This is a genomic window from Jiangella alkaliphila (assembly GCF_900105925.1).
In the GTDB taxonomy this organism is placed as follows: domain Bacteria; phylum Actinomycetota; class Actinomycetes; order Jiangellales; family Jiangellaceae; genus Jiangella; species Jiangella alkaliphila.
This window is the reverse complement of the sequence record NZ_LT629791.1, coordinates 1-57,671: the sequence shown is the minus strand read 5'-3', so window position 1 is coordinate 57,671 and position 57,671 is coordinate 1. Positions and strand designations below refer to the sequence as shown.

General features: G+C 70.3%; 50 protein-coding genes, 4 tRNA genes and 1 pseudogene (1 of these 55 running past the window's edge). 40 read left to right on the top strand and 15 right to left on the bottom strand.

Annotated features, from left to right (window positions below; translation table 11 throughout):
* The 16 genes from BLV05_RS00275 to BLV05_RS00200 all read left to right on the top strand — a co-directional run.
* Positions 1 to 322, top strand: partial view of a geranylgeranyl reductase family protein gene (locus BLV05_RS00275; protein ID WP_046768239.1) — the 3' portion only. It extends 1,004 nt beyond the left edge of the window; 322 of the gene's 1,326 nt are visible here — the last part of the coding sequence; its start codon lies off the left edge, out of view; its stop codon occupies positions 320 to 322.
* Positions 323 to 374: 52 nt separating this feature from the next.
* Complete coding sequence (locus BLV05_RS00270) at positions 375 to 734, top strand: NADH-quinone oxidoreductase subunit A (protein WP_046768238.1); 360 nt, start codon at positions 375 to 377, stop codon at positions 732 to 734.
* Positions 735 to 746: 12 nt separating this feature from the next.
* Positions 747 to 1,301: a NuoB/complex I 20 kDa subunit family protein gene (locus tag BLV05_RS00265; RefSeq protein WP_046768237.1), complete on the top strand. Its 555-nt coding sequence runs from the start codon at positions 747 to 749 to the stop codon at positions 1,299 to 1,301.
* Entirely contained in the window at positions 1,298 to 2,194 is an 897-nt protein-coding gene (locus BLV05_RS00260) for an NADH-quinone oxidoreductase subunit C (RefSeq protein WP_201777969.1), read from the top strand. Before BLV05_RS00265 ends, BLV05_RS00260 begins: the two co-directional genes overlap by 4 nt.
* A complete protein-coding gene (locus BLV05_RS00255) occupies positions 2,194 to 3,555 on the top strand; it encodes an NADH-quinone oxidoreductase subunit D (RefSeq protein ID WP_046768236.1) in 1,362 nt (453 codons plus the stop codon). The genes BLV05_RS00260 and BLV05_RS00255 overlap by 1 nt, the downstream gene beginning before the upstream one ends.
* The gene (gene nuoE / locus BLV05_RS00250; RefSeq protein ID WP_082155144.1) at positions 3,552 to 4,256 is read left to right on the top strand and encodes an NADH-quinone oxidoreductase subunit NuoE; all 705 of its coding nucleotides are present in this window, start codon (positions 3,552 to 3,554) and stop codon (positions 4,254 to 4,256) included. Before BLV05_RS00255 ends, nuoE begins: the two co-directional genes overlap by 4 nt.
* Complete coding sequence (nuoF, locus tag BLV05_RS00245; RefSeq protein WP_197683475.1) at positions 4,253 to 5,569, top strand: NADH-quinone oxidoreductase subunit NuoF; 1,317 nt, start codon at positions 4,253 to 4,255, stop codon at positions 5,567 to 5,569. Before nuoE ends, nuoF begins: the two co-directional genes overlap by 4 nt.
* On the top strand, positions 5,569 to 8,025 hold the full coding sequence (locus BLV05_RS00240) for an NADH-quinone oxidoreductase subunit G (RefSeq protein WP_046768235.1): 2,457 nt from the start codon (positions 5,569 to 5,571) through the stop codon (positions 8,023 to 8,025). The genes nuoF and BLV05_RS00240 overlap by 1 nt, the downstream gene beginning before the upstream one ends.
* Before the next feature lie 120 nt (positions 8,026 to 8,145).
* A complete protein-coding gene (gene nuoH / locus BLV05_RS00235; protein WP_046768234.1) occupies positions 8,146 to 9,459 on the top strand; it encodes an NADH-quinone oxidoreductase subunit NuoH in 1,314 nt (437 codons plus the stop codon).
* Complete coding sequence (nuoI, locus tag BLV05_RS00230) at positions 9,452 to 9,991, top strand: NADH-quinone oxidoreductase subunit NuoI (RefSeq protein WP_046768233.1); 540 nt, start codon at positions 9,452 to 9,454, stop codon at positions 9,989 to 9,991. The genes nuoH and nuoI overlap by 8 nt, the downstream gene beginning before the upstream one ends.
* A complete protein-coding gene (locus BLV05_RS00225) occupies positions 9,991 to 10,815 on the top strand; it encodes an NADH-quinone oxidoreductase subunit J (protein WP_046768232.1) in 825 nt (274 codons plus the stop codon). The genes nuoI and BLV05_RS00225 overlap by 1 nt, the downstream gene beginning before the upstream one ends.
* Positions 10,812 to 11,111 carry an NADH-quinone oxidoreductase subunit NuoK gene (gene nuoK / locus BLV05_RS00220; RefSeq protein ID WP_046768231.1) on the top strand — a complete coding sequence of 100 codons (300 nt, stop codon included), beginning with the start codon at positions 10,812 to 10,814 and terminating at the stop codon, positions 11,109 to 11,111. Before BLV05_RS00225 ends, nuoK begins: the two co-directional genes overlap by 4 nt.
* Before the next feature lie 121 nt (positions 11,112 to 11,232).
* The gene (nuoL, locus tag BLV05_RS00215; protein ID WP_046768370.1) at positions 11,233 to 13,086 is read left to right on the top strand and encodes an NADH-quinone oxidoreductase subunit L; all 1,854 of its coding nucleotides are present in this window, start codon (positions 11,233 to 11,235) and stop codon (positions 13,084 to 13,086) included.
* A gap of 11 nt (positions 13,087 to 13,097) precedes the next feature.
* Positions 13,098 to 14,624 carry an NADH-quinone oxidoreductase subunit M gene (locus BLV05_RS00210; protein WP_231948675.1) on the top strand — a complete coding sequence of 509 codons (1,527 nt, stop codon included), beginning with the start codon at positions 13,098 to 13,100 and terminating at the stop codon, positions 14,622 to 14,624.
* Positions 14,621 to 16,147 carry an NADH-quinone oxidoreductase subunit NuoN gene (nuoN, locus tag BLV05_RS00205; protein WP_046768229.1) on the top strand — a complete coding sequence of 509 codons (1,527 nt, stop codon included), beginning with the start codon at positions 14,621 to 14,623 and terminating at the stop codon, positions 16,145 to 16,147. The genes BLV05_RS00210 and nuoN overlap by 4 nt, the downstream gene beginning before the upstream one ends.
* A gap of 52 nt (positions 16,148 to 16,199) precedes the next feature.
* Positions 16,200 to 17,192, top strand: a complete 993-nt coding sequence (locus BLV05_RS00200) for a polyprenyl synthetase family protein (protein WP_046768228.1) — start codon at positions 16,200 to 16,202, stop codon at positions 17,190 to 17,192.
* A gap of 15 nt (positions 17,193 to 17,207) precedes the next feature.
* On the opposite strand, the gene BLV05_RS00195 is transcribed toward BLV05_RS00200, so the two are convergent.
* Positions 17,208 to 17,477, bottom strand: a complete 270-nt coding sequence (locus tag BLV05_RS00195; RefSeq protein WP_046768227.1) for a hypothetical protein — start codon at positions 17,475 to 17,477, stop codon at positions 17,208 to 17,210.
* Between the two features lie 81 nt (positions 17,478 to 17,558).
* On the opposite strand from BLV05_RS00195, the gene BLV05_RS00190 reads away from it, so the two are divergent.
* On the top strand, positions 17,559 to 17,810 hold the full coding sequence (locus BLV05_RS00190) for a winged helix-turn-helix domain-containing protein (RefSeq protein ID WP_046768226.1): 252 nt from the start codon (positions 17,559 to 17,561) through the stop codon (positions 17,808 to 17,810).
* Between the two features lie 19 nt (positions 17,811 to 17,829).
* Here BLV05_RS00190 and rarD read toward each other — a convergent pair whose 3' ends face one another.
* The 3 genes from rarD to BLV05_RS00175 form a co-directional block, all read right to left on the bottom strand.
* On the bottom strand, positions 17,830 to 18,753 hold the full coding sequence (rarD, locus tag BLV05_RS00185) for an EamA family transporter RarD (RefSeq protein WP_046768225.1): 924 nt from the start codon (positions 18,751 to 18,753) through the stop codon (positions 17,830 to 17,832).
* A 77-nt stretch (positions 18,754 to 18,830) separates the two neighbouring features.
* Positions 18,831 to 19,871, bottom strand: a complete 1,041-nt coding sequence (locus tag BLV05_RS00180; protein ID WP_046768369.1) for a 2-oxoacid:ferredoxin oxidoreductase subunit beta — start codon at positions 19,869 to 19,871, stop codon at positions 18,831 to 18,833.
* Between the two features lie 14 nt (positions 19,872 to 19,885).
* Positions 19,886 to 21,745, bottom strand: a complete 1,860-nt coding sequence (locus tag BLV05_RS00175) for a 2-oxoacid:acceptor oxidoreductase subunit alpha (protein ID WP_046768224.1) — start codon at positions 21,743 to 21,745, stop codon at positions 19,886 to 19,888.
* Between the two features lie 209 nt (positions 21,746 to 21,954).
* On the opposite strand from BLV05_RS00175, the gene BLV05_RS00170 reads away from it, so the two are divergent.
* From BLV05_RS00170 to BLV05_RS00160, 3 genes are all read left to right on the top strand, one after another.
* Positions 21,955 to 24,138 (top strand): carbon starvation CstA family protein, encoded by a 2,184-nt coding sequence (locus BLV05_RS00170; protein WP_046768223.1) that lies wholly within the window; start codon positions 21,955 to 21,957, stop codon positions 24,136 to 24,138.
* Complete coding sequence (locus BLV05_RS00165; protein ID WP_046768222.1) at positions 24,135 to 24,338, top strand: YbdD/YjiX family protein; 204 nt, start codon at positions 24,135 to 24,137, stop codon at positions 24,336 to 24,338. The genes BLV05_RS00170 and BLV05_RS00165 overlap by 4 nt, the downstream gene beginning before the upstream one ends.
* Before the next feature lie 75 nt (positions 24,339 to 24,413).
* Entirely contained in the window at positions 24,414 to 25,262 is an 849-nt protein-coding gene (locus tag BLV05_RS00160; RefSeq protein ID WP_046768368.1) for a M48 family metalloprotease, read from the top strand.
* A gap of 462 nt (positions 25,263 to 25,724) precedes the next feature.
* Here the strand turns inward: BLV05_RS00160 and BLV05_RS00155 are convergent, their stop codons facing one another.
* Both BLV05_RS00155 and BLV05_RS00150 read right to left on the bottom strand, forming a co-directional pair.
* Positions 25,725 to 27,977 carry an esterase-like activity of phytase family protein gene (locus tag BLV05_RS00155; protein ID WP_046768221.1) on the bottom strand — a complete coding sequence of 751 codons (2,253 nt, stop codon included), beginning with the start codon at positions 27,975 to 27,977 and terminating at the stop codon, positions 25,725 to 25,727.
* A 90-nt stretch (positions 27,978 to 28,067) separates the two neighbouring features.
* Positions 28,068 to 28,562 (bottom strand): YajQ family cyclic di-GMP-binding protein, encoded by a 495-nt coding sequence (locus BLV05_RS00150; protein ID WP_046768220.1) that lies wholly within the window; start codon positions 28,560 to 28,562, stop codon positions 28,068 to 28,070.
* Positions 28,563 to 28,661: 99 nt separating this feature from the next.
* On the opposite strand from BLV05_RS00150, the gene BLV05_RS00145 reads away from it, so the two are divergent.
* The 7 genes from BLV05_RS00145 to BLV05_RS00115 all read left to right on the top strand — a co-directional run bounded on the left by BLV05_RS00145 (position 28,662) and on the right by BLV05_RS00115 (position 31,340).
* Positions 28,662 to 28,743: transfer RNA gene (locus BLV05_RS00145), tRNA-Tyr, on the top strand.
* 79 nt (positions 28,744 to 28,822) lie between these two features.
* Positions 28,823 to 28,895, top strand: a tRNA-Thr gene (locus BLV05_RS00140).
* A 41-nt stretch (positions 28,896 to 28,936) separates the two neighbouring features.
* Positions 28,937 to 29,010: transfer RNA gene (locus tag BLV05_RS00135), tRNA-Met, on the top strand.
* 141 nt (positions 29,011 to 29,151) lie between these two features.
* On the top strand, positions 29,152 to 29,283 hold the full coding sequence (gene rpmG / locus BLV05_RS00130) for a 50S ribosomal protein L33 (protein WP_221441588.1): 132 nt from the start codon (positions 29,152 to 29,154) through the stop codon (positions 29,281 to 29,283).
* Between the two features lie 71 nt (positions 29,284 to 29,354).
* Positions 29,355 to 29,816, top strand: a complete 462-nt coding sequence (locus tag BLV05_RS00125) for an FAS1-like dehydratase domain-containing protein (protein WP_046768219.1) — start codon at positions 29,355 to 29,357, stop codon at positions 29,814 to 29,816.
* On the top strand, positions 29,809 to 30,255 hold the full coding sequence (locus BLV05_RS00120; RefSeq protein ID WP_046768218.1) for a MaoC family dehydratase: 447 nt from the start codon (positions 29,809 to 29,811) through the stop codon (positions 30,253 to 30,255). Before BLV05_RS00125 ends, BLV05_RS00120 begins: the two co-directional genes overlap by 8 nt.
* Positions 30,256 to 30,272: 17 nt before the next feature.
* Complete coding sequence (locus BLV05_RS00115; RefSeq protein WP_046768367.1) at positions 30,273 to 31,340, top strand: UDP-N-acetylmuramate dehydrogenase; 1,068 nt, start codon at positions 30,273 to 30,275, stop codon at positions 31,338 to 31,340.
* A 57-nt stretch (positions 31,341 to 31,397) separates the two neighbouring features.
* On the opposite strand, the gene BLV05_RS00110 is transcribed toward BLV05_RS00115, so the two are convergent.
* The 3 genes from BLV05_RS00110 to BLV05_RS00100 are packed head-to-tail and all read right to left on the bottom strand — an operon-like array spanning position 31,398 to position 33,787.
* On the bottom strand, positions 31,398 to 31,910 hold the full coding sequence (locus BLV05_RS00110; protein WP_046768217.1) for a GNAT family N-acetyltransferase: 513 nt from the start codon (positions 31,908 to 31,910) through the stop codon (positions 31,398 to 31,400).
* A 9-nt stretch (positions 31,911 to 31,919) separates the two neighbouring features.
* Complete coding sequence (locus BLV05_RS00105; RefSeq protein WP_046768216.1) at positions 31,920 to 32,351, bottom strand: nitroreductase/quinone reductase family protein; 432 nt, start codon at positions 32,349 to 32,351, stop codon at positions 31,920 to 31,922.
* On the bottom strand, positions 32,348 to 33,787 hold the full coding sequence (locus tag BLV05_RS00100) for an MFS transporter (protein WP_046768215.1): 1,440 nt from the start codon (positions 33,785 to 33,787) through the stop codon (positions 32,348 to 32,350). Before BLV05_RS00100 ends, BLV05_RS00105 begins: the two co-directional genes overlap by 4 nt.
* Before the next feature lie 81 nt (positions 33,788 to 33,868).
* Between BLV05_RS00100 and BLV05_RS00095 the strand changes: the two genes are divergently transcribed.
* A complete protein-coding gene (locus tag BLV05_RS00095) occupies positions 33,869 to 34,303 on the top strand; it encodes a winged helix-turn-helix transcriptional regulator (protein WP_046768214.1) in 435 nt (144 codons plus the stop codon).
* Between the two features lie 190 nt (positions 34,304 to 34,493).
* A complete protein-coding gene (locus tag BLV05_RS00090) occupies positions 34,494 to 35,288 on the top strand; it encodes a PIG-L family deacetylase (protein WP_046768213.1) in 795 nt (264 codons plus the stop codon).
* 180 nt (positions 35,289 to 35,468) lie between these two features.
* Here the strand turns inward: BLV05_RS00090 and BLV05_RS00085 are convergent, their stop codons facing one another.
* The 6 genes from BLV05_RS00085 to BLV05_RS00060 all read right to left on the bottom strand — a co-directional run bounded on the left by BLV05_RS00085 (position 35,469) and on the right by BLV05_RS00060 (position 42,047).
* Entirely contained in the window at positions 35,469 to 36,875 is a 1,407-nt protein-coding gene (locus BLV05_RS00085) for an IS1380 family transposase (protein WP_172860593.1), read from the bottom strand.
* Positions 36,876 to 37,104: 229 nt separating this feature from the next.
* Positions 37,105 to 37,962 carry an IS5 family transposase gene (locus tag BLV05_RS00080; protein ID WP_157524380.1) on the bottom strand — a complete coding sequence of 286 codons (858 nt, stop codon included), beginning with the start codon at positions 37,960 to 37,962 and terminating at the stop codon, positions 37,105 to 37,107.
* Positions 37,963 to 38,538: 576 nt separating this feature from the next.
* Positions 38,539 to 39,564 carry an adenosine deaminase gene (locus BLV05_RS00075; RefSeq protein WP_046772601.1) on the bottom strand — a complete coding sequence of 342 codons (1,026 nt, stop codon included), beginning with the start codon at positions 39,562 to 39,564 and terminating at the stop codon, positions 38,539 to 38,541.
* A gap of 10 nt (positions 39,565 to 39,574) precedes the next feature.
* A complete protein-coding gene (locus BLV05_RS00070) occupies positions 39,575 to 40,801 on the bottom strand; it encodes a pyridoxal phosphate-dependent aminotransferase (protein ID WP_046772602.1) in 1,227 nt (408 codons plus the stop codon).
* Positions 40,802 to 40,905: 104 nt separating this feature from the next.
* Positions 40,906 to 41,532 carry a hypothetical protein gene (locus tag BLV05_RS00065; RefSeq protein ID WP_046772603.1) on the bottom strand — a complete coding sequence of 209 codons (627 nt, stop codon included), beginning with the start codon at positions 41,530 to 41,532 and terminating at the stop codon, positions 40,906 to 40,908.
* A 47-nt stretch (positions 41,533 to 41,579) separates the two neighbouring features.
* Positions 41,580 to 42,047, bottom strand: a complete 468-nt coding sequence (locus BLV05_RS00060) for a hypothetical protein (RefSeq protein WP_046772604.1) — start codon at positions 42,045 to 42,047, stop codon at positions 41,580 to 41,582.
* A gap of 303 nt (positions 42,048 to 42,350) precedes the next feature.
* Here BLV05_RS00060 and BLV05_RS00055 point away from each other — a divergent pair.
* From BLV05_RS00055 to BLV05_RS00005, 11 genes and pseudogenes are all read left to right on the top strand, one after another.
* Positions 42,351 to 42,423 (top strand) — tRNA-Trp (locus tag BLV05_RS00055).
* Between the two features lie 78 nt (positions 42,424 to 42,501).
* Positions 42,502 to 42,750 carry a preprotein translocase subunit SecE gene (gene secE, locus BLV05_RS38065; RefSeq protein ID WP_046772605.1) on the top strand — a complete coding sequence of 83 codons (249 nt, stop codon included), beginning with the start codon at positions 42,502 to 42,504 and terminating at the stop codon, positions 42,748 to 42,750.
* Positions 42,751 to 42,794: 44 nt separating this feature from the next.
* Positions 42,795 to 43,517: a transcription termination/antitermination protein NusG gene (nusG, locus tag BLV05_RS00045; RefSeq protein WP_046772649.1), complete on the top strand. Its 723-nt coding sequence runs from the start codon at positions 42,795 to 42,797 to the stop codon at positions 43,515 to 43,517.
* 64 nt (positions 43,518 to 43,581) lie between these two features.
* Positions 43,582 to 44,013: a 50S ribosomal protein L11 gene (gene rplK / locus BLV05_RS00040; protein WP_046772606.1), complete on the top strand. Its 432-nt coding sequence runs from the start codon at positions 43,582 to 43,584 to the stop codon at positions 44,011 to 44,013.
* An 85-nt stretch (positions 44,014 to 44,098) separates the two neighbouring features.
* The gene (rplA, locus tag BLV05_RS00035) at positions 44,099 to 44,809 is read left to right on the top strand and encodes a 50S ribosomal protein L1 (RefSeq protein WP_046772607.1); all 711 of its coding nucleotides are present in this window, start codon (positions 44,099 to 44,101) and stop codon (positions 44,807 to 44,809) included.
* A gap of 239 nt (positions 44,810 to 45,048) precedes the next feature.
* Entirely contained in the window at positions 45,049 to 46,794 is a 1,746-nt protein-coding gene (locus tag BLV05_RS00030; RefSeq protein ID WP_152691106.1) for an alpha/beta hydrolase, read from the top strand.
* 229 nt (positions 46,795 to 47,023) lie between these two features.
* A complete protein-coding gene (gene rplJ, locus BLV05_RS00025; protein WP_046772608.1) occupies positions 47,024 to 47,635 on the top strand; it encodes a 50S ribosomal protein L10 in 612 nt (203 codons plus the stop codon).
* 79 nt (positions 47,636 to 47,714) lie between these two features.
* Complete coding sequence (gene rplL, locus BLV05_RS00020) at positions 47,715 to 48,107, top strand: 50S ribosomal protein L7/L12 (RefSeq protein ID WP_046772609.1); 393 nt, start codon at positions 47,715 to 47,717, stop codon at positions 48,105 to 48,107.
* Between the two features lie 545 nt (positions 48,108 to 48,652).
* Positions 48,653 to 52,123: a DNA-directed RNA polymerase subunit beta gene (gene rpoB / locus BLV05_RS00015; protein ID WP_046772651.1), complete on the top strand. Its 3,471-nt coding sequence runs from the start codon at positions 48,653 to 48,655 to the stop codon at positions 52,121 to 52,123.
* An 88-nt stretch (positions 52,124 to 52,211) separates the two neighbouring features.
* Positions 52,212 to 56,108 (top strand): annotated as a pseudogene (locus BLV05_RS38450) (DNA-directed RNA polymerase subunit beta').
* 1,167 nt (positions 56,109 to 57,275) lie between these two features.
* Positions 57,276 to 57,671: hypothetical protein (locus tag BLV05_RS00005; protein ID WP_157524170.1), on the top strand; the 396-nt coding region annotated here is incomplete at its 3' end.

Below are 57,671 nucleotides of genomic sequence, written 5' to 3'. Positions count from 1 at the left end.
CTACGCGATGGAGGCGGCCGGCCTGGCCGCGACCGTCGTCGCCGACGCGCTCTCCCGGGATGCCGCCGGTCGGGAGCGGGTGCTGCAGGGCTATCCTGCGGCGCTGAAGCACGAACACGGTGGCTACTTCACGCTCGGCCGCATCTTCGTCAGATTGATCGGTGACCCACGGATCATGAGAATCGCCCGGAACCACGGCCTCCCGCGGCCCTGGCTGATGAAGTTCACGCTGAAGCTGCTGGCCAACCTGACCGACCACCGCGACGGCGACGTGTACGACCGCGTCATCAACGCGATGACCCGACTCGCCCCCGCGGCGTGAGGAGCACCATGCAGGACGTCTTGCTGAACTCAGTGCAGAGGAGTGGCCCGGCGTGAACGCCTACGCACCGATCCTCGGGCTCATCCTGCTCGCTGCGGTCTTCGCGGTGGGCTCGGTAGCCTTCTCCGTGGTGGCCGGCCCGAAGCGGTACAACCGGGCCCGGCTGGACTCCTACGAGTGCGGCATCGAGCCGACGCCGCAGCCCGTGGGCGGCGGCCGGTTCCCGGTCAAGTACTACCTGACCGCGATGACGTTCATCATCTTCGACATCGAGATCATCTTCCTGTACCCGTGGGCGGTCCGCTTCGACCACCTCGGGCTCTTCGGCTTCGTCGCGATGGTGACGTTCATCTTCCTGATCACCGTGCCGTTCATCTACGAGTGGCGGCGCGGCGGGCTCGACTGGGACTAGCGGAGGCGAATCATGGGTGTTGAAGAGAAGCTGCCGTCCGGGGTCCTCCTGGCGACCATGGAGAACCTGCTCGGCTACCTCCGCAAAGGCTCGGTCTGGCCGGCGACGTTCGGCCTGGCCTGCTGCGCCATCGAGATGATGGCGTTCGGCGGTCCCCGGCACGACTCCGCCCGGTTCGGCATGGAGGTCTTCCGTGCCTCGCCGCGCCAGGCCGACCTGATGATCGTCGCCGGCCGGGTGAGCCAGAAGATGGCGCCGGTGCTGCGGCAGATCTACGACCAGATGGCGAACCCGAAGTGGGTGCTGTCGATGGGCGTCTGCGCGTCGTCCGGCGGCATGTTCAACAACTACGCGATCGTCCAGGGCGTCGACCACGTCGTGCCGGTCGACGTCTACCTGCCCGGCTGCCCGCCGCGGCCGGAGATGCTGATCGACGCGATCCTCAAGCTGCACGACCAGATCCAGCACACCAAGCTGGGCGCGCACAAGGTCGCGGCCGACGCCGAGGCTGAGCAGCTGGCGCTGCGGGCCGAGGCCACGCACGAGATGAAGGGCCTGCTCCGGTGAGCGAGAACGACCCGCAGAGCGGCAAGCAGGATCCGGAAGAGGTCGAGGAGGCCTCGCGGACCCGCGTCGAGACCAGCCCCATCGACCAGCCCGGTAAGGCGGCCGAGCCCGGCGGCGGTCCCGACGAGCCGTCGAAGGAAGAGGTCACCACCGGCGGCGCCCCGCCCGACGCGGAGCCCGAGGAGGAGTCGCTCCCGGCCGAGCCCGAGGGCCCGGCCCTCCCGCCGGAGCACCCGTCGCGGCGCGGCATGTTCGGCGCCTACGACGGCAGCGGCGACACCTCCGGCTACGGCCGGCTCGTGGTCCGCGACGCCAACCCGGTCCGCGGCGGCTCCACCCCGCGCCCGTGGCCGGACGAGCTGGAGAAGCTCGGCGACGACGTCAGCGCCGCCCTGCAGGAGGCCGGCAGCACCGACAGCGACGCGTTCGCGAAGGTGCTGGTCGACCGCGGCCAGATCACCTTCTTCGTGACGCGCGAGAAGCTGGCCGAGGTCGCCCGGACGTTCCGCGACGACCCCGCGCTGCGGTTCGAGCTGTGCATGGGCGTCAACGGCGTGCACTACCCGGAGGAGACCGGCAGCGAGCTGCACGTCGTCATCCAGCTGCTCTCGATCACCCACAACCGCCGGGTCAACCTCGAGGTCACCTGCCCCGAGGACGACCCGCACGTCCCGTCGATCGTCCACACGTACCCGTCGGCCAACTGGCACGAGCGCGAGACGTACGACTTCTTCGGGATCATCTTCGACGGCCACCCGTCCCTCACCCGCATCCAGATGCCGGACGACTGGCCGGGGCACCCGCAGCGCAAGGACTACCCGCTCGGAGGCATCCCCGTGGAGTACAAGGGCGCGACCATCGCGCCGCCGGACGAGCGGAGGGCGTACAACTGATGAGCCAGCAGGACGTCACCTTCACCCCGGCCGGCGACGACACCGACGACCCGTACGCGGGCGTCCGCGAGACCACCGAGGGCCCGGTCTACACCGTCACCGGTCAGGACTGGGACGACGTGGTCGGCGCGGCCGCCGCCGGCGAGGAGCGCATCGTCGTCAACATGGGCCCGCAGCACCCGTCGACGCACGGCGTGCTCCGGCTCATCCTCGAGCTCGACGGCGAGACCGTCACCGAGGCCCGGTGCGGCATCGGCTACCTGCACACCGGCATCGAGAAGAACATGGAGTACCGGACGTGGACCCAGGGGGTCACGTTCGTGACCCGCATGGACTACCTGTCCCCGTTCTTCAACGAGGCCGCGTACGTGCTGGGCGTCGAGAAGCTGCTCGGCATCACCGACGACATCCCGGAGCGGGCCAACGTCATCAGGGTCATGATGATGGAGCTCAACCGCATCTCGTCGCACCTGGTCTGCATCGCGACCGGCGGCATGGAGATGGGCGCGCTCACCCTCATGACCAACGGGTTCCGCGAGCGTGAGCGCACGCTGGACCTGTTCGAGCTGATCACCGGCCTGCGGATGAACAGCGCGTACATCCGCCCCGGCGGCGTCGCGCAGGACCTCCCGCCCGGCGCGGTCGAGAGCATCCGCGAGTACCTGCGCTGGATGTGGGACCACATCGGCTCCTACGAGGCGTTCTGCAACGAGAACCCGATCTTCAAGGGCCGCACCGTCGGCGTCGGGTACCTCGACCTCGCCGGCTGCATGGCGCTGGGCCTCACCGGCCCGGTGCTGCGCTCGACCGGCCTGCCGTGGGACCTGCGCAAGTCGCAGCCCTACTGCGGCTACGAGACCTACGACTTCGAGGTGCCCACCTGGGACACCTCCGACTCCTACGGGCGCTTCCGCATCCGCATCGAGGAGATGAAGGAGTCGCTGAAGATCGTCGAGCAGTGCCTGGACCGGCTCGAGCCGGGTCCGGTCATGGTCGGCGACAAGAAGATCGCCTGGCCGGCCCAGCTGGCCATCGGCAGCGACGGCATGGGCAACTCCCTCGACCACATCCGGCACATCATGGGTGAGTCGATGGAGGCGCTGATCCACCACTTCAAGCTGGTCACCGAGGGCTTCCGGGTCCCGGCCGGCGAGGTGTACCTGCCGATCGAGAGTCCGCGCGGCGAGCTCGGCGCGCACGTGGTGTCCGACGGCGGCACCCGGCCCTGGCGGGTGCACTTCCGCGACCCGTCCTTCAACAACCTGCAGGCGGTGCCGGCGATGTGCGAGGGTTCCATGGTGGCCGACGTCATCGTGGCCGTCGCGAGCCTCGACCCGGTGATGGGTGGATGTGACCGATGACCGACGTGAACGAGACACAGGCCGGCCCCGCCCCGCTGGACGACACCGTCCGGGCGGAGATGGCAGAGATCATCGCCCGCTACCCGGAGCCGCGCTCGGCGCTGCTGCCGATGCTGCACCTCGTGCAGGCGCACCAGGGGTACGTCAGCCCTGAAGGCATCGAGCTGTGCGCCGAGGTCCTCGACATCACCGAGGCCGAGGTGGCGGCGGTCGCGACGTTCTACACCATGTACAAGCGCCGCCCCGTCGGCGACTACCACGTCGGCGTCTGCACGAACACGCTGTGCGCGGTCATGGGCGGCGACGCGATCTGGGCCGACCTGTCCGAGTACCTCGGCGTCGGGCACGACGAGACCACCGACGACGGCAAGGTCTCGCTCGAGCGGGTCGAGTGCAACGCGGCCTGCGACTACGCGCCGGTCATGATGGTCAACTGGGAGTTCATGGACAACCAGACGCCGCAGTCCGCGCGCGACCTGGTCGACCGCCTGCGCGGCGGCGAGGAGGTCCACTCCACCCGTGGCCCGCGCATCTGCACCTGGAAGCAGGCCGAGCGCGTGCTGGCCGGGTTCCCCGACGGCCTCGCCACCGAGGGCGTCGCCGCCGGCCCGGCCTCGGTCGTGGGGCTGGAGCTGGCGCACGAGAACGGCTGGACGGCGCCCGAGGGCGGTCAGCGCGAGCTGGGAGGTAGCAAGAAGTGAGTGACAACGTGCTCACCCCGGTCCTGACCGCCCGCTGGGACCAGTCCGACGCCTTCACCCGGCGCAACTACGAGAAGGCCGACGGCTACAAGGCGCTGCGCCGCGCGCTGCAGCGCAAGCCCGAGGATCTCGTCGAGATCGTCAAGGACTCCGGCCTGCGCGGCCGCGGCGGCGCCGGCTTCCCGACCGGGATGAAGTGGAGCTTCATCCCGAAGGACTCGCCCAAGCCGACGTACCTCGTGGTGAACGCGGACGAGTCCGAGCCGGGCACCTGCAAGGACATCCCGCTGATGCTGGCCGACCCGCATGTGCTGGTCGAGGGCGTCATCATCACGTCCTACGCCATCGGCGCCAAGCACGCGTTCATCTACGTGCGCGGCGAGGTGCTGCACGTCTTCCGCCGGGTGCTGAACGCGGTCGCCGAGGCGTACGAGGCCGGCTACCTGGGTCAGGACATCCTGGGCTCCGGGTTCGACCTCGACATCGTGGTGCACGCCGGCGCCGGCGCGTACATCTGCGGCGAGGAGACCGCGCTGCTGGACTCGCTGGAGGGCCGCCGCGGCCAGCCCCGGCTCAAGCCGCCGTTCCCGGCCGTCGCCGGCCTCTACGCGTCGCCGACCGTGATCAACAACGTCGAGACCATCGCGTCGGTGCCGTCGATCGTCGCCGGCGGCGCGGAGTGGTTCCGCGGCATGGGCACCGAGAAGTCGCCCGGCTACGGCATCTTCTCGCTGTCCGGCCACGTCACGAACCCCGGCCAGTACGAGGCGCCGCTGGGCATCACGCTGCGCGAGCTGCTCGACCTCGCCGGCGGCATGCGGGCCGGTCACGAGCTGAAGTTCTGGACGCCGGGCGGCTCGTCGACGCCGCTGCTGACGGCCGAGCACCTCGACGTCCCGCTCGACTTCGAGGGCATGACGGGGGCCGGCTCGCTGCTCGGCACCCGGGCGCTGCAGATCTTCGACGACACCACCTGCGTCGTGCGCGCCACCGAACGGTGGATCGAGTTCTACAAGCACGAGTCCTGCGGCAAGTGCACGCCCTGCCGCGAGGGCTTCTGGTGGATGGTGCAGATCCTCGAGCGGCTGGAGAAGGGCGACGGCACCGAGGCCGACCTGGACAAGCTGCTGGACATGAGCGATAACATCGCTGGCCGCTCGTTCTGTGCGCTCGCCGACGGCGGGGTGGCGCCGGTGATCTCGTCCATCCAGCACTTCCGCGACGAGTACATCGCGCACTTCGAGCACGGCGGCTGCCCGTTCGACCCGGCCGCCTCGACGCTGTTCTCGCAGGAACTGGGGGCCAAGGCCTGATGACCGTGACGACCAACTCCACGTCCGACGCCGTGGAGCCGCAGCCGAACCTGGTGACGGTCACCATCGACGGCTTCGAGGTGAGCGTGCCCGAGGGGACGCTGGTCATCCGCGCGGCCGAGCTGATCGGCATCCAGATCCCGCGGTTCTGCGACCACCCGCTGCTCGAGCCCGTCGGCGCCTGCCGCCAGTGCATGGTCGAGGTGCCCGACATGGGCAACGGCCGCGGCATGCCCAAGCCGCAGGCGTCCTGCACGCTGACCGTCACGCCGGGCATGGTGATCAACACCCAGTTCTCCTCGCCGGTCGCCGACAAGGCGCAGCAGGGGATCATGGAGTTCCTGCTGATCAACCACCCGCTCGACTGCCCGGTCTGCGACAAGGGCGGCGAGTGCCCGCTGCAGAACCAGGCGATGAGCAACGGCCGCGGCGACTCCCGGTACGAGGGCAAGAAGCGGACCTACCCGAAGCCGATCAACATCTCCGCGCAGGTGCTGCTGGACCGCGAGCGCTGCGTGCTCTGCGCCCGGTGCACCCGGTTCTCCCAGGAGATCGCCGGCGACCCGTTCATCGAGCTGCTCGAGCGTGGCTCGCTGCAGCAGGTCGGCATCTACGAGAAGGAGCCGTTCGAGAGCTACTTCTCCGGCAACACCATCCAGATCTGCCCGGTCGGCGCGCTGACCAGCGCGGCGTACCGGTTCCGGTCGCGGCCGTTCGACCTCGTCTCCGTCCCGTCCGTCGCGGAGCACGACGCCTGCGGCAGCGCGATCCGCGTCGACCACCGCCGCGGCGCGGTCATGCGCCGGCTGGCCGGCGACGAGCCCGAGGTCAACGAGGAGTGGATCACCGACAAGGACCGCTTCGCGTTCCGCTGGTCCACGCTCGACGACCGCATCACGCACCCGCTGGTCCGCGACGAGGAGACCGGCGAGCTGGTCGCGGCATCTTGGCCGGAGGCGCTGACGCTGGCGTCGCAGGGGTTGGCCCGGTCGCGCGACGCCGGCGGCGTCGGCGTCCTGACCGGCGGCCGGCTGACCCACGAGGACGCCTACGCGTACGCGAAGTTCGCCCGGGTCGCCCTCGACACGAACGACGTCGACTTCCGCTCGCGGCCGCACTCGGCCGAAGAGGCCGGCTTCCTGGCCTCCGTCGCCGGCTCCGGCCTCGGCGTGACGTTCACCGACGTCGAGAAGGCGCCGGCGGTCCTGCTGGTCGGGCTGGAGCCCGAGGAGGAGGCCGGCGCGCTGTTCCTGCGGCTGCGCAAGGCCAACCGCAAGAACGGCACGCAGGTGCACGGCATCGCGCCGTTCCTCACCCGCGGCCTGAAGAAGGCCGGCGGCACGCTGCTGCCGGCCGCGCCGGGCACCGAGCCGGAGATCCTCAACGCCGTCACGCTCGGCGACGACCGCGTCGCCTACCTGGGCGAGGCGCTGCGCCAGAAGGGCGCCGTCATCCTGGTCGGCTCGCGGCTGGCGACGATCCCGGGCGCGCTGTCCGCGGCCGCCCGCGTCGCCACCGTCACCGGCGCCCGGCTGGCCTGGGTGCCGCGGCGGGCCGGTGAGCGCGGCGCGCTCGAGGCCGGCGCGCTGCCGACGCTGCTGCCCGGCGGCCGGCCGGTCGCCGACCCGGAGGCCCGGGTCGACGTCGCCGCCGCCTGGTCCGTCGCGTCGCTGCCGTCGCTGCCCGGGCGCGACACCACCGGCATCCTGTCGGCACTGACCAGCGGTGTGCTGGCCGGCGCGCTGGTGGCCGGCGTCGAGCTGGCCGACCTGCCCGACCCGGCCGCCGCGAAGCGGGCGCTCGAGGCCGCCGGCTTCGTCGTCAGCCTCGAGGTGCGGCACAGCGAGGTCACCGAACTGGCCGACATCGTGCTGCCGGTGGCGCCGCCGGTCGAGAAGGCCGGCACGTTCGTCAACTGGGAGGGCCGGCTCCGGCCCTTCCCCGCGGTGCTCGCACAGACGCCGTCGCTCAGCGACGCCGCCGTGCTCGACGCCATCGCCGGCGAGCTGGGCATCCGCCTCGGACTGCGCGACGTCGACGACGTCCGCGCCGAGATCGCCGAGCTGGGCGTCTGGGACGGCGCCCGGCCGGAGTCCACCGACACCCCGCCCGCCGGCCCACCGCGGCCCGGCGAGCGTGAGGCGGTGCTGGCCAGCTGGCGGCTGCTGCTCGACGGCGGCCGGCTGCAGGACGGCGAACCGCACCTGGCGGCGACGGCGAAGCGAGCCGAGGCGCGCATCTCCGCCGGCACCGCCGCCGAGGTCGGTGTCGCCGACGGCGAGCCGCTCACCGTCCGGACGGCGACCGGCTCGCTCACCGTCCCGGTGCGGGTGACGGAGATGCCCGACCGCGTGGTCTGGCTGCCGGAGAACTCGAACGGCTCGACGCTGCACCGGTCACTGGGCGCCGGCGCCGGCCAGGTCGTGAAGCTCGCGGGTGGAGGTACTGAGTCGTGATCGCCATCGCCGCAGAGACCCCGGAGAGTCATGCGAGTACCGGGCGAGGTGCGGGGCCGAAGGTCCCCACGTCGATCGGTCCAGGGCTGCACCTGACTGGAGAGAGTGAGTGATCCTCGCATGACTCGACTTCAAGATGTGGCAGCCGACGAGATCGCCGGGTTCGGCAGCGACCCCTGGTGGATCATCGCCATCAAGGTCGTGGCGATCTTCGTGCTGCTGATCCTGCTGACGCTGTTCAACATCGTCTTCGAGCGCAAGGTCGTGGCGCGCATGCAGCACCGCCTCGGCCCGAACCGCACCGGCCCCGGCGGCTGGCTGCAGAGCCTGGCCGACGGCACCAAGCTGATGTTCAAGGAGGACATCATCCCGAAGGCGGCCGACAAGGTCGTCTACGTCCTCGCGCCGATCGTGGCGCTGGTGCCGTCGTTCCTCATCCTCGCGGTCATCCCGATGGGCCCGGAGGTCTCGATCTTCGGCGAGGAGACCCGGCTGCAGCTCACCGACCTGCCGGTGGCGGTGCTGTTCACGCTGGCCATCGCGTCGGTCGGCGTCTACGGCCTGATGCTGGCCGGCTGGTCCAGCGGCTCGACGTACCCGCTGCTCGGCGGCCTGCGCTCGACCGCCCAGGTCATCTCGTACGAGCTGGTCATGGGGCTGTCGTTCGTCGGCGTGTTCCTGTTCGCCGGCACCATGTCGACGTCGGGCATCGTCGCGGAGCAGGAGCGGCTCTGGTACGGCATCATCCTGCTGCCGTCGTTCCTCATCTACCTCATCTCGATGGTGGGCGAGACGAACCGGGCGCCGTTCGACCTGCCCGAGGCCGAGGGCGAGCTGGTGGCCGGCTGGGGCACGGAGTACTCGTCGTTCAAGTACGCGATGTTCTTCCAGGCCGAGTACTTCAACATGGTCAACGTCTCGGCCATCGCCACGACGCTGTTCCTGGGCGGCTGGCGGGCGCCTTGGCCGATCTCGGCGATCAACGACGGCATGTTCAACACCGGCTGGTGGCCGATGTTGTGGTTCCTGGGCAAGGTCATCGCGCTGATCTGGGTCTTCATCTGGCTGCGCGGCACCCTGCCGCGGCTGCGGTACGACCAGTTCATGCACTTCTGCTGGAAGGTGCTGCTGCCGATCTCGCTGGTCTGGATCGTCGCCGTGGCCGGCATGCGGCTGGCCTTCAACGAGGGCGTCGAGCGTAACCAGATCCTGCTCTACGGCGGCATCGCGGTCGCGGTGCTGCTGATCGGCAGCCTGCTGATCCCGGAGAAGAAGACGCCGGCCGAACCGGAGCCGGCCGAGGTGCCTGAGTTCGACGCGTTCGCCGGCGGCCACCCGGTGCCGCCGATGCCGGGCCAGGAGTTCGTGGCGGCGCGCATCCCCGCGGCCACCACCAAGACTGACGACCGTACCGAGGAGACCAGTCGTGCCTAAGTTCCTCGACCCGGTGGCGGGGTTCGGAGTCACGTTCCGGACCATGTTCCGCAAGCCGGTCACCGAGCAGTACCCGGAGCACCCGCATCCGGTGGCGCCGCGCTTCCACGGTCGGCACCAGCTCAACCGGCACCCCGACGGCCTGGAGAAGTGCATCGGGTGCGAGCTGTGCGCGTGGGCCTGCCCGGCCGACGCCATCTACGTCGAGGGCGCCTCCAACTCTGATGAAGAGGGTGGCGGAGGCCGGTTCTCCCCGGGTGAGCGGTACGGCCGCGTCTACCAGATCAACTACCTGCGCTGCATCCTCTGCGGGCTGTGCATCGAGGCGTGCCCGACGCGCGCGCTGACGATGACCAACGAGTACGAGCTGGCCGACCACACGCGCGAGAGCCTCATCTACGAGAAGCAGGACCTGCTCGCGCCGCTGCTGCCCGGCATGGAGGAGCCGCCGCACCCGATGCGGCTCGGCGACGACGAGCGCGACTACTACCTCGGCGCCGGCCTCGGCCGCTCCAGCGGCGGGGGTGCGTGATGGGCGAGGCCGCCCTGTTCTGGATCATGGCGCCGGTCGCGGTGTTCGGCGCGCTGGGCCTGGTGTTCTCGCGCAAGGCCGTCCACGGCGCGCTCTGCCTGGCCCTGACGATGATCTCGCTGGCGCTGTTCTACATCGCCCAGGAGGCGCCGTTCCTCGGCGTCGTGCAGATCGTCGTCTACACCGGCGCGATCATGATGCTGTTCCTGTTCGTGATCATGCTGGTCGGCGTCGACTCCTCGGACTCGCGGGTCGAGACGATCCGCGGCCAGCGGTTCGCGGCGGGGCTCGCCGTCGCCGGCGTGGTGCTGCTGCTCGCCGGCGTCACCGTCCGGGCCACGCTGCCGGAGGAGCCGGCCGGGCTCGCGCAGGCGTCGCCCGACGGCAACGTGGCGGGCATCGCCGACGCCATCTTCGGCACCTACGTGTGGGCCTTCGAGGTCGTGGCCGCGCTGCTGATCACCGCCGCCGTCGGCGCGATGACGCTGACCCACCGCGAGCGGCTGACCCACCGGCCCACGCAGAAGGAACTGTCGATCAAGCGGTTCAGCGAGGGTCCGCCAGGGGAGGCCGCGGGGCTTCCGGTCCCGGGCGTCTACGCGCGGCACAACGCCGTCGACACCCCGGCGCTGCTGCCCGACGGCACGCCGAGCGAGGCGTCCATCAACCGGGTGCTGGTGGCCCGGGGCGCCGCCCGCTCGACCGAGGAGTTCCGGCACCACCCGACGCCGGCCGACGTCGAGGCAGCGGCCCAGGGTGACGTGGACGAGCCGGCCGGCGAACTCGGGACCGACGACGACGCATCCGGAGGTGAGCGCGCATGAACCCGACCAACTACCTGGTGTTGTCGGTCATCCTGTTCTCGATCGGCGCCTCCGGCGTGCTCATCCGGCGCAACGCCCTGGTCGCGTTCATGTCCGTCGAGCTCATGCTCAACGCGGCCAACCTGGCGTTCGTCACCTTCGCGCGGATGCACGGCAATCTCGACGGCCAGATCGTGGCGTTCTTCGTCATGGTCGTGGCGGCGGCCGAGGTCGTCGTCGGGCTGGCGATCATCGTGACGATCTTCCGAACTCGCAGGTCCGCGTCGGTCGACGACGCCAGCCTGCTGAAGCTCTGACGGGCGTGAGGAACCAGTGACTTCCACACTCAGCGCGCTGGCGACGGCTGTCGCCACCGAGGCCGAGCACGGCGGCGGCCAGGCGGTCGCCGACGCGACCGGCGTCTTCGACCTCACCTGGCTGCTGATCGCGTTCCCGCTGCTGGGCGCCGCGATCCTGCTGCTGGGCGGGCGGCGCCTGGACAAGGTCGGCCACCTCGTCGGCTGCGGGGCGTCGATCGCGTCGTTCGTCATGGGCGTGGTGCTGTTCTTCGCCATGGTCGGCGAGCCGTCCGACGGCCGCGCGTTCACCGTCCAGCTCTGGGAGTACGTCAATGCCGGCGGCTACAGCGTGGACGTCAGTCTGCTGCTGGACCAGCTGTCGATCGCGTTCGTGCTGCTGATCACCGGTGTCGGGTCGCTGATCCACATCTACTCGATCGGCTACATGGAGCACGACGAGCGGCGGCGCCGGTTCTTCGGCTACCTGAACCTGTTCGTCGCGGCGATGCTGCTGCTGGTGCTGGCCGCGGACTACCTGGTGCTGTTCATCGGCTGGGAGGGCGTCGGCCTGGCGTCGTACCTGCTGATCGGGTTCTGGCAGCACAAGGACTCGGCGGCGGTCGCGGCCAAGAAGGCGTTCCTGCTCAACCGCGTCGGCGACATGGGCATGGTGCTCGCCATGGCCTCGCTGATCACGGTGTTCGGCTCGACGGCGTTCGACGTGGTGTTCGCGTCGGCAGAGGGAGCGTCGACCGGCTGGCTCACCGCCATCGGCCTGTTCCTGCTGCTCGGCGCCTGCGGCAAGTCCGCGCAGTTCCCGCTGCAGTCCTGGCTGCTCGACGCCATGGAGGGTCCGACCCCGGTGTCGGCGCTCATCCATGCGGCCACGATGGTGACCGCCGGCGTCTACCTGATCGTCCGGTCGGCCGCCATCTACGACCTCGCGCCCGACGCCCGCACCGTCGTCGTCATCGTCGGCGCCATCACGTTGCTGATGGGTGCGATCATCGGTTGCGCCAAGGACGACATCAAGAAGGCGCTGGCCGGCTCGACCATGAGCCAGATCGGCTACATGACGCTGGCGGCGGGGCTCGGCCCGGCCGGGTATGCGTTCGCGATCTTCCACCTGCTGACGCACGGCTTCTTCAAGGCCAACATGTTCCTCGGCGCCGGCTCGGTGATGCACGGCATGCACGACGAGGTGAACATGCGCCGCTACGGCGGGCTGCGGATCATGATGCCGGTCACGTTCATCACGTTCGCGATGGGCTACCTGGCCATCATCGGCATCCCGCCGTTCGCCGGGTACTTCTCCAAGGACCGGATCATCGAGGCGGCGTTCGCGGACAACTGGATCGTCGGCCTGGCCACGCTGCTGGGCGCCGGCGTCACCGCGTTCTACATGACCCGCCTCATGCTCATGACGTTCTTCGGCAACCGCCGGTGGCAGCAGAGCGAACCACCGCACGAGTCGCCGCAGGTCATGACCGTCCCGCTGATCGTGCTGGCCGTGCTGTCGGTCGTCGGCGGGTTCGGGCTGCTGTACCTGGGCGCGGACATCGTCGACTGGCTGGCGCCAGTCACCGGTGAGGCGCACCACGACCTGCCGATGCCGCTGTGGCTGCTGATCACCATCACGCTGGCCACTGTCGTGGTCGGGGTCGCGATCGCCTGGGCGATGTACGGGCGCCGCCCGGTCCGCGAGGACGTCCCGGCCGGCAACCCGCTCACCGTCGCCGCCCGCAACGACCTCTACGGCGACGCGTTCAACGAGGCGGTGTTCATGCGGCCCGGGCAGTACCTGACCCGGTCGCTGGTCTACTTCGAGAACCGCGGCGTCGACGGCGCCGTGGTCGGCACCGCCACCGCCGTCGGAGGCCTGTCGGCCCGGCTGAGGCGCTGGCAGACCGGTTTCGTCCGTTCCTATGCCGTGACGATGCTCGGCGGCGTCGGCGTCGTCGTGCTGGCCATGCTGTTGGTGAGGCTTCCGTGACCTTTCCCTGGTTGACCACGCTCATCGTCCTGCCGGTACTGGGGGCGGTGCTGACCGCCCTGGTGCCGTCCGGGCGGGGCACGCTCGCCAAGCAGGTCGCGACCGGCTTCGCGCTGCTGACGCTGGTCATCGGCGCGCTGATCAGCATCCAGTTCCTGTTCGACGTCGACATGGGCGTCGAGTCGGAGACCTACGAGTGGATCCCCGAGTTCGGCGCCTCGTGGGCGCTGGACGTCCACGGGATCAGCCTCGCGCTGGTCGCGCTGACGGTGCTGGCGACGCCGATCGTCGCGCTGGCGATGTGGCACGAGGCCGAGGACGAGAAGCGCGACCCGAAGGCGTTCTTCGCGCTGCTGCTGCTGGTCGAGGCGCTGACGCTGACGGCGTTCCTCTCGCAGGACGTGCTGCTGTTCTACGTCGTGTTCGAGGCCATGCTGATCCCGCTGTACTTCATGATCGGCATGTTCGGCGGGCCGCAGCGCCGCTACGCCGCGGTGAAGTTCCTGCTCTACAACCTGGTCGGCGGGCTGGCCATGCTGGCCGCCGTCATCGGGCTGTACGTGCAGTCGGTCGACGCCGGCAACCCGTCGTTCTTCCTGCCCGACCTCGTCGCGCTGGACATCGACACCACGACCCAGTGGTGGCTGTTCATCGGCTTCATGCTCGCGTTCGCGATCAAGGCGCCGCTGTGGCCGTTCCACACCTGGCTGCCCGACGCCGCGGCCGAGGCGACGCCGTCGAACGCGGCGTTCCTGTCCGGCGTCGCGGACAAGGTCGGCACCTACGGCATGATCGCGCTGGTGCTGCCGCTGTTCCCGGACGCGTCCCGCGACGCCGCACCGGTGATCGTCGTGCTCGCCGTCATCAGCATCATCTACGGCGCGCTGCTGGCCATCGGCCAGACCGACATGAAGCGGCTGATCGGGTACACGTCGATCTCGCACTTCGGCTTCATCGTGCTGGGCATCTTCGCGCTGACCGGCGAGTCGGCCACCGGCGCGACGTTCTACATGGTGAACCACGGCCTGTCGACCATCGCGCTGTTCGTGGTCGTCGGCTTCCTCATCAGCCGGCGCGGGTCGCGGCAGGTCGACGACTTCGGCGGCGTGCAGAAGCCGGCGCCGAAGCTGGCCGGCGTGTTCCTCTTCGCCGGCCTGTCCGGGCTGGCGCTGCCGCCGCTGTCGACGTTCCTGTCCGAGTTCCTGGTCATCTCCGGGACGTTCACCCGGTACCGGCCGGCCGCGATCATCGCGACACTCGGCATCGTGCTGTCCGCCCTGTACATCCTCTGGCTCTACCAGCGGACCATGACCGGCCCGGTACGCCCGGCGGTCGAGGGTATGCCCGACCTGCGTACCCGCGAGGTCGTCGTCGTCGCCCCGCTGCTGGCGCTGCTACTGGTCGTCGGGTTCTTCCCGAAGCCGCTGACCGACGCGATCGACGACGCCGTCGGGCCGACGCTCGTCGAAGTCGGCGTCGAACAACCCGAGCCGCTGGCTCCTGTCGCTGAACACGCCGAGGAAGGGACTGGCCGGTGAACGCCCCGACCATCGAGTACGCGGAGCTGGCGCCGCTCATCACGATCTTCGGCGCCGCCGTCATCGGCGTCCTGATCGAGGCGTTCGTCCCGCGGAACGTGCGGCACCCGATCCAGGTCGGGGTGGCGCTGCTGGCGCTCGTCGCCGCGCTGGTCCAGGTGATCCTGCTGGCCGGTACCGGCATCGTCGCGGCAGTCGGCGCGGTCGCCGTCGACGGCCCCGCGCTGTTCCTGCAGGGGACCATCCTCGTGCTGGCGATCATCAGCGTCGCGTTCTTCGCCGAGCGGCGGCTCGAGGCCGGCGGCGACGCGTTCGCTCCGGCCGCCTCGTCGCTGCCGGGCAGCGAGGAGGAGCGGGTCCTCGTCCGCGAGCGGATGCTGCAGACCGAGGTCTACCCGCTGATGCTGTTCGCCGTCGGCGGCATGCTGCTGTTCCCGGCCGCGAACGACCTGCTGATGCTGTTCATCGCGCTCGAGGTCATGTCGCTGCCGCTGTACCTGCTGTGCGGCATGGCCCGCCGGCGCCGGCTGCTCTCGCAGGAGGCGGCGCTCAAGTACTTCCTGCTCGGCGCGTTCTCGTCGGCGATCTTCCTGTTCGGCATGGCGTTCGTCTACGGCTACGCCGGCACGCTGCGGTTCGGGGAGATCTCCGAGGCGCTGACCGCGAACGTCGGGCAGGACGGCATCCTGCTCGCCGGCGTCGGGCTGATGGCGGTGGGCCTGCTGTTCAAGGTCGGCGCGGTGCCGTTCCACTCGTGGACGCCCGACGTCTACCAGGGCGCGCCGACCCCCGTCACCGGGTTCATGGCGGCGTGCACCAAGCTGGCCGCATTCGGCGCCATGGTGCGGCTGTTCTACGTCGCGTTCGGCGGGCTGCGCACCGACTGGCAGCCGATGCTGTGGGCGGTCGCGATCGCCACCATGCTGGTCGGCGCCATCGTCGCCCTGACGCAGACCGACATCAAGCGGATGCTGGCCTACTCGTCCATCGCGCACGCCGGGTTCGTGCTGACCGCGATGGTCGCGGCCGACTCGACGGCGACCGGGGCGATTCTCTTCTACCTGGCGACCTACGGCATCTCGACGCTCGGCGCGTTCGCCGTCGTCACCCTGGTCCGCGACTCCGGCGGCGAGGCCACCCACCTGGCCAAGTGGGCCGGGCTGGGCCGGCGCTCGCCGGTGCTGGCGGCGACCTTCGCGCTGTTCCTGCTCGCGTTCGCCGGCATCCCGCTCACCAGTGGCTTCGTCGGCAAGTTGACGGTGTTCACGGCGGCCATCGACGGCGGCGCGGCGCCGCTGGTCGTGGTCGGCGTCATCGCCAGCGCCGTGGCGGCGTTCTTCTACGTGCGGGTCATCGTGCTGATGTTCTTCAGCGACCCCGCGCCCGAGGGCCCGACCGTCGCGGTGCCGAGTCTGTGGACGGCGGTGGGCATCACCGTGGGTGCCGCGGCGACCCTACTGCTGGGTATCGTGCCCGGTCCGCTGCTGGACCTGGCGCAACAGGCGTCCGTCTTCGTTCGTTAGAGTGGAGGCTCCTGCTGGGTGAACTGCCCGGCTAAGAGGGAGGGGCCGGGGTTTGAGCAGCGGTCTGGGTATTCCGTCCGTCGACGGCGCACTCGAGGCGTCCATCAGCTCGGCCCTCGACGACGTCGAGGCGCGGCTGCTGGCGGCGGTCAAGACCGACGACGCCATGCTCAGCGAGAGCTCGCGGCACCTGGCGCAGGCCGGCGGCAAGCGGTTCCGGCCCATGCTGACCCTGCTGGCGGCGGGCTTCGGCGACCTCGACGCGCCGAAGGTCGTGCCGGCCGCCGTCGTGGTCGAGCTCACCCACGTCGGCACCCTCTACCACGACGACGTCATGGACGAGGCGCAGCTGCGCCGGGGCGGGCCCAGCGCCAACGCGCGCTGGGGCAACAGCGTCGCCATCCTCACCGGCGACTTCCTGTTCGCGTGTGCCTCGGACATGCTGGCCGACCTCGGGCCCGAGTCGGTGCGCATCCAGGCGCGGACGTTCCAGCGTCTGGTGCACGGCCAGTTGCACGAGACGCTCGGCCCGCGCGAGGACGAGGACGCCGTCGCGCACTATCTCTCCGTCCTTTCTGACAAGACGGCCTCCCTGATCGCCGCGTCGACCCGGCTGGGGGCGCTGCACGCCGGCGTCGACCCGTCGCAGGTCGAGGTGCTGGGCCAGTTCGGCGAGCGCATCGGCATGGCCTTCCAGCTCGCCGACGATCTCCTGGACATCGCCGGCTCCGAGCGGCTGTCCGGCAAGACGCCCGGCACCGACCTCCGCGAGGGCGTCGCCACCCTCCCCGTGCTGTACGCCCGGCGGGCCGCCCGCCCGGGCGACGAGCGGCTGCTGGCGCTGATCTCCGGCCCCGTGGCCGACGACGCCGACCACGCCGAGGCGCTGGAGCTGCTGCGCGCCCACCCGGCCATGGACGAGGCCTCCGCCGACGTCCGCCGCTGGGCCGACGACGCCCGGGCGTCGCTTTCGGTGCTGCCGGACGTCCCGGCCCGGGCCGCCCTGCACGCCCTGTGCGACACCGTCGTCACCCGGATGTCCTAAGGCCGTCGCCGGCCGTCACGCGGTGCGCGCCAGCACGCCCGCGGGCGGCGGCTGGGTCGGCTGGATGCGGCAGACGTACCCGCCGGTGGCCGGCATCCAGCCGCCGAGCCGCTCGAAGCCGAGCTGCCGCAACGTGATGTCCCAGCCGCGGGTGCCGACGGTGCCGTAGGGGAGCGGGCGGTTCGTGACGGTCGCGCCGTCGCGGTCCGTGACGACGATCTCGTCCAGCAGTCGCGCCGGCGGACGGCTCCACAGCAGCCAGCCGGTGTAGGTCTCCTCGTGCATGTGATGACTTTAAGTGGCACTGTAGACCTTTGTATAGCTCAGTGTCTTTGTGCAGGTCAGCAGAGCTTCTATGGTGGGCGCATGGGTGACGTCCCGGAGTTCCGGCCGCAGGGCCACGAGCTGCTCTACGTCGCCATCGCCGACCACGTCGCCGCCCGCATCGCCGGCGGCGAGCTCCGGCCCGGCGCCCGCCTCTCACCCGAGCGCGACCTCGCCGTCGAATACGGCGTCGCCTACCTCACGGTGCGGCGGGCCATGGTGGAGTTGCGCGAGCGCGGCCTCATCCTCACCGTCCACGGCAAGGGCACCTTCGTCGCCCCAACAGCCCATTGATGATCATGGGCGAGGAGCTTCAGGAGGCGGCGGTCGTCGGATCCAGGACCAGCCGATCCAGTGCGGCCCGACGCTCCCTCCGTCGGCGCACCAGCACCTCGGCGGTCAGGACGACGAGAGCAGTCCAGATCAGCGCGAATCCGAACCACCGCACCGGCGGCACCGTCTCGCGGTAGAGCAGCACCCCGAGCAGGAACTGCAGCGTCGGCGTCAGGTACTGCAGGGTCCCCAGCGTCGTCAACGGCACCCGCACGGCCGCCGCCCCGAAGAAGAGCAGCGGCACGGCGGTGACCACGCCGGCGACGGCCAGCAGCAGGGACGGGCCCCAGCCGGCCGACACGAAGTCGCCGTCACCCATGGCCCCTAGGACCACCAGGTACCCGAGCGCCGGCAGGAACAGCACCGCGGTCTCGACTGCCAGGCTCTCGACGGCCTGGACGTCGGCCTTCTTCTTGACCAGGCCGTACGCGCCGAAGGAGAAGGCGAGCGCCAGTGCGATCCACGGTGGCCGGCCGTAGTCGATGGTGAGGATGACGACGGCGACGGCGGCCAGGCCGAGCGCGGACCACTGCAGCCAGCGCAACCGCTCGCCGAACACCAGGACGCCGAGCAGCACCGTCACCAATGGGTTGATGAAGTAGCCGAGCGCGGTCTCGACGACGTGGTCGTTGTTGACGGCCCAGATGTAGACACCCCAGTTGGCGCAGATGAGCAGCGCCGCCAGCGCCAGCAGTCCGAACCCGCGGCGGCCGACCGTCCGCAGCCGGCCGAGGCGCCGCGAGAGCGCCAGCAGCCCGAGCACGAAGACCAGAGACCACACGACCCGGTGCGCGAGGATCTCGGCCGGGCCGGACTCGTCGAGCAGCTTGATGTAGAGCGGCATCATGCCCCAGAGCGCGTACGCGCCGAAGCCGTACAGGACGCCGGACCGGGACTGGCTCACCGGGGCATGCTACGGCCAGCCAGCAACCACTGCGCGCTTAGCTCATGACGCGAGACAGGCTCGCGAAACGAGCCGGCTCAGCCGACGGTCCAGGAGTCCTTGCCCTGCAGCAGCGCCTGCAGGTCGCCCTCGCCCTGCTTGGTCGCGGCCTCGTCCAGCTGCTCGGCCATGAGGTCGCCGTAGGCCGGCCGCTCGACCCGGCGGAAGACGCCGATCGGGCTGCGGGCCAGCGTGCCGGGGTCGGCCAGCCGGGACAGCGCGAACGCCTGGGTGGGGTCGTCGGCGGTGGCGTCGTGGACCAGCACGCCCGGGTCGTCGCCGGCGCACACCTCGAGTCCGCCGGTGGACGGGTTGCGGCGGACGCCGTGCTGGCCGTCGGCGCCGAACCGGACCGGCTCGCCGTGCTCGAGCCGGATCAGCACCTCGTCGCGGCTGTCGCGGTTCTTCAGGATCTCGAACGCGCCGTCGTTGAAGATGTTGCAGTTCTGGTAGATCTCGACCAGCGACGTGCCCCGGTGCGCCGCCGCGGCCGACAACACCGACGTCAGGTGCTGACGGTCGGAGTCGATGGTGCGCCCGACGAACGTGGCCTCGGCGCCGAGCGCCAGCGACACCGGGTTGAACGGCGACTCCAGCGAGCCCATCGGCGTCGACTTGGTGATCTTGCCCTGCTCGCTGGTCGGCGAGTACTGGCCCTTGGTCAGCCCGTAGATGCGGTTGTTGAACAGCAGGATCGTCAGGTTGACGTTGCGGCGCAGCGCGTGGATCAGGTGGTTGCCGCCGATCGACAGCGCGTCGCCGTCGCCGGTGATGACCCAGACGGACAGATCGGGACGCGACGCGGCCAGGCCGGTCGCGATGGCCGGCGCGCGGCCGTGGATGGAGTGCATCCCGTAGGTGTTCATGTAGTACGGGAACCGCGACGAGCAGCCGATGCCGGAGACGAACACGATGTTCTCGCGGGCCAGCCCGAGGTCGGGCAGGAAACCCTGGACCGCCGCCAGCACCGCGTAGTCACCGCAGCCGGGGCACCAGCGGACCTCCTGGTCGCTGGTGAACTCCTTCTTCGTCTGCTTGACGTCGGTGGTCGGGACGCCGGCGAGGCCGGGCCGGCCCAGTTCGACGGGTGCGGTCACAGCGCACCCACCTCCTCCATGATCACGTCGGCCAGCTCTTCGGCCTTGAACGGCAACCCTCGCACGCGGTTGTACCCGACGACGTCGACGAGGTACTTGCCGCGCAGCAGCAGGGCGAGCTGCCCGAGATTCATCTCCGGCACCAGCACGCGGTCGTAGGACCGCAGCACGTCGCCGGTGTTGGCGGGCATCGGGTTGAGGTGGCGCAGGTGCGCCTGGGCGACGTTGAGGCCGGCCTTGCGGGCCCGCCGCGCCGCCGCGCCGATGGGCCCGTACGTCGACCCCCAGCCGAGCACCAGCAGCCGGGCCGCGCCGCTGGGGTCCTCGACCTCGAGGTCGGGGACGCCGGCGATGCCGTCGACTTTCGCCTGGCGCAGCCGCACCATGCGGTCGTGGTTGTTCGGGTCGTACGAGATGGTGCCGGGGCCGTCGAGCTTCTCGATGCCGCCGATGCGGTGCTCGAGGCCGGCGGTGCCGGGGACGGCCCACGGCCGGGCCAGCGTCTCGGGGTCGCGCAGGTACGGCCAGAAGTCGCGCTCGCCCTCGCCGTCGTGGTTGAGCTCGGTGGCGAAGTTCGGGTGGATGACCGGCAGCGAGTCGGCGTCGGGCACGTGCCACGGCTCGGAGCCGTTGGCGAGGTAGCCGTCGGACAGCAGGAACACCGGGGTGCGGTACGTGACGGCGATGCGCGCGGCCTCGATGGCGGCGTGGAAGCAGTCCGACGGCGACGACGCCGCAACGACCGGGACCGGCGACTCGCCGTTGCGGCCGTACAGCACCTGCAGCAGGTCGGACTGCTCGGTCTTCGTGGGCAGGCCGGTCGACGGCCCGCCGCGCTGCACGTCGACGATGATGAGCGGCAGCTCCAGCGACACCGCGAGGCCGACGGTCTCGCCCTTCAGCGCGACGCCCGGGCCGGACGTCGTGGTGACGCCGAGCGCGCCGCCGAACGACGCGCCGAGCGCGGCGCCGATGGCCGCGACCTCGTCCTCGGCCTGGAACGTGCGCACGCCGAACCGCTTGTGCCGGGACAGCTCGTGCAGGATGTCCGACGCCGGGGTGATCGGGTACGAGCCCAGGAACAGCGGCAGCCCGGACTGGCGCGCGGCCGCGATGAGCCCGTACGACAACGCCAGGTTCCCGGTGATGTTGCGGTACGTGCCGGCCGGCATGGCGGCGGGCTTGACCTCGTACGAGACCGCGAACTCCTCGGTGGTCTCACCGTAGTTCCAGCCCGCCTTGAGCGCGGCGATGTTGGCGTCGCGGATGGCCTCGCGGCTGGCGAACTTCTCGCGCAGGAACGTCACTGTGCCGTCGATGGAGCGTCCGTACATCCAGGACAGCAGCCCGAGCGCGAACATGTTCTTCGACCGCGAGGAGTCCTTGCGGGACAGGTCGAACGGCGCCAGCGCCTCCATGGTGATGCCGGAGAGGTCCAGCGCGTGCACCTTGTAGGCGCTGAGGGTGTTGTCCTCGAGCGGGTTGGCGTCCCAGCCGACCTTCTTCAGCGCCCGCGGCGTGAAGTCGCCGGTGTCGACGATGATCGTGGCGCCCTTCGGGACGTCGGGCAGGTTCGCCTTCAGCGCCGCCGGGTTCATCGCCACCAGCACGTCGGGCGCGTCGCCGGGCGTGAGGATGTCGTAGTTGGCGAAGTGCAGCTGGAAGCTGGAGACGCCGGGGAGCGTGCCGGCAGGCGCCCGGATCTCGGCCGGGAAGTTCGGAAGGGTGGAGAGATCGTTCCCGAACGATGCGGTCTCGGCGGTGAATCTGTCGCCGGTCAGCTGCATCCCGTCGCCGGAGTCGCCCGCGAATCGGATCACCACACGGTCGAGCTCGCGTACGTGCTTCACCGTCACCGTGTGTCGACGCCTCCTTCAGACGTTCGGTGTCTCCGGGGTGTCCCGGCTCGAATCCCGACCATCCATGCTACGGCGACTTTCCACAGGATCCGTCCCAGCGTCCGAAGCGTGAGAGATGACACGTCCGTGACGTCTCTCGACCGATAGGACATCTACGCGTAATCTCTACGGTCACCACGCCCGTATGGATCAGTTCGGAGGTCGTCATGGTCGACACCGTCCGCACCGAGCCCGCACCGCCCCGGAGGCGTCCTCCGCTCAGATCGATCGTGATCTGGACGCTGGTCGCCGTCGTGGGCGCGATCGCGTGGGGCGTCGTCGCGCTCACGCGCGACGAGGAGATCTCGGCGCTGTGGCTGCTGGCAGCGGCGCTGGGCTCGTACGCCATCGCCTATCGGTTCTACGCCCGGTTCATCGTCCGCCGGGTGCTCAAGGTCGACGACACCCGGGCGACGCCGGCCGAGACGCTGCGCAACGACACCGACTTCCAGCCGACCGACCGGCGGGTGCTGTTCGGGCACCACTTCGCCGCGATCGCCGGCGCCGGGCCGCTGGTCGGGCCTGTGCTCGCGGCGCAGATGGGCTACCTCCCCGGCACCCTGTGGATCATCGTAGGGGTCATTTTCGCCGGGGCCGTCCAGGACATGGTCGTCCTGTTCTTCTCGATGCGGCGCAACGGCAAGAGCCTGGGCCAGATGGCGCGCGAGGAGATCGGCGTCGTCGGCGGGGTCGCGGCACTGATCGGCGTGTTCACCATCATGATCATCCTGCTGGCCGTGCTGGCGCTGGTGGTCGTGAACGCGCTGGCGCACTCGGCGTGGGGCACCTTCTCGATCGCCATGACCATCCCGATCGCGCTGTTCATGGGCTTCTACCTGCGCTCGCTGCGGCCGGGCCGGGTGATCGAGACCAGCCTCATCGGCGTCGGCCTGCTGCTGCTGGCGATCATCGGCGGCGGCTGGGTCCAGGACTCCAGCTGGGCCGACACGTTCACGCTGTCGCCCGAGGCGCTGGTGTGGGCGTTGATCATCTACGGCTTCGTCGCCTCGGTGCTGCCGGTGTGGATGCTGCTGGCGCCGCGCGACTACCTGTCGACGTTCATGAAGATCGGGACGATCATCCTGCTGGCCGTCGGGCTGCTGCTGGCCCGGCCGATGCTGCAGAACGAGGCGATCACCGACTTCGCCTCCAGCGGCGACGGCCCGGTGTTCGCCGGCTCGCTGTTCCCGTTCGTCTTCATCACGATCGCCTGCGGCGCGCTCTCCGGCTTCCACGCGCTGATCGCCTCCGGCACGACGCCGAAGCTGATCGAGAAGGAGTCGCAGGTCCGGATGATCGGCTACGGCGGCATGCTGATGGAGTCGTTCGTCGCCATCAGCGCCCTGATCGCCGCGTCGGTCATCGACCCCGGCCTCTACTACGCGATGAACGCGCCGGCCGGTTTCCTCGGCGACTCACTGGAGTCGGCGTCACAAGCGGTCGCCAGTCTCGGGTTCTCGATCACGCCGGACCAGCTGGCCGCCGCGGCCGCGTCCGTCGAGGAGTCGACGCTGGTGGCCCGGACCGGCGGCGCGCCAACGCTCGCCGTCGGGATGTCACAGATCTTCTCCGACGGGTTCGGCGCCGGCGGGCAGGCGTTCTGGTACCACTTCGCGATCATGTTCGAGGCGCTGTTCATCCTGACGACGGTCGACGCCGGCACCCGGGTCGGGCGGTTCATGCTGCAGGACACCCTCGGCAACGTCTGGAAGCCGATGCGCGACGTGTCGTGGAAGCCGGGCCTCTACCTGACCAGCGCGGTCGTCGTCGCGGCGTGGGGGTACTTCCTGTACGCCGGCGTCACCGATCCGCTCGGCGGCATCAACCAGCTGTTCCCGCTCTTCGGCATCGCGAACCAGCTGCTCGCGGCCATCGCGCTGACCGTCGCGACGACCATCCTCATCAAGAGCGGACGGCTGAAGTGGGCCTGGGTGACCGGCATCCCGCTGCTCTGGGACGCCGCGGTCACGCTGACGGCGAGCTGGCAGAAGGTGTTCTCCGACGACCCCACGCTCGGGTTCTTCGCTCAGCGCGACCGGTTCTCCGACGCGCTGGACAACGGCGAGGTGCTGCCACCGGCGCAGTCGCTGGACGACATGGAGCAGGTGGTGACGAACTCGACCGTCGACGGCGTGCTGGCGGCGTTCTTCGCGCTGCTGGTGGTGATCATCATCGCCGACGCGACCCGGGTCTGTATCAAGGCTCTGCGCAACCCGTCCACCGTCGCCAGCACCGAGGCGCCGTACGTGCGCTCGACGCTGGTCGCGCCGTCCGGGCTGATCCCGACCCGGGCCGAACGCGAGCTGATGGCGGCGGCGTCCACGCGCGGCGATCGGGACGGCGACGGATGAGCGCCGTGCTGAGCGCGGTCGGACGCGCCGCTACGGGGGTGTGGTGGTACTTGCGCGAGGTCAGCGGCGAGACGGCCTACGATCGTTATGTCGAGCACTGTCGCCGGCACGATGCTGCGGAGCGGGTGCTGTCGAGACGCGACTTCGAGCGTCGCCGGCAGGACGACCGCGACCGGTCGCCGCAGCAACGCTGCTGTTGAACGAGGTGGAACCCCGCAGGTCCACCGCGCGTTGATCCGCAGGGCGCCGTGCTCGTCGCGACGGGCGCCCGAGAGGTGGACGTGCAACGCAATCGTGTGAAGGCCGTGGTGCTGCTGGCCGGGCTGTCGGCCCTGGGGCTGCTGGCCGGTTCGTGGTTCGGCCCGACCGGCCTGGTCGTGGCCGCGGTCGTCGTCGTGGGGCTGAACTGCTACGTCGTGCTGCGCTCCGACGCGATCGCGCTGCGGGCCATGCGGGCCTACCCGGTCAGCGAGGCCGAGCAGCCGGTGCTGCACCGGGTCGTGCGCCAGCTGACGACGCCCGCGCGGGTGCCGATGCCGCGCCTCTACGTCAGCCCGACCCGCGCGGTGAACGCGTTCGCGACCGGCCGCGACCCCGCACATGCCGCCGTCTGCTGCACCGAGGGGATCCTCGAGCTGCTCGACGAGCGCGAGCTGCGCGCCGTCATCGGGCACGAGCTCGCCCACATCCGCCGCGGCGACACCGTCGTCTCGTCATTGGCGGGCGCGGTGGCCAGCGTCGTCATGGTCGCCGCCGGCCTGCGCGTCTTCGGCGGCCGCGACGGCGGTCAGTCCGGCCCGGTGGGGCGGGCGCTGCTGGCGGTGCTCGGGCCGCTCGCCGCCGCCGTGGTGCGCGCGTCCGTCACCCCGGCTCGCGAGTACGGGGCCGACGCCGAGGCCAGCCGCATCACCGGCGACCCGCTCGGCCTGGCCGCGGCGCTGCGCAAGCTCGACGCCAGCACGCGGCGCCTGGTGTTGCCGCCTGAGCGCGACATCGTCGCCACCAGCCACCTGATGATCGCCAGCCCGCTGCAGCAGACCGGCATCGCCAAGCTCTTCGCGTCGCACCCGCCGATGGCCGAACGGGTCGCCCGGCTGGAGCAGCGGGCCGGCTACCGCCGCTGACGACGATCTGGTGACCTCCAGGCCATTTTGTCTCTCGATCCACGCCTGCGACACGGGATACCGGCACCTGGGCGCCAGCGAGGACCTGCTGCTGTGTGGCCGACGCGGTCGGCTGGTGGCGGCGTCCTGGGTGCGGCGGGCAGTTTGCTGGTGCTACTGCGCCAGTGATCCACCCGCCATCGGCTGCCTGGTGTGAAGGGCGAGTTGCTGCTGCTCTGGCCGTAGCAACTCGCCCTCGGCGCTGGCGAGACCGGTCTCGGCCTACAGCGTGGCGATCTGGCCCTAGACAGCGCGATGCCCCGCTCACCGACCGTCCGGACGACTGCGGGGCTCACTTCCTCGGGCTACTGCCCTTGGCACCCATCATCGTACGTTGGCGGGGCGAGGCTTGCCAAGGCAGAACGACGGCGCCCGGCCCGTGCGGGGTGCACGGACCGGGCGCCGGCGAGCAGCGAAGGGCGGTCAGTCCTCGAACTCCTCCACGGCGGCATCGCCGCGGTCGGGGTTGTCGGTGAAGAAGCCGTCCATGCCGGCCTCCAGGAACACCTGGATCTCGCCCTCGATGTCACCGATCCCGTTCGGGTCGGCGGACGAGCGGAACTCCGCGGGCAGGAACTGGTTCTCGCGGCGGAACGTCCAGCCGTGCACCTCCAGGCCGGCCCGGTGCGCGTTGCGGATCACCGGGGTCGGCTGGCCGAGGGTGCCGTCGGCGTTGCGCGGGATCATGACGTTCTTCTCCAGGCCGACGCCGTCGGCGTAGCGGGCGATCGCGCGCAGTCCGGACGCCGTCGCGAGGTCGGCGTAGGTGCGCGGGTCGCCGGCCGCGACGAGGTCGTACGGCGCGCCGCTGGAGCTGATCAGCTGGGCGATCCGCACGTCGGTCATGCGGTCCATCTGCTTGAGGTTGCCGGTCTCGAACGACTGCAGGATGACCGGCGCGTTCCGGTGGTTCAGCCCGTTCGCCTTCAGCTGCGCGACCAGCGGCTCCTCCAGCGACAGCCCGATGCCGTCGAAGTAGGTCGGGTGCTTCGTCTCCGGGTAGACGCCGACCGGCTGGCCGTCGCAGGTGCGGGAGTTACGGGCGAGGTCGAGCACCTCGTCCAGCGTCGGGATCTGGTAGAGCCCGTCGAACGCGGTGTTGGCCGGACGGGTCGCGGGGATCCGCTCCTTCGCCCGCAGCGTGCGCAGCTCGGCCAGGGTGAAGTCCTCGGTGAACCAGCCGGTGACGCTGACGCCGTCGATCACCTTGGTCGTGCGCCGGTTGACGAACTCGGGTCGGGTCGCGACGTCCGTGGTGCCGCCGATCTCGTTCTCGTGCCGGGCGACGAGGATGCCGTCCTTCGTCGAGACGAGGTCAGGCTCGATGTAGTCGGCACACTGCAGGATCGCGGTCTCGTACGCGGCCAGTGTGTGCTCCGGCCGGTAGCCCGACGCGCCGCGGTGCCCGACGACGGTGACGCCGTCGTCCGTGGGCCGGGCCCGGCGCAGGTCGACGATGGCCATCTCGGTGTCGTCCGGGGTGCCGGTGACGCGCGCGTCGTTGCCCGGGTAGTTGTTGTCGTTGCCGATCAGCATGCGGCCGTCCTTCAGCCGCAGCACGGTCTCGAACGACTGGACCGGCAGCGCGAACGTCTCGCCCAGGCCGTAGCCCTCGCCGGCGTCGATGCCCAGCGGGTTGTCGATGCTCAGCGCGTCCAGGATCAGCGACTTGCTGACGTAGCCGTCGCGGTCGCGGCGGTTCAGGTCGATCTCGTAGATGCGCTTGACGACGGACTGGTCGCCCTCGAAGTCGTCGCGCTCGATGATCCAGAACTTGCCGCGGCTGACGGTGAACGCGTCACCGATGACGTTGGCCTCCTGGTGCGTCTGGTAGCTCCAGGTGCGGCCGGTGTAGCGGTCGCGGCGGGTGTCGAACTCGTGGATCTCGCGGCGGCGCTGGTCGGGGTCGTTCGTGTAGGCGCCCTCGACGATCGGGTAGAGGTACCGGCCGTCGGGCGAGGCCGCCATCGCCTCGAACCCGCGGCTGGACCGCACCAGCGGCGTCTCGCCCGGCTGCAGGTACGGGCTCTGCGGCGACTTCAGCCCGTCGGGCAGCGGGAACGGTGCCTCCAGCAGCGTGCCGTCGGCGGCGAAGTGCAGGATGAACGGGCCGAACTCCTCGCCCACCCAGAACGTGCCGTCCTTGGCCCGCACGACCGACTCGATGTCGAAGTCGGCGCCGGTGAGCAGCCGGTCAGACGTCGACTCGTTGACGATCGGGAAGTCCAGCATGCCGTTGCGGTCGTTGTACGAGATGAACCGCTCGACCTCGATCTCGCCCGAGCCGCCGTCACCGGTGTTCCAGTCGGGCCGCACCAGGTAGTTGCGCAGCAGGAAGTCGGCCGAGTTGGTCTTCGCGCCGAACCCGTTGTCGGGCTGCGCCCAGAACGTCCCGTCGCCGTTGTCGACCATGGCCGAGAAGCCCGGGATGACCTGGCCGTCCCACGGGCCCTGCCGCCCGTTCGCCGGCGTCGCCAGGGCGCCCGACGGGGGCCCCTCCGCCAGGTAGTCGGCCGACAGCGTGGCCCGGCCCTCGAGCACCGGATGCGTGACGGACCCGTGGCCGCGCGAGGACGACCCGTGGTCCTGGGGGTCTTCTCCGGCGGCCGCGGCTGCCGGGAGCAGCAGGGTCGCGGCGACGGCGGCCGCGACGGAACGCGCGAGTGGAGTTCTCATCAGCCGATCACAACGGCGTCCTGCGACGACGATGCGACGTCGTCGTGAACGCAGCCCGGCGCACGGCCGAAGTCCCCGCGAACACGGTCGTCAGCGGTAGTTGATGAACTGGACGGCGAAGTCGAAGTCCTGTTCGCGCAGCAGCGCCATGACCGCCTGCAGGTCGTTCTTGCTCTTCGACGAGACGCGCACCTCGTCGCCCTGGACCTGCGTGCGCACGCCCTTGGGCGCGTCGTCGCGGATGGCCTTGGTGATCTTCTTCGCCTGGTCCTGGTCGAGGCCGTCCTGCAGCGTCGCGTTGATCTTGTAGACGGTGCCGGACGCGCGCGGCTCGCCGGCGTCGAGCGCCTTGAGCGAGACCTTGCGCTTCACCAGCTTGTCCTTGAAGACGTCGAGCACGGCGTTGACGCGATCCTCGGCGGAGGCCTCCATCTCGATGCCCAGCTCGCCCAGCCAGCGGATCGAGGCGCCGGTGCCACGGAAGTCGAAACGCTGGGAGATCTCCTTCGACGCCTGGTTCAGCGCGTTGTCCACCTCCTGCCGGTCGACCTTGCTCACCACGTCGAACGACGACTCGCTAGCCACGCTGGCTCCCTCGTGATCTCTCGGGCCCGAACCGATTGTCCGGCGCCCTCCGCACTGATGTATTCTCTCATCCGGTCCCGGCCACTGGCCGGGAACCGCGGCAGGTTGCCCGAGCGGCCAAAGGGAGCTGACTGTAAATCAGCCGGCACAGCCTACGCAGGTTCGAATCCTGCACCTGCCACGCCTCTCGAGGTCACCCAGCACAGCCGACGGCCGATTTCGCACCACGGCCCGACGTTGTGTAACCTCATCTGGCGCACGCCCCAATAGCTCAGTCGGCAGAGCGTCTCCATGGTAAGGAGAAGGTCTACGGTTCGATTCCGTATTGGGGCTCTGGTGAGGCTGCGCCGTTTGCGCGGCGCCGACTCCCCTTCGGCGGGGTAGCTCAGGTGGTTAGAGCAAACGGCTCATAATCGTTGTGTCGCGGGTTCGAATCCCGCCCCCGCTACACACCAGCCCGGCGGCCGGCTCGCTCGATTGGGTGAGACGTGACCACGTCGGGTACCCTTGCACGGTTCCGACGATCCAGACGTCCCCGAAAGAGGCACCCGTGGCCGCCAAGAGCGCTGACATCCGCCCGAAGATCACCATGGCCTGCACGGAGTGCAAGGAGCGGAACTACATCACCAAGAAGAACCGGCGCAACGACCCCGACCGGCTCGACTTGAAGAAGTTCTGCCCGCGCTGCCGCACGCACACCGTCCACCGCGAGACCCGCTGACGCGTTCGCGCACAGGCTCGTGGCCAGGGTCTCCCGTCGGAGCCCGGCCCTGGTGACGGTAACGTCAGCGCATGCCCATTGATCCCTCGGTCGTCGGACGGGTCTACCCTCCCCAGATCTATGAAGTGAGCCGGGAGAAGATCCGCGAGTTCGCGGAGGCGATCGGCGACGCGAACCCGGCGTACGTCGACACCGCTGCGGCGCGCGACTACGGGCACGGCGACGTCGTCGCGCCGCCCACCTTCGTGATGATCATCGTGATGAACGGTTTCGACCTGCTGATGAAGGACCTGGGCATCGAGTTCGCCCGGGTCGTGCACGTCGACCAGCGCTTCACCTACTCGCGGCCGCTGCCGGTCGGCAGCCACGTCGAGGCGACCACCCGGCTCGACGGCGTCCGCGCCGTCGCCGGCAACGACCTGCTGAAGATCCGCACCGAGGTCCGGGGCGACGACGGCTCGGAGATCTGCCTCTCCGAGGCCACCCTGCTGGTGCGGCCCGAGGATTTCGACGGGGGAGACGCCAGTGACTGAGCGGGTGACCGAGCAGCTGGCCGTCGGCGACGTCGTCGCCGATCAGACGTATTGGGTCACTCGCGAGAACCTGGTCCGGTACGCCGGTGCCTCTGGCGACTTCAACCCGATCCACTGGAACGAGCGTGTGGCCATGTCCGTCGGGCTGCCCGGGGTCATCGCGCACGGCATGCTCACCATGGGGCTGGCCGGCCGCCTGCTCACCGACTGGCTGGGCGACCCCGCCGCGGTGGTCGAGTACGGCGTCCGCTTCGCCCGCCCGGTGGTCGTCCCCGACGACGACATCGGCGTGGCCGTGCGGGTCGCCGCCGTCGTCACCGACGTCCGCGACGACGGCCTGGTGGCGCTCGAGCTGACCGTCAAGGTCGACGAGCAGAAGGTGCTCACGCAGGCCCGGGCGCTGTGCCGGCTGCCGGCCGACCGCCCGTCGGTGCCGTGACCACGGAGGCCGGGACGATGCGCGAGCGGACCGACGCCTCCCTCGCCGGCCTGACGACGCTGCGGCTGGGCGGCCCGGCCAAGCGCGTCGTCGAAGCCACCACCGAGGGCGACCTGATCGGCCTGGTCCGCGACTGCGACGAGCGCGGCGAGCCGGTGCTGCTGGTCGGCGGCGGCTCCAACCTGGTCGTCGGCGACGCCGGTTTCGACGGGACCGTGGTGCTGGTCGGCACCCGCGGCATCGACATCGACGCGAGCGCCTCCTGCGACAGCGACGCGCTCGCTGCCTGCGGTGGCGTGTTGCTGACGGCGGCCGCCGGCGAGCCGTGGGACGACCTCGTCGCCTACACCGTCGCGAACGAGTGGCCCGGCCTCGAGGCGCTGTCCGGCATCCCCGGCCTGGTCGGCGCCACCCCGATGCAGAACGTCGGCGCCTACGGCCAGGAGGTCGCGCAGACGCTGTGGACGGTGCGCACCTACGACCGTCAGGACCGCCGCGTCCGCACCTTCGCCAACGCCGACTGCCGCTTCGCCTACCGTGACAGCCGGTTCAAGGGGTCCGAGCGCTACGTCGTGCTCACCGTCAGCTACCAGCTGCGCGAGGGGGACCTCGGCCGGCCGGTCGCCTACGCGGAGCTGGCCCGCCGGCTCGGCATCGCCGCCGGCGAGCGGGCGCCGCTGGCCGACGTCCGTGCCGCCGTGCTGGCGCTGCGGGCCGGCAAGGGGATGGTGCTCGACGCCGCCGACCACGACACCTGGAGCGCGGGCTCGTTCTTCACCAACCCGGTCCTCACCGATGCGCAGGCCGCGGCGCTGCCCGACGCCGCGCCCCGGTTCCCGGCCGCCGACGGCCTGGTCAAGTCCAGCGCGGCCTGGCTGATCGAGCACGCCGGCTTCGGCCGCGGCTACACCGGCGGCCGCGCCGACGTCTCGCTATCGACCAAGCACACGCTGGCCCTGACCAACCGCGGCGAGGCCAGCACCGCCGACCTGCTCGCCCTGGCCCGCGAGGTGCGCGACGGCGTGCGCGCCGCGTTCGGCATCGAGCTGGCGCCCGAGCCCACGCTGGTCGGCTGCGAGCTCTAGGGCGTGTCTCCCAAGTCTCGACGTCGCGCAGTAGGCCATGGACTTGGGAGACACGCCCTAGTCCTTGCCCAGTGTCAGCGTGTAGAGGTTCCGGACCTCGCCGTCGACCGGCCCCTGCTTCCAGTACGTGAAGCCGAGCTTGCGGCAGACCTGCTGGGACGCGATGTTCTCCGGGTCGATGATCGCCAGCAGCTCGCCGACGTACGTCTCGCGGGCCTTGGCCAGCAGCGCCAGGCTCGCCTCGGTCGCGTACCCGAGCCCTCTGACGTCCGGAACCAGCCGGTAGCCCCACTCCAGCCAGTCGCGGCCCTCGACCTCGATGTGGTCGACGCCGGTGTAGCCGATGACGCGCCCGGAGGCCCGCTCGACCACCGGCTGCTTGCCGAACGGGATCGTCCGGCAGACGTCGGTCATGTGGTCGAAGCGGGCCTGCGCCTGCTCCTCGGTGAGGGTCTCCGGGTAGAACACCATGAAGTCGTGGTCGCTGAAGAGCTGGACGAACCGGGCTCGGTCGGCCTCTTCGGGCGGGCGCACGATGAGCCGCTCGGTCGTCACGACGTCCCCGGTCACCCGTTCATCCTAGGTGCGCTCGAGCACCACCACCGGGATCGTGCGAGGGCTGCGCGCCGCGTACTCGTGGAAGACCGGCGCCAGGCCGGTCATCAGGTCCCACAGCCGCTGCCGCTCGGCGCCCTCCGCCGCCCGGGCCGTCGCGGCGAACCGTTCGCCCTTGACCTGCACCTCGACGGAGGGGTTCGCGACCAGGTTCCGGTACCACGACGGGTGGCTCGCGGTGATGACCGAGCCTGACGCCACCAGGACGTACCGGTCGCCGTCGGTGCCGAAGAACAGGCCGGTGCGGTACCGGCGCCCGCTGGTCCGGCCGGTCACCGTCAGCACCAGGTTCGGCACCCCGCCCTCCAGGTAGCCGTCGCGGCCGTCGGTCGCGAGGTAGCGGCGCACGTGCTCCGCGACCGACCGGTCCGGGCTGTCCGTCACGCCGGCGCTCACGCGGAGACCTCCGCGGCGATGAGCTCGGCCGGCTCCGTGGGTGCGGCCGTGCGCGTCCGCCGTCGCAGCCCTGACCCGGTGACGAGGACGCCGATCACCGCGGCGGCCAGCGGGACCAGCAGCGCCGTCCGGAACGTGTCCAGCCCGGCGCCCTCCGTGCCGCTGCCCGCGACGACGACCGCGGACACGACGGCCAGTCCGAGCGCCGAGCCGAACTGGAACGACGTCGTCAGCACGCCGCTGGCCAGCCCCTGCTCCTCCTCGGCGACGCCGTCCGTGGCGGCGATCGTCAGCGGGCCGTAGGCCAGCGCGAACGCCGTGCTGAGGACCAGGAACGACGGCAGCATCGCGGCGTAGGTCCAGTCCGCGCCGACCCGCAGGAACAGCGCGTACGCCACGACGGCCAGCGCCAGGCCGGCCACGACCACCGTCGCGTTCCCGAACCGGCGCACCAGCACCGGCGTCAGCGTCGGCGCCAGGATCGCGTCCAGCCCGAGGATCATCAGCGCCAGCCCGGTCTGCGTCTCCGACCAGCCGCGGAACTCCTGCAGGTAGAGCACGGCGATGAACTGGAAGCCGACGAACCCGCCGACCAGCAGCATCGCGCCCAGGTTGGCCCGAACGAGCGGCGCGGACCGGAGCAGGCCGAGCCGCAGCAGCGGCGTACGCGACCGGCGCTCGATCGTCACGAACAGCGCCAGCAGCGCCAGCCCCGTGGCCGCCGTCAACACCGTCGACCCGGCGCCCACCTCGGGCAGCATGACGACGGTGTAGACGAGCAGCAGCATCGCCACGGTGAGGCTGAGCGTGCCGCCGACGTCGTAGCCACCGCTCGTCCGCGCCGCCGGGGTGTCGTGCGGGACCAGCCGCAGCGCAACCACCAGGATGGCCGCGGCCATCAGCACCGGCGCGAAGAACACCCAGCGCCAATCGATCGACGTCAGCAGCCCGCCGGTGACCATGCCGAGCGAGAAGCCGCCGGCCGCGATGCCCGCGTAGATGAGCAGCGCCCGGTTCCGCTGCGGCCCTTCGGCGAACGTCGTCGTGATGATGGACAGGCCGGCCGGCGTCATGAACGCGGCCGCGACGCCGGTGGCGAACCGCGCGACGATCAGCATCCAGCCGTCGGTGGCCAGGCCGCCGAGGCCGGAGAAGAGCAGGAAGACGGTCAGCCAGAGCACGAACATCCGGCGCCGCCCCAGCAGGTCGGCGGCGCGCCCGCCGAGCAGCACGAACCCGCCGTAGCCGAGCACGTAGGCGCTGACCACCCACTGCAGGGATGACGTGGACATGCCGAGGTCGGCGCGGATCGAGGGCAGCGCGACGCCCATCATCGAGATGTCGATGCCTTCGAGGAAGATCGCGCTGCTCAGTACGAGCAGGATGGCCCAGCCGCGTGCGGTGAGCCGGTCTGGCTGTGCCGATGGAGTTGGCACGGAAGAGCTCCTTCACGGTTATCGAACCGACAGTCAGTTCCCTCTTGTAACTAATCGCATCATCCGGCACTATGGATGACTATGGAAGAAGGCACTTCGAAGTCACCCGGTCACTCCCAGGGAACCGACGGCTGCCAGCAGTGGGACCCGCGCGAAGACTGCGACGTCCGGCAGATCCTCGACCGCATCGCGGACAAGTGGTCGCTACTCGTCATCGCGCTGCTCGAGGGCCGCAGCCTGCGCTTCACCGAACTGCGCCGGCGCATCGACGGCATCAGCCAGCGCATGCTGACGGTCACCCTGCGCCAGCTCGAGCGCGACGGCCTGGTGCTGCGCACCGTCTACCCCGTCGTGCCGCCGCGGGTCGACTACGAGCTGACGCCGCTCGGCGCCACGCTGCACGTCACCATCGAGGCACTGGTCCGGTGGACCGAGGACCACCAGCGGGAGATCGCCGCCGCGCGCGACTCCTACGACCGGCGCGCCGAGGCCGCGGCTGAACTCGTCGACGCCTGAGCGCCCAAACGGGGTGCACGAGCGCGCGCTGATGTGGCAGACTCTGCGCTCGTGATCGCCATGCCGACCCGTACCGCCGTCCCGGCGGTCCTCGGCATGCCCTGCTGTTGTCGCTGTCGCTGAACCTCACCCGCGACCCGACCATCCCCGGGCCCGGCGGCAGCCGGCCCCGTCACCACAGCAGGCAGGAATGTTCACGAACCTCTCGTCCCTCAGCGGGCGCACCGTCCTCGTCCTCCACGCTCATCCCGACGACGAAGCGATCTTCACCGGCGTGACGATGCGCCGGCTGGCCGACGCCGGCGCGCGGGTCGTGCTGGTCACGGCCACGCTCGGCGAGCTCGGCGAGGTGCACGTGCCGCTCGCCCCCGGCGAGACGATGGCGCAGCGCCGGGTCGCCGAACTGGAGAGCGCGGCGGCGTTGCTGGGCGTGCAGCGACTGGTGCTGCTCGGCGCCCGCGACTCCGGACTGCCCGGCGCCGCCGACAACGTCCACCCCGATGCCCTCGCCGCGGCCGACCCCGGGCGCGTCGCCCGCCGCGTCGCCGCCCTGATCGAGGAGGAGTCCGCCGAGGCCCTCGTCCACGACGACGGGCGCGGCATCTACGGGCACCCGGACCACCTGGCGGCGCACCGCATCGGCGCCGCGGCCGCGCGGCTCACCGGCGTCGCGGCCTACCAGTCCACCGTCGACCGCGACCACCTGCACGACCGCGTCACCCGGTCGCACCTCATCCACGCCGCCGCCGAGGCGACCGGGCTGCCCTTCGGCGTCCCCTCCGCCGACGTCGCCCTGCGCATCAGCGGCTCGGCCGCCGAGGTGAACGTCAAGCGGGCCGCCATCGCCGTGCACGCCAGCCAGGTCAGCCCCGAGTCGCTCGGCCACGCCGGCTTCGACGAGGCGTACGGGTACGAGTGGTACCAGCGCTCCGGCGGCCCCGCCATCCTCGACGAGCTGGTCGCCCCGGCCGCCGTTCCTGCCTGAGGTTGGCCGTCCCCCTGCTGCCCATTTTCTTAGCCTCGATCCGTGGAAGGGCTATCGGGTGATCTTCGCTCCTGACTGTTGATCTTGATCGGGGTCGTGGGCAGGGCTGGTCGGCTGGTCTGCCCAGCTCTTCCACGTGTCGGTGTCCGGTCGGGGCCCGGTGCGGGCGGTGGTCGACGGTCAGGCCGCCGCGGCGGGTGGCCCGGTGGCGAGCACGTGGTTCCAGAGGCGGGTCCACTGCTGGGCCCAGGGCCAGTGCGTGGGCAGGTGCAACACGCGGCGGCGTTGCGGGCGGGCCAGCCGGGCGGGCACGGTGACGATCTGTCGGCGCAGTGTCGCGCCGCGCGCGACGGCATGCCGCGGACTGGTCAGGGTGCCGGCGGCGCGGAGCAGGTTGTGGGTCATCGCGGCGCAGGTCGCCCAGGCGGCGTTCGCGGCGAACCGGCCAGACGGCAGGTGGGCCAGCGGCCCGTCGATGAGGTCGGCGAACACGGTCTCGATGATCGCGTGCGCGCGGTGGGTGATGTCCGCGTCGGCGGTCGGTTCGGTGTTGTCGGTGAAGAACGGGTGGTGCCGCCAGACCGGGAACAGTTCATCGGTCTTGGCGCGGTCGCGGACCCGGCGCACGATCAGCCGGGCGGTGACCTGGTGCTTCTTGGCCTTGGAGCCGAACGCGGTGAACGGTACTTCGGCGACGTGGGCGTCGGAGATCAACTGCCCGGTGTCCGGGTCGACGACCGCGCCGGGGTAGTGCACCGGTGTCCACGCGTCGGCGGGGATGGTCGCGATCGCCCTGCTCACCGCACGGTTCTTGGTCAGCGCCACGGAGAACCGGGCCCCCGCCCTCACGCAGGCGCCGACGACGACGCTGTTGCCGTAGGCCGAATCACCGCGGACCAGGATCTCACCCGCCGCGCCGGCGGCGCGGGCGGTCCGGATCGCCTCGGCGACCATCGTCGCCGCGCCCTTCCCGGAACCGGCCCGCCCGGCCCGTAGCCGGATCCCGGCCACCACCGGCGCACCGTGCTCGGTACTGATGCTGGTGGCCAGCGGCGACAGGCCCTTGCGGAGCACCTGCCGCCCGGCGATCTTGGTGTGCCCGAAGCTGGCGCCCTGCTTGGCGTGCCCGTAGACCGGGCGCAGCAGCGAATCGATGTCGACGAACGCCCGAGTCCCGATCCCGGGCAACAGCCCCGTCGTCGTGACGAGGCCGACCAGATGCGCCCGCGCGACCGAGGCCAACTGCAGGGCATGGCCATGGGTGAACTCCCGCAGGAACTGCCCCAGCGTGGCCGGCGCATACACGCCGCCGAACAACCGGCCCATCCCGCCGGAACGGACCACGTCCAGATCGTCGATGCAGTCCGCGCCGGCAGCCATCCCCGCCACGATCGAGGTGATCTTGCCCGCCGGGTTCACGCCGGCCGACTTCACCCTCACCGAGCCGACCGCGACCTTGGACGAGATCAGCTCGGACAGGCCAGCCTGCTCGGCCAAGGCCATCACCGGCACCAGCCCCGCGCACGACACGAGATTCTCGTCATCGAACCTCGGCATCGCCTTCGACCAGACGTGAGATAGTCGCACCGAGAGTGCCTTCCGCAGCAGTGGCGATCAGGACCTAGACAATCCAGATCCTCCCTGCACAGAAGGCACTTTCTTCGTCACCACACCGAACGACCAGCCAGCCAGTCCACGGATCGAGGCTTAGCCGGGGACGCGCGCCTCAAGTCCGCGGCCTTTGACTGTTTGCTGTTCGCTGTGGTGGGGGCCTTGGACTTGACCCGCGCGTCCCCGGTCTAAGAGGGCGTCTGGTCTAGATCTGTGGGGGTGCGCCTGAGTTGGCTGGTTCGTCGCGCCAGGTTTGGATGGTTTCGCCGGTGATCCGGCGGCTCATGTTGTCGATCATCGCCCAGTGGATCATGGTGCGGGAACGTTCTGGGAGCGTCTCGTAATCTCGGACTAATCGACGATGCAGCATCAGCCAGCCGAAGGTGCGCTCCACGGGCCAGCGCAGAGTCGGGTGGAAGCCCTTCAGCCCGGGGTCTTTCTGGACGACCTGAACGTCGATACCGCGATCGACACCACGCTGGGCGACGCTGGCGCGGTAGCCGCGGTCCACCCAAGCCTTGGACACGCCCGCGTGGCGATCGGCGAGGCGATCAACCAGGTCACGCCCACCTGCGGTGTCGTGCACGCTGGCCGCGGTGATCAACACCACCAGCAGCAGCCCCAGCGTGTCGGTGGCGATATGCCGCTTGCGTCCCTTGATCTTCTTGCCCGCATCGATGCCCTGATCGGACTCGGCCACATTCGACGACGTCTTCACCGACTGCGCGTCCAGGATCGCCGCGCTGGGCTCACTGGCCCGCCCGGCCGCTGCGCGCGCCGTGCCGCGCAGCAGGTCATGGATCTTCTCCGTCGTCCCGTCCTTCTCCCACTTGGCGTAGTAGTCATAGACGGTCTTGAACGGCGGGAAATCGTGCGGCAAGTACTCCCAGGCGATGCCGGTCCGGTTCACGTACAAGATCGCGTTGACGATCTCTCGCAGGTCATGGACGGGCTCACTGATCCCCAGCCCGCGCCGGGCCGCACGCCACCCGGACATGACCGGCTCGATCAGCGCCCACCGGGCATCGGACAGATCGCTACGGTACGGCGCCCTGGACATCACAACGACGAGCCCTACCACACCACCCGCCCAAGAACGAGGACCCGAACACCAGCCAACCTCACAACCAGAACATCAACGGATCAGACGCCCTCTAAGAACTGGCAACTATCAGGGGGACGGGGGGAGTGTGGCGACGGTCCTCACTCGCGTGGGGAGTACCTCACTCGCGTGAGGACCGGATAGCGGCCGGTTCGGCGCCCGGGTGTGGTGTTGTGGCGGGTGAGGTGCCTCGGTGGCGGGTGAGGTCTCACCGTCGTGCTGGTGAAACGGGCGGATACTCGAATTTCCGGCGCGTACTGCCCGGATCTGGCCCGCACTCGCCGGAATTCGGGTATCGGCCGGTTTATTGAGCATCTGGCGGCCGGGACGACGGTGACCTAGATCGAGGTGTGCCCGGTTCTTCCCCGTCCCCCTGATAGCTGCCAGTTCTTAGGCCGCGTGCGCGCGGGTCAAGCGGTCATCGACGGCGCGAAGCGCCCCATAGTCCGCTTGAGGCGCGGGTGCGCGGCTAAGACAATGGGCAGCAGGGGGACGCCTAACTCGGCAACCCCCCGGCCAACGCTGCGAGCGAGGACCTCAGGACGTCAGCCAGGCGTCGACGCCTTCGAGGAGGACTTTGCGGACGTCGGACGGGGCGGCGGAGCCCTCGATGGAGCCGCGGGCCAGCGCGGCCAGCTCCGCGTCGGAGAAGCCGTGCACGTGCCGGGCGGTCTCGTACTGGTCCAGCAGCCGCGACCCGAACAGCAGCGGGTCGTCGGCGCCCAGGGCGATGCGCGCCCCCGCGTCGGCCAGCGCGCGCAGTGGCACGTCCTCGGGCGTCGCGTAGACGCCGAGGCTGACGTTGGAGGCTGGGCAGACCTCCAGGGTGATCTGCAACTCGACGACCCGCCGGACCAGCGCGGGGTCCTCGGCCGAGCGGATACCGTGCCCCAGCCGGTCGGCGTGGAGGTCGTCGAGGCAGGCGCGGGCGCTGTCGGGGCCGCGCAGCTCGCCGCCGTGGGGGACGGAGAGCAGGTCGGCGCGGCCGGCTATGGTGAAGGCCGGCGCGAACTCGGCGATGACGCCGCGGCGCTCGTCGTTGGAGAGCCCGAACCCGACGACGCCGCGGCCTGCGTACTGCACGGCCAGCCGGGCCAGCGTGCGGGCGTCGAGCGGATGCCGGGTCCGGTTCGCCGCGATGACCACGGCGATCCCCACCCCCGTCGTCGCCGACGCGGACCGCGCGGCGTCGAGGACGAGGTCGGTGAAGGCCGTGATGCCGCCGAAGCGGCCGCCGTAGCCGGACGGGTCGACCTGGATCTCCAGCCAGCCCGAGCCCTCGGCCGCCTCGTCCTCCGCCGCCTCGGCCACCAGGCGGCGCACGTCGGACTCCGTCCGCAGCACCGACCGGGCGAGGTCGTACAGCCGCTGGAACCGGAACCAGCCCTTCTCGTCGGCCGCCGACAGCAGCGGCGGCCAGTCCTCGCGCAGCGAGTCGGGCAGCCGCACGCCGTGCTCGTCGGCCAGCTCGAGCAGCGTCGAGTGCCGCATCGAGCCGGTGAAGTGCAGGTGCAGATGCGCCTTGGGCAGGGCCCGCAGGTCGCGAGGAGCTGGTCCGGTCACCGCCGCGAGCTCAGCCGAGCAGCCGCTGGATCCGCCCGACGCCCTCGGCGAGGTCGTCGTCGCCCAGGGCGTACGACAGCCGCAGGTAGCCGCTAGGCCCGAACGCCTCGCCCGGCACCACCGCGACCTCGACCTCCTCGAGGATCAGCTCGGCGAGCTCGGCGCTGGTCTTCGGCGTGCGCCCGGCGATGGTCCGGCCGAGCACGTCCTTCACTGACGGGTAGACGTAGAACGCGCCCTCGGGCTCGGGGCAGTAGACGCCGTCGATGTCGTTGAGCATCGACACGATGGTGCGGCGCCGGCGGTCGAACGCCTCGCGCATGCGCGCGACGGCGGACAGGTCGCCCGAGACGGCGGCCAGCGCGGCCCGCTGCGCGACGTTGGAGACGTTGGACGTGGCGTGCGACTGCAGGTTGCCCGCGGCCTTGACGACGTCCTTCGGGGCGATCATCCAGCCGACCCGCCAGCCGGTCATCGCGTACGTCTTGGCGACGCCGTTGACGACGACGCAGGTGTCGGCCAGCTCGGGCACCTCGACGACGATGGACGAGAACGTGGCGCCGCCGTAGACGAGGTGCTCGTAGATCTCGTCGGTGACGACCCACAGGCCGTGCTCGTGCGCCCACCGGCCGATCTCGCGGACCGCCTCGGGGGAGTACACCGCGCCGGTCGGGTTCGACGGCGACACGAACAGCAGCACCTTCGTGCGCGGCGTGCGGGCGGCCTCGAGCTGCTCGACGCTGACGCGGTAGCCCGTGGTCTCGTCGGCCAGCACCTCGACGGGGACGCCGCCGGCCAGCGCGATCGACTCGGGATAGGTGGTCCAGTACGGCGTCGGCATGAGGACCTCGTCGCCCGGGTCCAGCAGCGCCGCGAAGGCCTCGTAGACGGCCTGCTTGCCGCCGTTGGTGATGAGCACCTGGGCCGGCTCGACCTGGTAGCCGGAGTCGCGCGCCGTCTTCGCCGCGACGGCCTGCTTCAGCTCAGGCAGGCCGCCGGCCGGGGTATAGCGGTGGTTGCGGGGGTCGCGGCAGGCCTCGACGGCCGCCTCGACGATGTAGTCGGGGGTCGGGAAATCGGGCTCGCCGGCCCCGAAGCCGATGACCGGGCGCCCCGCCGCCTTCAGCGCCTTCGCCTTCGCATCGACCGCGAGCGTGGCCGACTCGGCGATGGCGGCGATGCGGGCAGAGACGCGGGGGCGGGCGCCGGCGGGCGCAGGCGAGGTCATGCCGTCCATCCTGGCATCACCTCGCCGCGCCGCGCCAAGTGGTTCTCTGATCTCCCTCATACGACCTCGGCCATGCTCATCCGACGCCAAGGGGTTGCGCGGATTGGACGACGTCAGCGCCGCTTGCCGCTGACGGCGGCGTAGTAGGCGCTGGACTCCGGCCGGTACAGCAGATACAGGATGTACGCCGCCAGCGCGATGGTCACCACGTTGATGATGATGTTGAGGCCGCCGCCACCGCTCAGCGAGAACAGCGTGAACAGGATGTTCAGACCACCGAGCACGGTGGCGACCACGCGAGCCCACGACCGGCCGGCCTTGTTGGCGTAGGCCATCCACAGCCAGAGCGCCGCGCCGAGGATGCCGACGACGACACCCACCCCGACGATGAGGTTGGTGGCGGCGTCGACGTCGTCGGCGCTGAGGCTGCTGTCGTTGTCCTCGATCGCGTCGCGGATGGAGTCGCGGGCCAGCAGCGTGAACAGCAGGCCGAGCACCGACAACGCCGCGCCGACGTACATGAGGATGACGGCGCGCCGGATGGACGCCGGCGGCTCGGACGGCGGAGCAGGGTCGCCCCAGGCCGAGGCACCCCCGCCGGCCGGCCCGCTCCACGCCGGCGGGCCACTGGGCGGCGTGGACGCCCACGGCTGCTCAGGCGGCCGGTTCTCGCCCGACTGCGCGTACGGGTTCTCGTCCTCGCCCGGACCGGATCCCGGCGGCGGGGTGGTGCCACTCATGGTCGATTCTCCATCGTCTCGACGGGGTGCCTGTCAAGCACCGCACACTAGCTGGTCGGAGGGTGTGTACGCAGGAACCATCGCCGGGAATCGGGCCGGTACAGCAGCCAGACCACCGCGGCCGCGACCACCGCGATGAGAACGCTCACCACGTTGTAGAGGTCCAGCCGCGGCTCGAGCGCGAGCGCGCCCACGACGGAGGCGAGGTACAGGACGGCGAAGATCGTCGCGGACCACCGGGCCCGCCGGCTGCCGCGGCCGCAGTAGCGGGCCACCAGCAGCCAGATCACCGCGACGACGAAGAGGAACGCGACGTACGAGCCGCGCGCGGACGTGCCGGACGAGGTGTCGAGGGCGTCGTCGTAGGCGTCGGGGTCGATGACCCGCAGCAGGCCGAGCAGCGCCGTCAGCGCGGCGCCGGCGTACATGAGCCGGACGGCGAGGACGACGTCGCGGGGCGGCCGCAGCTCCTCGGCGCTGCCGGCGCTCGTGGGCGGGTCCGCCGTGCCGCTCATACCGATGCTCCGTCCCGGTCGCGGGCCCACTGGTCATCGAGACTGGCGTCAGACCTCGCGGTCGGCCGCCATCGCCTCCGACAGTAGAGATCCGCGACCGGCGGCGCCAGCGATCACCAGTCCCGGAGGGGAACGGACCGCCGGCCGCTCGCGTTATGACGTCTGTGGTGGTGACGAGCGCTCTCCGCAGCGAGTTCGACCGGGACACCCCTCACCCCGTACACTCTCACTCTTGGGTGGTCGTCGGACCCCCAGCCGAAGCGTGCCCGCACGTCGATGGCTGGGACTACTACGTCCGCTCGAAGGGCAGTAGCTCAATTGGTAGAGCACCGGTCTCCAAAACCGGCGGTTGGGGGTTCAAGTCCCTCCTGCCCTGCGAGGTCGCCACACCCAGCGGCCTGATCGACGACGAAGTCCGGTCCCGGGCGACGTTCCAGAGTCAGCGAGGTAGCACGTGACGGAGACCAGCGGCAGGACCGCTACACCCGAGCGTCCGCGTTCGCCCCGGCGCCGCGGGCCGTTCGCCCGACTCTCGCTCTGGACCCGCCAGGTCGTGGCCGAGCTGCGGAAGGTCGTCTACCCGACCCGCAAGCAGCTGCTGACGTACACGGCGGTCGTGCTCGTCTTCGTGACGATCATGATCACTGTCGTCTCGCTGCTCGATCTGGGGCTGGGCTGGGCGATGTTCGAGATCTTCGGCTGATCGATCCCGTGGTCAGCCGCATCCAGGAGGAAGAAGCGCACACAGTGTCCGAGCACGAGTCGACCATCGAGGACGTCGAGACCGAGGAGTCGCCCGAGGGCGAGCCCGGTCCGGCTGAGGCTGCCACCGAGGCGGAGTCCGCCGCAGACGAGGCCGCCGACAGCGTCGAGTCCGAAGAGTCCGACCCGCTGGCGGAGTTCCGCCGGGTGCTGCGCGCCAAGCCGGGCGAGTGGTTCGTCGTCCAGACCTACTCCGGCATGGAGAACAGGGTCCGGGCCAACCTGGAGAACCGCATCGGCAGCCTCAACATGGAGGACTTCATCTTCGAGATCGAGGTCCCCACCGAAGAGGTGGCCGAGATCAAGAACGGCCAGCGCCGCCTGGTGAAGCGCAACCGCTTCCCCGGCTACGTGCTGGTGCGCATGGACATGACCGACGAGTCGTGGTCCGCGGTCCGCAACACCCCGGCCGTCACCGGATTCGTCGGCCACGCGCACCAGCCGATCCCGCTGGGTCTCGACGAGGTCGAGCGCTGGCTCGCTCCGCAGGTGGCCGAGCAGGCCAAGCCGGCGGAGGAGAAGAAGCAGGTCGAGGTCGTAGACTTCGAGGTCGGTGACTCCGTCATGGTCGTCGACGGGCCGTTCGCCACTCTGCACGCGACCATCAACGAGATCAACGCCGACTCCCAGAAGATCAAGGGACTGGTCGAGATCTTCGGCCGCGAGACCCCCGTCGAGCTCTCGTTCAACCAGATCCAGAAGCTCTGACGGCCCCGCGCGCGCCATCCGGTGCGCATGGGACAGCATCACCATCACGACAAGGACCCGAGGAATGCCAGCGAAGAAGAAGGTCGCAGGCCTGATCAAGCTCCAGATCCAGGCCGGCCAGGCGACGCCCGCACCGCCGGTCGGCCCGGCGTTGGGCCAGCACGGCGTCAACATCATGGAGTTCTGCAAGGCGTACAACGCGGCCACCGAGTCGCAGCGCGGCAACGTGATCCCGGTGGAGATCACGGTCTACGAGGACCGTTCCTTCACCTTCGTCACGAAGACCCCGCCGGCCGCCAAGCTGATCCTCAAGGCCGCCGGCGTCGAGAAGGGCTCGGGCGAGCCGCAGAAGACCAAGGTCGCGTCGATCAGCCGCGAGCAGTTGCGGGCCATCGCCGAGCAGAAGATGCCCGACCTCAACGCCAACGACATCGAGGCCGCCCAGAAGATCATCGCGGGCACCGCCCGGCAGATGGGCGTCACGGTCACCGACTGAACCGCCGGCCGGGCAGCCCGGCCGGCCAGTGGGAGGGTCCCAGCGCTGGGCCCGCACCACGACTCCAGGAACACGAGGAGATGACATGAAGCGCAGCAAGTCCTACCGCGCCGCGGCCGAGAAGATCGACCGCGACCACCTGTACCACCCCGCCGAGGCCGTCAAGCTGGCCCGCGAGACCTCCAGCACCAAGTACGACGCGACCGTCGAGGTCGCTCTGCGGCTGGGCGTCGACCCCCGCAAGGCCGACCAGATGGTCCGCGGCACCGTCAACCTCCCGCACGGCACCGGCAAGACCGCCCGGGTCCTGGTCTTCGCCGTCGGCCCGAAGGCCGAGGAGGCCAAGGCGGCGGGCGCCGACATCGTCGGCAGCGACGAGCTGGTCGAAGAGGTCCAGAAGGGCCGCCTCGACTTCGACGCCGTCGTCGCGACGCCCGACCTCATGGGCAAGGTCGGCCGGCTGGGCCGGGTGCTCGGCCCGCGCGGCCTGATGCCGAACCCGAAGACCGGCACCGTCACCATGGACGTCGAGAAGGCCGTCTCCGAGATCAAGGGCGGCAAGATCGAGTTCCGGGTCGACCGGCACGCGAACCTGCACTTCATCATCGGCAAGACGTCGTTCAGCGAGCAGGCGCTCGCCGAGAACTACGCCGCCGCGCTCGACGAGGTCAACCGGCTCAAGCCGTCGGCCTCGAAGGGCCGCTACATCCGCAAGGCGACGCTGACCACCACCATGGGCCCGAGCATCCCGCTCGACCCCTCGAAGGTGCGTGCGGCGGAGACCACCGACGCATGAGCTCGCTCCGGTGAGCCGTTGCTGACGGCTCACCGCCCGCCGACCGCCGCGACCCATTCAGTTGGCTCGCGGCGGTCGTGTTCTGCTGCCCAGGTCGGGTTATGCAAAACCGACGAGGCTCTAGGTGACCGAAGGTCCCCCCGATCGGTCCAGGGCGAATGTCGACTGGAGAGAGTTCGTGATCTTTGCATAACCCGACTTCGGAATGAGATTGACGCAGCGGCCGGGACGTGGTGCCGGTGACGCAGCTGCTGGACCGCGCCGCGTCGGCCCGCCGCGGGCTGCCGTCGGTGCACCAGATCCCCGTGCTCGGCCGGTTCCTGACCTGGCTGAGCCCGGACTACGGCGGCCTGGTCGGCGCCGCCTGCTTCTTCTGCTGGTCGCTGACGCCGACCCTGCTGCCGCGCACCTGGATCTACCAGGCGATGGTGAGCGGGCTGACGGCGACCATCGGCTACGCGCTGGGCGTGCTGCTCGCGTGGGTGGTCCGGCTGGTGCTGCGCCGGGTGCGGCCGGACCTGCTGACGCCGGCGCGACGGACCCGGCTGATCGCCTGGTGGGGCCTGGGGGTGGCGGCGGCCGTGGCGGTCACGTGGTACCTGGCCGACAACGCCGCCTGGCAGACCGAGCTGCGCGCCCTGATGGACGTCGAGAGCCCGGGACCCAACCACTACCTGCTGATCCTGCTGGTCGCCGGCGCCATCTTCGTCGTGTTCCTGGCGCTGGCCCGGCTGCTGCGCGGCGCGTCGCGGCGGCTGCGCCGGTTCTTCGCCCGCTGGGTGCCGCCGCAGGTCGCGCTGGTCGCGTCGGTGCTGGTCGTCGGCGGCATCGCGTTCTGGTCGTGGACCGGCCTGCTGTACCCGACGCTGCTGGGCGTGGCCAACGACGCGTTCGCGGCGGTCAACATGGAGACCGAGGCCGGCAACAACGCGCCCGGCTCGGCGACGCACTCCGGCGGCCCCGGCTCGCTGGTCACGTGGGACTCGCTGGGCCGCAAGGGCCGCGAGTTCGTGTCGTCCGGGCCCACCGTCGACGAGCTGACGCAGTTCAGCGGCGTGCCCGCGCTGGACCCCGTCCGCGCCTACGTCGGCATGGACTCCGCCGAGACGCCGGCCGGGCTGGCGTCGCTGGCGGTGCGCGAGCTGGAGCGGGCCGGCGGCTTCGACCGCGACGTCCTCGTCGTCGTGACGACGACCGGCACCGGCTGGGTCGACGGCGCGGCGGCCGACGCGCTGGAGTACCTCTACAACGGCGACTCCGCGATCGTCGCGCTGCAGTACTCGTACCTGCCCAGCTGGATCTCGTTCGTCGCCGACCAGGAGCAGGTGCGGCTGGCCGGCCAGGCGCTGTTCGAGGCCGTGCACGAGGCGTGGCTGGAGCGGCCGCCGTCGCAGCGGCCGAAGCTCATCGTCTACGGCGAGAGCCTCGGCGCGCTGGGCAGCGCGGCCGCGTTCGACTCGCTGGACGACCTGCGCTCGAAGGTCGACGGCGCGCTGTGGGTCGGCGCGCCCAGCCGGCACTCGCTGCGCCGCGAGCTGACGGGGCAGCGCGACCCCGGCTCGCCGGCCCGGCTGCCCGTCGTCGACGGCGGCCAGGAGGTGAAGTTCTGGGGCGGCTGGCAGGAGCCGCTGGACCTCGAGTTCGACGGGGGCCCGCCGGTCGTGTTCCTACAGCACGCCTCCGACCCGGTGACGCTGTGGTCGTGGGACCTGATGTTCGAGCGGCCGGAGTTTATCGACGAGGAGCACGGCCCGGACGTCCTGCCCACCCTCGACTGGTACCCGTTCGTCACGTTCTGGCAGGTCACGGCGGACATGGCGCTGTCGGCGACGGTGCCGGCCGGGCACGGGCACAACTACGGCGGCGAGCTGGTGGACGCCTGGCTGGCGGTCGCGCCGCCGGACGACTGGCCGGGCGGGCGGACCGAGGAGCTGCGCGACATGGTGCACTCGTTCCAGGACCAGAAGACCGGCCCGTTCGGCTGATTTGGCGACGGCGGCCCTGTGCCCGTACCATGAACGCTGCCAAAGACCGCCGGTCTCACGGTCGCCAGCCGATCGTGACGAAGGCCCCGCAGCGATGTGGGCGGCCCGCGCAGGTGTGAGACGAACGTCGTGCCGGCCGCTGCCGGTGCCCTTTCGCCCCGTGCCTGTGCCGGGGCGTTCTTCATGTCTGCGGGTCTCCACCGGCACCCCATCCGGAAGAAGGAGCCCCATGGCGAGGCCTGACAAGGCAGCCGCGGTCGCCGAGCTCGCGGACGAGTTCCGTGCCAGCAACGCGGTCGTGCTGACCGAGTACCGCGGCCTCACCGTCAAGCAGCTGACGGAACTGCGTCGGTCGCTCGGTGGGAACGCGTCCTACGCCGTGGTGAAGAACACGCTGACCAAGATCGCGGCGCGCGAAGCCGGGATCTCGGGGCTCGACGACTACCTGTCCGGCCCGTCGGCCATCGCCTTCGTCAAGGGCGACCCGGTCGAGGCCGCCAAGGGTCTGCGTGACTTCGCCAAGGCGAACCCCGTCCTCGTCGTGAAGGGTGGCCTGCTCGACGGCGAGCCGCTCTCCAGCGAGGAGATCACCAAGCTCGCCGACCTCGAGTCGCGCGAGGTCCTGCTGGCCAAGCTGGCCGGTGCGATGAAGGCGTCGCTGCAGAACGCGGTGTCGCTGTTCAACGCCCCGCTGGCGCAGACCGCTCGCGTCCTCGAGGCGCTGCGGCAGAAGGTCGAGGCCGAGGCACCCGCCGTCGAGGCACCCGCCGCCGAGGCCGCCGAGGCACCCGCCACCGAGGCCGCCGACGCGGCCGAGGCGACGGAGCAGAACGAGGGCTGAACGCCCGGGGGTCGTCCCACGGCCCCGAGCCCGTACGACAACCCGGCAGTCAGCCGAACAGAGAAAGGAACCCGCCACCATGGCGAAGCTCAACACCGAGGACCTCCTGGACGCGTTCAAGGAGATGACCCTCATCGAGCTCTCCGAGTTCGTGAAGAAGTTCGAGGAGACCTTCGAGGTCACCGCGGCCGCCCCGGTCGCCGTCGCCGCCGCTCCGGGCGCTGCTGCCCCCGGTGGCGCCGCCCCGGCCGAGGAGGAGAAGGACGAGTTCGACGTCATCCTCGAGGCCGCCGGCGACAAGAAGATCCAGGTCATCAAGGAGGTCCGCGCGCTGACGTCGCTCGGCCTCAAGGAGGCCAAGGACCTCGTCGAGGCCGCGCCGAAGCCGCTGCTCGAGAAGGTCAACAAGGAGGCCGCTGACAAGGCCAAGGAGGCCCTCGAGGGCGCCGGCGCCACCGTCTCGGTCAAGTGAGTCGCTGACCCACTGCTCCACGGGCCCGGTACCCCCTTCGCGGGGTGCCGGGCCCGTCCGCGTCCGACGTCCCCTTTGGTCTGCCCGGACCCGAGTTGATCATGGAGAAGGTCGGCTCTGGAGGCGCTCGGAAGCCGCCCTTCTCCATGATCAACTCAATGTGAGGGGGGCGGGCTGTTCGCCTGCGGCGAAAATTCTCCGCCCGCGCGGACGCCGTCCGGCCCGCCGCAAGCCCCCGGCGCGCCACTGGATCGTACGTTCGGATGAGTCACTGATCGGCTGCTGAGCACCACGAATGCGGCATTTCAGGTGCCAATTCGGTGAACAGGGGGGCGTCGGTGCTTGACGCGGGCCTGGTCCTGACGAGATGCTGATCTGGCAGCGGGGTGGGGAATGCGAGACAGAAGGAAGCGCGGAGTGGCTGACCACTCGACAGCAGTGTGCCCTTTGGGTTAGACTGCAGCTTTGCGCTGCCCTTCGCCGATGCTGCCCGCTTGGGTTGAGGACTGCGCGTGCATTCCGACCGTGTGCCCTCGGAAGGACCCCTGTTGGCCGTCACGCCCACCACCACTGCTGGCCCCAATGTCTCGCGTCGCATCTCTTTTGCCAAGATTCGCGAACCTCTCGACGTTCCGAACCTTCTCGCCCTCCAGATAGACAGCTTCGACTGGCTGCTCGGAAACGAGCGCTGGCAGGCGCGAGTCGCCGCTGCCGAGGCCGAGGGGCGCACCGACGTCAACACCACGTCGGGCCTGCAGGAGATCCTCGACGAGATCAGTCCCATCGAGGACTTCTCGGCGACCATGTCGCTGTCGTTCTCGAACCCTCGCTTCGAGGACCCCAAGAACAGCATCGACGAGTGCAAGATGCGCGACTTCACCTACTCCGCGCCGCTGTTCGTCACCGCCGAGTTCATCAACAACGAGACCGGCGAGATCAAGTCCCAGACGGTCTTCATGGGCGACTTCCCGCTCATGACCCCCAAGGGGACGTTCATCGTCAACGGCACCGAGCGCGTCGTCGTGTCGCAGCTGGTGCGGTCGCCGGGCCTCTACTTCGAGCGCTCGCTCGACAAGACCTCGGACAAGGACATCTACACCGCCAAGGTCATCCCGTCCCGGGGTGCCTGGCTGGAGTTCGAGATAGACAAGCGCGACATGGTCGGCGTCCGCCTCGACCGCAAGCGCAAGCAGAACGTCACGGTGCTGCTCAAGGCCATGGGCTGGACGAACGAGCAGATCCTCGAGGAGTTCGGCGACTACGAGTCGATGCGCGCCACCCTGGAGAAGGACCACACCACCACCCAGGACGAAGCGCTGCTCGACATCTACCGGAAGATGCGCCCGGGTGAGCCGCCGACGCGCGAGGCCGCGCAGCAGCTGCTCGAGAACGCCTACTTCAACCCGAAGCGCTACGACCTCGCCCGGGTCGGCCGCTACAAGCTGGGCAAGAAGCTCGGCGTCGACCTCGCGCTCGACCAGAGCACGCTGACCATGGACGACATCGTCGGCACGCTGCGCTACCTGGTGCGGCTGCACGCCAACGAGAACGAGCTGACCACCGGCGAGAACACGGTTCCGGTCGAGGTCGACGACATCGACCACTTCGGCAACCGCCGCATCCGTACCGTCGGCGAGCTCATCCAGAACCAGGTCCGCACCGGTCTGTCCCGCATGGAGCGCGTCGTCCGCGAGCGCATGACCACGCAGGACGTCGAGGCCATCACGCCGCAGACGCTGATCAACATCCGGCCGGTCGTGGCCGCGATCAAGGAGTTCTTCGGGACCTCCCAGCTGTCGCAGTTCATGGACCAGACCAACCCGCTGGCCGGGCTGACGCACAAGCGCCGGCTCAACGCGCTGGGTCCGGGTGGTCTGTCCCGCGAGCGGGCCGGCATGGAGGTCCGCGACGTCCACCCGTCGCACTACGGCCGCATGTGTCCCATCGAGACCCCTGAGGGCCCGAACATCGGCCTGATCGGCTCGCTGGCCACCTACGGGCGCATCAACCCGTTCGGCTTCATCGAGACGCCGTACCGCCGGGTCAACGACGGCCACGTCACCGACGACATCGAGTACCTGAGCGCCGACGAGGAGGACCGCCGCGTCATCGCGCAGGCCAATGCGCCGCTGACCGACGACAGCCGGTTCGCCGAGGACAAGGTGCTGGTGCGCAAGCGCGGCGGCGAGATCGAGACCGTCCCGGGCGGCGAGGTCGACTACATGGACGTCTCGCCGCGGCAGATGGTCTCCGTGGCCACCGCGATGATCCCGTTCCTCGAGCACGACGACGCCAACCGCGCGCTCATGGGCTCGAACATGCAGCGGCAGGCCGTGCCGTTGCTCCGGTCCGAGTCGCCGCTGGTCGGCACCGGCATGGAGTCGCACGCGGCCGAGGACGCCGGCGACGTCATCCTGGCCGACAAGAGCGGCGTGGTCACCGAGCTGTCGGCCGACTACGTCACCGTCATGGCCGACGACGGCACGTACCAGACGTACCAGCTGGCGAAGTTCCGCCGGTCCAACGCCGGGTCGTGCATCAACCAGAAGCCGATCGTCGAGGAGGGGCAGCGGGTCGAGGCCGGTCAGGTCATCGCCGACGGCCCGTCCACCGAGCTCGGTGAGATGGCGCTGGGCAAGAACCTGCTGGTCGCGTTCATGTCGTGGGAGGGCCACAACTACGAGGACGCCATCGTCATCTCGCAGCGGCTCATCCAGGACGACGTCCTCACCTCGATCAAGATCGAGGAGCACGAGGTCGACGCCCGCGACACCAAGCTGGGCCCCGAGGAGATCACGCGCGACATCCCGAACGTCTCCGACGAGGTCCTCGCCGACCTCGACGAGCGCGGCATCATCCGCATCGGCGCCGAGGTCACCAACGGCGACATCCTGGTCGGCAAGGTCACCCCGAAGGGCGAGACCGAGCTGACCCCTGAGGAGCGGCTGCTCCGCGCGATCTTCGGTGAGAAGGCGCGTGAGGTCCGCGACACCTCGCTGAAGGTGCCGCACGGCGAGTCCGGCAAGGTCATCGGCGTCCGGGTGTTCGACCGCGACGAGGGCGACGAGCTCCCGCCGGGCGTCAACCAGCTGGTCCGCGTCTACATCGCTCAGATGCGCAAGATCCAGGACGGCGACAAGCTCGCCGGCCGCCACGGCAACAAGGGCGTCATCGCCAAGATCCTCCCGGTCGAGGACATGCCGTTCCTCGAGGACGGCACCGCGGTCGACATGGTGCTGAACCCGCTGGGCGTCCCGAGCCGCATGAACCTCGGCCAGGTCATGGAGACCCACCTCGGGTGGGTGGCCAAGACCGGCTGGGAGGTCGAGGGCGACGACGAGGAGTGGAAGACCCGGCTGCGGGGCATCGGCGCCGCCGAGGCGCCGGCCGACACCAAGGTCGCCACGCCGGTCTTCGACGGTGCGCGCGAGGACGAGATCGCCGGCCTGCTCGGGTCGACGCTCAAGACCCGCGACGGCGTCCGCCTGGTCGGCGGCGACGGCAAGGCCAACCTGTTCGACGGCCGGTCCGGTGAGCCGTTCCCGAAGCCGGTGGCGGTGGGCTACATGTACATCCTGAAGCTCAACCACCACGTCGACGACAAGATCCACGCCCGGTCGACCGGTCCGTACTCGATGGTCACGCAGCAGCCGCTGGGTGGCAAGGCGCAGTTCGGCGGTCAGCGCTTCGGTGAGATGGAGGTCTGGGCGCTCCAGGCCTACGGCGCGGCGTACGCGCTGCAGGAACTGCTCACCATCAAGTCCGACGACGTTCCCGGCCGCGTCAAGGTCTACGAGGCCATCGTCAAGGGCGAGAACATCCCCGAGTCGGGTATCCCCGAGTCGTTCAAGGTGCTGTTCAAGGAGATGCAGGCGTTGTGCCTCAACGTCGAAGTGCTCTCCAGCGACGGCTCCCAGATCGAGATGCGGGAGACCGACGAAGACGTCTTCCGCGCGGCAGAAGAACTCGGAATCGACCTGTCCCGGCGCGAGCCGAGCAGCGTCGAAGAGGTCTGACGGTGGTGGGAGGCCCGGTTCCTGACCCGGCCTCCCATTTCCGCCAGCCACCACAGACCTGAAACATCTGAGCGAGAGAAGGACACACGTGCTCGACGTCAATTTCTTCGACGAGCTACGCATCGGCCTCGCGACCGCCGAACACATTCGCGGGTGGTCGCACGGCGAGGTCAAGAAGCCTGAGACGATCAACTACCGCACTCTGAAGCCGGAGAAGGACGGGCTCTTCTGCGAGAAGATCTTCGGTCCCACCCGCGACTGGGAGTGCTACTGCGGCAAGTACAAGCGCGTCCGCTTCAAGGGCATCATCTGTGAGCGCTGTGGCGTCGAGGTCACGCGCGCCAAGGTGCGCCGCGAGCGGATGGGCCACATCGAGCTGGCCGCCCCCGTCACGCACATCTGGTACTTCAAGGGTGTGCCGTCGCGGCTGGGCTACCTGCTCGACCTCGCCCCGAAGGACCTCGAGAAGGTCATCTACTTCGCGGCCTACATGATCACCTGGGTCGACGAGGAGTCGCGCCACCGCGACCTGTCCTCGCTCGAGGGCCAGATCGACGTCGAGCGCAAGCAGGTCGAGCAGCGCCGCGACGCCGACGTCGAGACCCGGGCGAAGAAGCTCGAGGCCGACCTCGCCGAGCTCGAGGCCGAGGGTGCCAAGGGCGACGCGCGCCGCAAGGTCAAGGAGTCGGCCGAGCGCGAGATGAGCCAGCTGCGCAAGCGCGCCGACGCCGAGATCGACCGCCTGAACGCGGTCTGGGACCGCTTCCGCAACCTCAAGGTCCAGGACCTCGAGGGCGACGAGCTGCTGTACCGCGAGATGCGCGACCGCTTCGGTCAGTACTTCCGCGGCGGCATGGGCGCGCAGGCGATCAAGGAGCGCATCGACGGCTTCGACCTCGAGGCCGAGGCCGACAAGCTGCGCGACCTCATCCGCACCGGCAAGGGCCAGAAGAAGACCCGTGCGCTCAAGCGGCTCAAGGTCGTCTCGCCGTTCCTGACGACGAAGAACGACCCGCGCGGCATGGTGCTCGACGCCGTCCCGGTCATCCCGCCGGATCTGCGCCCGATGGTGCAGCTCGACGGTGGCCGGTTCGCGACCAGCGACCTCAACGACCTCTACCGTCGGGTCATCAACCGGAACAACCGCCTCAAGCGGCTGCTCGACCTCGGTGCGCCGGAGATCATCGTCAACAACGAGAAGCGGATGCTCCAGGAGTCCGTCGACGCGTTGTTCGACAACGGCCGCCGCGGCCGTCCCGTCACGGGTCCCGGCAACCGGCCGCTGAAGTCGATCTCCGACATGCTGAAGGGCAAGCAGGGCCGGTTCCGCCAGAACCTGCTGGGCAAGCGCGTCGACTACTCCGGCCGTTCGGTCATCGTCGTCGGCCCGCAGCTCAAGCTGCACCAGTGCGGCCTGCCGAAGGGCATGGCGATCGAGCTGTTCAAGCCGTTCGTCATGAAGCGGCTGGTCGACCTGTCGCACGCGCAGAACATCAAGAGCGCGAAGCGCATGGTCGAGCGCGCCCGCCCGGTCGTCTGGGACGTCCTCGAGGAGGTCATCGCCGAGCACCCGGTGCTGCTGAACCGGGCGCCGACGCTGCACCGTCTCGGCATCCAGGCGTTCGAGCCGCAGCTGATCGAGGGCAAGGCCATCCAGATCCACCCGCTCGTCTGCACGGCGTTCAACGCCGACTTCGACGGCGACCAGATGGCCGTGCACCTGCCGCTGTCGGCGGAGGCGCAGGCCGAGGCCCGCATCCTGATGCTGTCCAGCAACAACATCCTCAAGCCGGCCGACGGCCGGCCGGTCACCATGCCGACGCAGGACATGGTGCTGGGCATCTTCTTCCTGACCTCCGACCGTGGCGAGCAGATCGGCGAGGGCCGGGCGTTCTCGTCCATCGCCGAGGGCATCGCCGCCTTCGACCGCGGTGAGCTGTCGCTGCAGGCGCCGATCACCCTGCGGGTGAACGACGTCGTGCCGCCGGCCGGCTTCGAGACTCCGGAGGACTGGGAGCCGGGCCAGCCGTTGACGCTGCGCACGTCCCTGGCCGGGCGCTGTTCAACGAGGCGCTGCCGCTCGACTACCCGTTCGTCGACGCCGTCGTGGACAAGAAGCGCCTCGGCAGCATCGTCAACGACCTCGCCGAGCGGTACCCGAAGATCCAGGTGGCCGCGACGCTGGACGCGCTGAAGGAGATCGGCTTCCACTGGGCCACCCGGTCCGGGGTGACGGTCTCGTTCGACGACGTCGTGGCGCCGCCGACGAAGGCCGCATCCTCGAGGGGTTCGAGGCCAAGGCCGAGAAGGTCGAGCGCAACTTCGCCCGCGGTGTCATCTCCGACGGCGAGCGGCGCGAAGAGCTCATCGACATCTGGACCGACGCCACCAACGCGGTCGACGAGGCCATGCGCGCGTCGTTCGCGTCGGAGAACGCCATCAACATCATGGTCACCTCCGGTGCCCGTGGTAACTGGATGCAGATCCGCCAGCTGGCGGGCATGCGCGCCTGGTCGCCAACCCGAAGGGTGAGACCATCCCGCGGCCGATCAAGGCGAGCTTCCGCGAGGGTCTGTCCGTCGTCGAGTTCTTCATCTCGACGCACGGCGCCCGCAAGGGTCTGGCCGACACCGCGCTGCGGACCGCCGACTCCGGTTACCTGACCCGGCGGCTGGTCGACGTCTCGCAGGACGTCATCATCCGCGAGGTCGACTGCGGCACCGAGCGTGGTCTGGCACTGCCGATCGCCACGACCGGCGCCGACGGCCGGCTCATCGTCGACGAGCACGTCGAGACCTCGGTCTACGCGCGCTCGCTGTCCGAGGACGTCGTGTCGCCCGACGGCACGAAGGTGGCCTCGGCCGGCGACGACCTCGGCGACGTCGAGATCGCCGGCTGGTGGCCGCGGGCGTCGAGAACGTCCGCGTCCGCAGTGTCCTGACCTGCGAGAGCAAGACCGGCGTCTGCGCCATGTGCTACGGCCGGTCGCTGGCCTCGGGCAAGCTCGTCGACGTCGGCGAGGCGGTCGGCATCATCGCCGCCCAGTCCATCGGCGAGCCCGGCACCCAGCTGACCATGCGGACGTTCCACACCGGCGGTGTCGCCGGTGAGGACATCACGCACGGTCTGCCGCGTGTGGTCGAGCTGTTCGAGGCGCGCGCCCGAAGGCAAGGCTCCGCTCTCGGAGTCGGCCGGCCGGGTCCGCATCGAGGAGGACGCCAAGGGCGCCCACGCGGTCATCGTCCCCGACGACGGCGCCGAGGAGCAGTCGTTCCCGCTGTCGCGACGGGTGTTCGAGTGGACCAACCGGCGCGCGCCTGGCATCGCCCAGTGGCGCGTCCAGGACGCCGACCGCGTCGAGGTCGGCGAGCTGCTGCACTCCGGTACGGCCGACCCACACGACGTGCTGCGGGTCCAGGGCCAGCGGCGTCCAGGTCTTCCTGACCGACCAGGTCCAGGAGGTCTACCGGTCGCAGGGTGTGTCGATCCACGACAAGCACATCGAGATCATCGTGCGGCAGATGCTGCGCCGGATCACCGTGCTCGAGAGCGGCACCACCGACCTGCTCCCCGGCGAGCTGGTCGAGCGGTCCCGTTCGAGGACGAGAACCGGCGAGCGGTCGCCGAGGGCGGTCAGCCGGCCTCGGGTCGTCCGCAGCTGATGGGCATCACCAAGGCGTCGTGCCACCACTCGTGGCTGTCGGCGGCGTCGTTCCAGGAGACCACGCGGGTGCTCACGGAGCGGCCATCAACGCCAAGTCCGACCCGCTGATCGGCCTGAAGGAGAACGTCATCCTCGGCAAGCTGATCCCGGCCGGTACGGGCCTGCCCGCTACCGCAACCTGCGGGTCGAGCCGACCGAGGAGGCCAAGGCGGCCATGTACTCCATGGTCGACTACGGCGCCGACTACTCCGACTACGAGTTCGGCCAGGGTCCGGCGAGGCCGTGCGCCTCGAGGACTACGACTTCGGCTCGTACAACTGACGAGTCCGTCGTCCCTGATCGACGGCGCCGTCACCCTCGCGGGTGGCGGCGCCGTCGTCGTTCTCGATACTCGAAGCCCTCCTGGGCGTGCGCCTTCTCGGGGGCGATGCCCTCGGCGGCGGCGGGCCTGTGTCTGCGCGGCCTGGTGGCCTGGAGTAGGCGGCCTTGTCCTCGCGCTCAGCCGGTCGTAGACGGCGCGGTCGAAGCGCACGCGGCCACCTCCTCGATCAGGAAGCTCCAGCACTCGCGTCGATCGTCCCACGACCGGCCGACGACCCGGACCGCGTGCCGGGCGGGAACAGCACTTCGGCCTCGTGCGCGAACGAGGACAGTGCCCGGATTCGGCGCCGGTGCGGCCGACGATGGTGATGAACGCGTTACCGCCGGCGCGGAACGCCTCGGCCACCGACGCACTGGCCGACGCGCTGGCGAACCCACTGTCCGCGACGACGACGCCCGGCCGCACCGCGGCAGCTGCGCGGCCGGCAGCGACGTGCCGCGATAGACGACCCGGTGAACCGCGGCAGGCCGCCAGCCCGGCCACGGCGTCGTCGACGAGCCGGCGCAGGTCCGCCCCGCGTGGTGGCGTGTCGTCCGGCCGGCGCAGAAGCGTTCACTCGTCGACCCTCGACCGTCGTGTAGTAGCGCAGCGCCCGTCGCTGTGCCCGGGTCAGCGGGTGAGCGGATACGGCTGCCCGTGGTGGTCCGCGCCGCGCCGCGGCCGCGGCCGCCGGACGCAGGAGCACGCCGAGCTCGTCCGCGGCGGACTCGACCGCGAGCGTCAGCGTCGCGGCGGCGGTCGCGAGCGCCAGCCGCATCGCGACGGGGCGTCGCCGACGGTCGTGCCGGTCCGGTGGCAGCGCCGGACCGGCGCACCGGCCGACGACGCGGACGCGGGACAGCACCGACGCGGCGAGGGCGCTGGTGCCGTCGTGAACCAGACCGGACAGCTCCGCCAGCCCGCGGGCGGCGGACCGGACCGGTCGCGCGAGGACGAGAGGACCACACCTCCTGTGGGTCGTTCCCGGAGCCCGAATGTGACAGCGCCCCAGTAGATTGACTGCGACTGGCCGAGGAGGAGCCGATGACCGAGGCGACCGTCGCGCTGCTCCGCGGCGCCGGCCTGCTGAGCGGCGAGCCGGACGACCTGTACCGCGAGTGGGTCCGGTGGACGCTGGCGTCCGGGCTCACCCCGAGCAGGTGGTCGGCCGCGCCCGCGAAGAGGGCGTCACCGCGGCGACCTTCGCGCCGCTGGCCGGCCGCACCGTCTGGCGCGGCCCCGACGAGCGCCCCTACGTCCGCGTCGACGACGCCCGCCGGGCGCGCGAGCTGGTGCGGCTGACCGAGCTGCTCAACGGCGGCCGGCCCAGCCAGACCGAGGCCCGGCGCGACCGCAACCGCTGGTCGTACGGCGGCCTGTTCGGCCTCAACCGCGGCGACGCCGGCACCGCCGTGAAGCGCGGTGCGCTGGTCGCCACCCCCGAGGGGACGATGATGGCGGCGGCCGGTCCGCGGGCGCTGCGCGCGGTGCCGAACCCGGTCGACTGGTTCGCCGCCCGCGGC

Excerpts from the sequence above, each read along its gene's own strand:
- BLV05_RS00190 (WP_046768226.1), top strand. The coding sequence starts at position 17,559 with ATGGGTGACGTCCCGGAGTTCCGGCCGCAGGGCCACGAGCTGCTCTAC.
- BLV05_RS00265 (WP_046768237.1), top strand. The coding sequence starts at position 747 with ATGGGTGTTGAAGAGAAGCTGCCGTCCGGGGTCCTCCTGGCGACCATG.
- BLV05_RS00225 (WP_046768232.1), top strand. The coding sequence starts at position 9,991 with ATGGGCGAGGCCGCCCTGTTCTGGATCATGGCGCCGGTCGCGGTGTTC.
- rplA (WP_046772607.1), top strand. The coding sequence starts at position 44,099 with ATGAAGCGCAGCAAGTCCTACCGCGCCGCGGCCGAGAAGATCGACCGC.
- BLV05_RS00255 (WP_046768236.1), top strand. The coding sequence starts at position 2,194 with ATGAGCCAGCAGGACGTCACCTTCACCCCGGCCGGCGACGACACCGAC.
- rplL (WP_046772609.1), top strand. The coding sequence starts at position 47,715 with ATGGCGAAGCTCAACACCGAGGACCTCCTGGACGCGTTCAAGGAGATG.
- BLV05_RS00155 (WP_046768221.1), bottom strand. The coding sequence starts at position 27,977 with ATGAGAACTCCACTCGCGCGTTCCGTCGCGGCCGCCGTCGCCGCGACC.
- BLV05_RS00195 (WP_046768227.1), bottom strand. The coding sequence starts at position 17,477 with ATGCACGAGGAGACCTACACCGGCTGGCTGCTGTGGAGCCGTCCGCCG.
- BLV05_RS00165 (WP_046768222.1), top strand. The coding sequence starts at position 24,135 with ATGAGCGCCGTGCTGAGCGCGGTCGGACGCGCCGCTACGGGGGTGTGG.
- BLV05_RS00240 (WP_046768235.1), top strand. The coding sequence starts at position 5,569 with ATGACCGTGACGACCAACTCCACGTCCGACGCCGTGGAGCCGCAGCCG.
- BLV05_RS00090 (WP_046768213.1), top strand. The coding sequence starts at position 34,494 with ATGTTCACGAACCTCTCGTCCCTCAGCGGGCGCACCGTCCTCGTCCTC.
- rpmG (WP_221441588.1), top strand. The coding sequence starts at position 29,152 with ATGGCCTGCACGGAGTGCAAGGAGCGGAACTACATCACCAAGAAGAAC.
- BLV05_RS00060 (WP_046772604.1), bottom strand. The coding sequence starts at position 42,047 with ATGAGCGGCACGGCGGACCCGCCCACGAGCGCCGGCAGCGCCGAGGAG.
- BLV05_RS00070 (WP_046772602.1), bottom strand. The coding sequence starts at position 40,801 with ATGGACGGCATGACCTCGCCTGCGCCCGCCGGCGCCCGCCCCCGCGTC.
- rplJ (WP_046772608.1), top strand. The coding sequence starts at position 47,024 with ATGGCGAGGCCTGACAAGGCAGCCGCGGTCGCCGAGCTCGCGGACGAG.
- BLV05_RS00065 (WP_046772603.1), bottom strand. The coding sequence starts at position 41,532 with ATGAGTGGCACCACCCCGCCGCCGGGATCCGGTCCGGGCGAGGACGAG.
- BLV05_RS00095 (WP_046768214.1), top strand. The coding sequence starts at position 33,869 with ATGGAAGAAGGCACTTCGAAGTCACCCGGTCACTCCCAGGGAACCGAC.
- BLV05_RS00125 (WP_046768219.1), top strand. The coding sequence starts at position 29,355 with ATGCCCATTGATCCCTCGGTCGTCGGACGGGTCTACCCTCCCCAGATC.
- nuoE (WP_082155144.1), top strand. The coding sequence starts at position 3,552 with ATGACCGACGTGAACGAGACACAGGCCGGCCCCGCCCCGCTGGACGAC.
- rplK (WP_046772606.1), top strand. The coding sequence starts at position 43,582 with ATGCCAGCGAAGAAGAAGGTCGCAGGCCTGATCAAGCTCCAGATCCAG.
- BLV05_RS00170 (WP_046768223.1), top strand. The coding sequence starts at position 21,955 with ATGGTCGACACCGTCCGCACCGAGCCCGCACCGCCCCGGAGGCGTCCT.
- BLV05_RS00115 (WP_046768367.1), top strand. The coding sequence starts at position 30,273 with ATGCGCGAGCGGACCGACGCCTCCCTCGCCGGCCTGACGACGCTGCGG.
- nuoH (WP_046768234.1), top strand. The coding sequence starts at position 8,146 with ATGACTCGACTTCAAGATGTGGCAGCCGACGAGATCGCCGGGTTCGGC.
- nuoK (WP_046768231.1), top strand. The coding sequence starts at position 10,812 with ATGAACCCGACCAACTACCTGGTGTTGTCGGTCATCCTGTTCTCGATC.